General features: G+C 49.2%; 45 protein-coding genes (1 of these 45 running past the window's edge). 27 read left to right on the top strand and 18 right to left on the bottom strand.

From position 1 onward, the window contains the following. Window positions 1-972: the 5' portion of an aminotransferase class III-fold pyridoxal phosphate-dependent enzyme gene (locus tag FJ444_RS08075; RefSeq protein WP_140957689.1), read on the bottom strand. It extends 411 nt beyond the left edge of the window; only the first 972 of its 1383 coding nucleotides appear in the window; the start codon lies at window positions 970-972; its stop codon lies off the left edge, out of view. A gap of 459 nt (window positions 973-1431) precedes the next feature. Here FJ444_RS08075 and FJ444_RS08070 point away from each other — a divergent pair, with 459 nt between their 5' ends. From FJ444_RS08070 to FJ444_RS08045, 6 genes are read left to right on the top strand one after another with little or no spacing between them, the layout of a single operon-like run. Then, the gene (locus FJ444_RS08070; protein ID WP_140957687.1) at window positions 1432-2100 is read left to right on the top strand and encodes a haloacid dehalogenase type II; all 669 of its coding nucleotides are present in this window, start codon (window positions 1432-1434) and stop codon (window positions 2098-2100) included. Window positions 2101-2108: 8 nt separating this feature from the next. Next, window positions 2109-3386 carry an FAD-binding oxidoreductase gene (locus FJ444_RS08065; protein ID WP_140957685.1) on the top strand — a complete coding sequence of 426 codons (1278 nt, stop codon included), beginning with the start codon at window positions 2109-2111 and terminating at the stop codon, window positions 3384-3386. A 38-nt stretch (window positions 3387-3424) separates the two neighbouring features. Beyond that, window positions 3425-5011, top strand: a complete 1587-nt coding sequence (locus FJ444_RS08060; RefSeq protein WP_181405100.1) for an ABC transporter substrate-binding protein — start codon at window positions 3425-3427, stop codon at window positions 5009-5011. Window positions 5012-5030: 19 nt separating this feature from the next. Then, a complete protein-coding gene (locus tag FJ444_RS08055) occupies window positions 5031-5987 on the top strand; it encodes an ABC transporter permease (RefSeq protein ID WP_140957683.1) in 957 nt (318 codons plus the stop codon). A gap of 2 nt (window positions 5988-5989) precedes the next feature. After that, on the top strand, window positions 5990-6817 hold the full coding sequence (locus FJ444_RS08050; protein ID WP_140957681.1) for an ABC transporter permease: 828 nt from the start codon (window positions 5990-5992) through the stop codon (window positions 6815-6817). Beyond that, on the top strand, window positions 6817-8592 hold the full coding sequence (locus tag FJ444_RS08045) for an ABC transporter ATP-binding protein (RefSeq protein WP_140957679.1): 1776 nt from the start codon (window positions 6817-6819) through the stop codon (window positions 8590-8592). The genes FJ444_RS08050 and FJ444_RS08045 overlap by 1 nt, the downstream gene beginning before the upstream one ends. A 12-nt stretch (window positions 8593-8604) precedes the next feature. Here FJ444_RS08045 and dmeF read toward each other — a convergent pair whose 3' ends face one another. Next, a complete protein-coding gene (dmeF, locus tag FJ444_RS08040) occupies window positions 8605-9639 on the bottom strand; it encodes a CDF family Co(II)/Ni(II) efflux transporter DmeF (protein WP_140957677.1) in 1035 nt (344 codons plus the stop codon). Window positions 9640-9717: 78 nt separating this feature from the next. Here dmeF and FJ444_RS08035 point away from each other — a divergent pair, with 78 nt between their 5' ends. The 5 genes from FJ444_RS08035 (at window position 9718) to FJ444_RS08015 (ending at window position 12844) form a co-directional block, all read left to right on the top strand. Beyond that, complete coding sequence (locus FJ444_RS08035; protein WP_140957675.1) at window positions 9718-9993, top strand: metal/formaldehyde-sensitive transcriptional repressor; 276 nt, start codon at window positions 9718-9720, stop codon at window positions 9991-9993. Window positions 9994-10467: 474 nt separating this feature from the next. Next, window positions 10468-10848 carry a hypothetical protein gene (locus FJ444_RS08030; protein ID WP_140957674.1) on the top strand — a complete coding sequence of 127 codons (381 nt, stop codon included), beginning with the start codon at window positions 10468-10470 and terminating at the stop codon, window positions 10846-10848. A gap of 9 nt (window positions 10849-10857) precedes the next feature. Beyond that, window positions 10858-11547, top strand: coding sequence for a HupE/UreJ family protein (locus FJ444_RS08025; protein WP_140957672.1), 690 nt, complete (start codon window positions 10858-10860; stop codon window positions 11545-11547). After that, window positions 11544-12101 (top strand): hypothetical protein, encoded by a 558-nt coding sequence (locus FJ444_RS08020; protein ID WP_140957671.1) that lies wholly within the window; start codon window positions 11544-11546, stop codon window positions 12099-12101. Before FJ444_RS08025 ends, FJ444_RS08020 begins: the two co-directional genes overlap by 4 nt. 17 nt (window positions 12102-12118) lie before the next feature. Continuing rightward, on the top strand, window positions 12119-12844 hold the full coding sequence (locus tag FJ444_RS08015; protein WP_140957669.1) for a DUF4198 domain-containing protein: 726 nt from the start codon (window positions 12119-12121) through the stop codon (window positions 12842-12844). A gap of 60 nt (window positions 12845-12904) precedes the next feature. Here the strand turns inward: FJ444_RS08015 and FJ444_RS08010 are convergent, their stop codons facing one another. From FJ444_RS08010 to FJ444_RS08000, 3 genes are all read right to left on the bottom strand, one after another. Further along, window positions 12905-14038, bottom strand: a complete 1134-nt coding sequence (locus FJ444_RS08010; protein ID WP_181405099.1) for an exo-alpha-sialidase — start codon at window positions 14036-14038, stop codon at window positions 12905-12907. Between the two features lie 310 nt (window positions 14039-14348). Then, entirely contained in the window at window positions 14349-15671 is a 1323-nt protein-coding gene (locus tag FJ444_RS08005) for an FAD-binding oxidoreductase (RefSeq protein WP_140957665.1), read from the bottom strand. Between the two features lie 30 nt (window positions 15672-15701). Further along, window positions 15702-17162 (bottom strand): aldehyde dehydrogenase family protein, encoded by a 1461-nt coding sequence (locus FJ444_RS08000; RefSeq protein WP_140957663.1) that lies wholly within the window; start codon window positions 17160-17162, stop codon window positions 15702-15704. Between the two features lie 253 nt (window positions 17163-17415). Between FJ444_RS08000 and FJ444_RS07995 the strand changes: the two genes are divergently transcribed. From FJ444_RS07995 to FJ444_RS07960, 8 genes are all read left to right on the top strand, one after another. Then, on the top strand, window positions 17416-18597 hold the full coding sequence (locus FJ444_RS07995) for a M20 aminoacylase family protein (RefSeq protein WP_219993883.1): 1182 nt from the start codon (window positions 17416-17418) through the stop codon (window positions 18595-18597). A 93-nt stretch (window positions 18598-18690) separates the two neighbouring features. Next, window positions 18691-19590, top strand: a complete 900-nt coding sequence (locus FJ444_RS07990) for a GNAT family N-acetyltransferase (protein WP_140957661.1) — start codon at window positions 18691-18693, stop codon at window positions 19588-19590. Window positions 19591-19617: 27 nt separating this feature from the next. Next, entirely contained in the window at window positions 19618-19980 is a 363-nt protein-coding gene (locus FJ444_RS07985; RefSeq protein ID WP_140957659.1) for a hypothetical protein, read from the top strand. A gap of 65 nt (window positions 19981-20045) precedes the next feature. Beyond that, window positions 20046-21263 carry a TolC family protein gene (locus FJ444_RS07980; RefSeq protein ID WP_140957657.1) on the top strand — a complete coding sequence of 406 codons (1218 nt, stop codon included), beginning with the start codon at window positions 20046-20048 and terminating at the stop codon, window positions 21261-21263. Window positions 21264-21266: 3 nt separating this feature from the next. Beyond that, entirely contained in the window at window positions 21267-22490 is a 1224-nt protein-coding gene (locus FJ444_RS07975) for an efflux RND transporter periplasmic adaptor subunit (protein ID WP_140957655.1), read from the top strand. A gap of 20 nt (window positions 22491-22510) precedes the next feature. Continuing rightward, window positions 22511-25657, top strand: coding sequence for an efflux RND transporter permease subunit (locus FJ444_RS07970; protein ID WP_140957653.1), 3147 nt, complete (start codon window positions 22511-22513; stop codon window positions 25655-25657). A 129-nt stretch (window positions 25658-25786) separates the two neighbouring features. Next, window positions 25787-26158 carry a cupin domain-containing protein gene (locus FJ444_RS07965; protein ID WP_140957651.1) on the top strand — a complete coding sequence of 124 codons (372 nt, stop codon included), beginning with the start codon at window positions 25787-25789 and terminating at the stop codon, window positions 26156-26158. 117 nt (window positions 26159-26275) lie between these two features. Further along, window positions 26276-27826, top strand: coding sequence for a carboxylesterase family protein (locus FJ444_RS07960; RefSeq protein ID WP_140957649.1), 1551 nt, complete (start codon window positions 26276-26278; stop codon window positions 27824-27826). Window positions 27827-28243: 417 nt separating this feature from the next. On the opposite strand, the gene FJ444_RS07955 is transcribed toward FJ444_RS07960, so the two are convergent. The 6 genes from FJ444_RS07955 to FJ444_RS07930 all read right to left on the bottom strand — a co-directional run bounded on the left by FJ444_RS07955 (window position 28244) and on the right by FJ444_RS07930 (window position 36872). Then, window positions 28244-29176, bottom strand: a complete 933-nt coding sequence (locus tag FJ444_RS07955) for a glyoxylate/hydroxypyruvate reductase A (protein ID WP_140957647.1) — start codon at window positions 29174-29176, stop codon at window positions 28244-28246. 2 nt (window positions 29177-29178) lie between these two features. Continuing rightward, entirely contained in the window at window positions 29179-29670 is a 492-nt protein-coding gene (locus FJ444_RS07950; RefSeq protein ID WP_140957645.1) for an Lrp/AsnC family transcriptional regulator, read from the bottom strand. Window positions 29671-29798: 128 nt separating this feature from the next. After that, window positions 29799-31907, bottom strand: coding sequence for a TonB-dependent siderophore receptor (locus FJ444_RS07945; protein ID WP_140957643.1), 2109 nt, complete (start codon window positions 31905-31907; stop codon window positions 29799-29801). Between the two features lie 749 nt (window positions 31908-32656). Beyond that, the gene (locus tag FJ444_RS07940; RefSeq protein ID WP_140957641.1) at window positions 32657-34690 is read right to left on the bottom strand and encodes a TonB-dependent receptor; all 2034 of its coding nucleotides are present in this window, start codon (window positions 34688-34690) and stop codon (window positions 32657-32659) included. A gap of 149 nt (window positions 34691-34839) precedes the next feature. Next, window positions 34840-35679 carry an S-formylglutathione hydrolase gene (gene fghA, locus FJ444_RS07935; RefSeq protein ID WP_140957639.1) on the bottom strand — a complete coding sequence of 280 codons (840 nt, stop codon included), beginning with the start codon at window positions 35677-35679 and terminating at the stop codon, window positions 34840-34842. 65 nt (window positions 35680-35744) lie between these two features. Continuing rightward, window positions 35745-36872, bottom strand: a complete 1128-nt coding sequence (locus tag FJ444_RS07930) for an S-(hydroxymethyl)glutathione dehydrogenase/class III alcohol dehydrogenase (RefSeq protein WP_140957637.1) — start codon at window positions 36870-36872, stop codon at window positions 35745-35747. 117 nt (window positions 36873-36989) lie between these two features. Between FJ444_RS07930 and FJ444_RS07925 the strand changes: the two genes are divergently transcribed. Continuing rightward, complete coding sequence (locus FJ444_RS07925; RefSeq protein WP_140957635.1) at window positions 36990-37859, top strand: LysR substrate-binding domain-containing protein; 870 nt, start codon at window positions 36990-36992, stop codon at window positions 37857-37859. Window positions 37860-38053: 194 nt separating this feature from the next. Here the strand turns inward: FJ444_RS07925 and FJ444_RS07920 are convergent, their stop codons facing one another. Next, the gene (locus tag FJ444_RS07920; protein ID WP_140957633.1) at window positions 38054-39052 is read right to left on the bottom strand and encodes a proline iminopeptidase-family hydrolase; all 999 of its coding nucleotides are present in this window, start codon (window positions 39050-39052) and stop codon (window positions 38054-38056) included. A 313-nt stretch (window positions 39053-39365) separates the two neighbouring features. Here FJ444_RS07920 and FJ444_RS07915 point away from each other — a divergent pair, with 313 nt between their 5' ends. Further along, window positions 39366-41549, top strand: a complete 2184-nt coding sequence (locus FJ444_RS07915; protein WP_140957631.1) for a prolyl oligopeptidase family protein — start codon at window positions 39366-39368, stop codon at window positions 41547-41549. Window positions 41550-41680: 131 nt separating this feature from the next. Here the strand turns inward: FJ444_RS07915 and FJ444_RS07910 are convergent, their stop codons facing one another. Further along, window positions 41681-42127, bottom strand: coding sequence for an Hsp20 family protein (locus FJ444_RS07910; RefSeq protein WP_140957630.1), 447 nt, complete (start codon window positions 42125-42127; stop codon window positions 41681-41683). 339 nt (window positions 42128-42466) lie between these two features. On the opposite strand from FJ444_RS07910, the gene FJ444_RS07905 reads away from it, so the two are divergent. The 3 genes from FJ444_RS07905 to FJ444_RS07895 are packed head-to-tail and all read left to right on the top strand — an operon-like array spanning window position 42467 to window position 45072. After that, window positions 42467-43483, top strand: coding sequence for a 5'-methylthioadenosine/S-adenosylhomocysteine nucleosidase (locus FJ444_RS07905; protein ID WP_255439078.1), 1017 nt, complete (start codon window positions 42467-42469; stop codon window positions 43481-43483). Continuing rightward, window positions 43483-44439, top strand: coding sequence for a sel1 repeat family protein (locus FJ444_RS07900; RefSeq protein WP_140957628.1), 957 nt, complete (start codon window positions 43483-43485; stop codon window positions 44437-44439). Before FJ444_RS07905 ends, FJ444_RS07900 begins: the two co-directional genes overlap by 1 nt. A 12-nt stretch (window positions 44440-44451) precedes the next feature. Continuing rightward, the gene (locus FJ444_RS07895; protein ID WP_140957626.1) at window positions 44452-45072 is read left to right on the top strand and encodes a flavin reductase family protein; all 621 of its coding nucleotides are present in this window, start codon (window positions 44452-44454) and stop codon (window positions 45070-45072) included. Here FJ444_RS07895 and FJ444_RS07890 read toward each other — a convergent pair. Both FJ444_RS07890 and FJ444_RS07885 read right to left on the bottom strand, forming a co-directional pair. Continuing rightward, window positions 45053-46792, bottom strand: a complete 1740-nt coding sequence (locus FJ444_RS07890; RefSeq protein WP_140957624.1) for a GGDEF domain-containing protein — start codon at window positions 46790-46792, stop codon at window positions 45053-45055. The two genes, FJ444_RS07895 and FJ444_RS07890, sit on opposite strands and share 20 nt — an antisense overlap. A 21-nt stretch (window positions 46793-46813) precedes the next feature. Continuing rightward, window positions 46814-47257, bottom strand: coding sequence for a DUF2721 domain-containing protein (locus tag FJ444_RS07885; RefSeq protein ID WP_140957622.1), 444 nt, complete (start codon window positions 47255-47257; stop codon window positions 46814-46816). Between the two features lie 220 nt (window positions 47258-47477). Here FJ444_RS07885 and FJ444_RS07880 point away from each other — a divergent pair, with 220 nt between their 5' ends. Together FJ444_RS07880 and FJ444_RS07875 are read left to right on the top strand one after the other, a co-directional pair. After that, window positions 47478-49802 carry a TonB-dependent siderophore receptor gene (locus FJ444_RS07880; RefSeq protein ID WP_140957620.1) on the top strand — a complete coding sequence of 775 codons (2325 nt, stop codon included), beginning with the start codon at window positions 47478-47480 and terminating at the stop codon, window positions 49800-49802. A gap of 20 nt (window positions 49803-49822) precedes the next feature. Continuing rightward, complete coding sequence (locus FJ444_RS07875) at window positions 49823-50503, top strand: Fe2+-dependent dioxygenase (protein WP_140957618.1); 681 nt, start codon at window positions 49823-49825, stop codon at window positions 50501-50503. Between the two features lie 167 nt (window positions 50504-50670). Here FJ444_RS07875 and FJ444_RS07870 read toward each other — a convergent pair whose 3' ends face one another. Then, window positions 50671-51807 (bottom strand): carbohydrate porin, encoded by a 1137-nt coding sequence (locus FJ444_RS07870; RefSeq protein WP_140957616.1) that lies wholly within the window; start codon window positions 51805-51807, stop codon window positions 50671-50673. A gap of 27 nt (window positions 51808-51834) precedes the next feature. After that, the gene (locus tag FJ444_RS07865; protein ID WP_140957614.1) at window positions 51835-53454 is read right to left on the bottom strand and encodes a methyl-accepting chemotaxis protein; all 1620 of its coding nucleotides are present in this window, start codon (window positions 53452-53454) and stop codon (window positions 51835-51837) included. Window positions 53455-54119: 665 nt separating this feature from the next. On the opposite strand from FJ444_RS07865, the gene FJ444_RS07860 reads away from it, so the two are divergent. Further along, on the top strand, window positions 54120-56153 hold the full coding sequence (locus tag FJ444_RS07860) for a lipopolysaccharide assembly protein LapB (protein ID WP_140957612.1): 2034 nt from the start codon (window positions 54120-54122) through the stop codon (window positions 56151-56153). A 73-nt stretch (window positions 56154-56226) separates the two neighbouring features. Here the strand turns inward: FJ444_RS07860 and FJ444_RS21360 are convergent. After that, the coding region (locus tag FJ444_RS21360; RefSeq protein WP_181405098.1) for a hypothetical protein at window positions 56227-57671 on the bottom strand (1445 nt) is incomplete at its 5' end.

Below are 57671 nucleotides of genomic sequence, written 5' to 3'. Positions count from 1 at the left end.
ATGTGCAGAGTACGTTTGACCGTGTCCAACCACGGCAGCTTTATTCGGGCCGTCGGCAATACCGCTGAAAATCTCATCCGACATTAATACCGCGCCCATCGGGGCGTAGCCGGATGTTAATCCTTTGGCAATGGTCATCAGGTCGGGCTCCACCCCTTCGTGCTCACAGGCGAACATAGTGCCTGTGCGTCCAAATCCGGTAATCACCTCGTCGGCCAAAAATAGTATGCCCAATCGCTTACAGGTATCGGCAATGGCTTTCAGCCAGCCTTTAGGGGGTACAATCACGCCGCCTGAGCCAATCACAGGCTCACAGAAAAATGCCGCCACGTTGTCGGCACCAATTTCTGCAACCTTTGTTTCCAACTCTGCTACCGAAGCATCAATAAGCGCCTGAGCTGATTCATAGTTGCTGCGATACAAGTAAGGGCAGCTGATGTGGTGCTGGTGCGCTAACGGCAAATCAAAGTTCGCATGAAAAGCCGGTAAGCCGGTAATGCCAGCGCCGGTTGATGACGAACCGTGATAGCCGCGTTGTAACGCAATAATGTGTTTTTTGGTTGGCTTGCCTATCGCGTTGTAATAATGGGTGATGTAACGAATAGCCGCGTCAACGGCGTCCGATCCACCTAACGAGAAGTACACGTGCTGCAATGACGATGGTGTCAGCGATACCAGTTTCTCTGCCAAAATTGCCGCAGGCTCGCTGCCAAAGCCAAAATAACCTGTGGCGTAAGGAAGTTGAGTCATTTGCTTAGCGGCGGCATCTACAACGCGTTGTTGACCATATCCCACGTTTACACACCACAGTCCTGCAAAGGCATCCAGATAGGTATTGCCGTCGGCCGCGGTAAGCCAGGGGCCGTCACCAGACTGAAGAAGCTTTACTCCCTTTTCCTGATGTTGACGAAAGTTTGATACCGGATGAACAAGATAGCGACTGTCCAATTCTGTCAAAGCAGGCGTTTGCATGATTGTTTTCCATTTATTCTGTATGTCGCGAAGCAAATGAAGGCGCGCGATGCATACCTGTCAGGGTGAGACACATACGCTGGTGGCGCATGTACGATTTCTATCCGATATGGTAGCGAGGTTTTCCGGCGTGAATTGTTTGATAGCAGAACAAGAAAGGCAGTGAAATATTGTTTTTCAGCACTTCTCAGCAAAATATGCTGTGTCGGATGGGGGAAGATAATGCACAGTCAGTCAACATTACACAAGCCGTTGAAGTTGTTGACCCTGAACCGGCGGTAGCAAGCAAGTAGTGCCGGCCAGAAGAACAATAAATAGTGTTGTCAGCACAGCATAGTCTGCTGATTGACGATTGAAAAACACCTGCCATGTGGCGCCGAAATGAAATATTTTGGCATTAAATAAAAAGCGTCGCGTGGTGTAATAGAATTGAATGAGAACTGATAGTTGGAACCCCTAATGAGTGTATTTAAGCCTAAGTATATTTCCTTTGACTGCTACGGCACCCTGATCTTTTTTGAAATGGCACCAATGGCACAGAAGCTGTTTGCCGACCGCATTACACCAGAGCAAATGCCGCAGTTTGTAAAAGACTTCTCTGCCTATCGCTTAGATGAAGTGCTGGGTGCCTGGAAGCCGTACGCGGAAGTAGTACGCAATGCAGTAACCCGTTTGTGTAAATTGTGGAAAATTGAATACCGCGATGAGGACAGTGTAGCTATTTATAATGCTGTTCCTACGTGGGGCCCGCACCCGGATGTAGTTGAGCCGTTGAAAAAAGTAGCTAAAGAGATTCCGCTGGTGATCCTGTCGAATGCCATGAATGAACAGATTCATCATAACGTGGCCAATCTGGAAGCGCCTTTCCACGCTGTTTATACCGCAGAGCAGGCGCAAGCATACAAGCCTCGCTTACAGGCATTTGAATACATGCTCGACAACCTGGGTTGTAACCCGGAAGACATCCTGCACGTGTCATCAAGCTTCCGCTATGATCTGATGTCAGCGCACGATATTGGTATTAAAAACAAAGTGTGGGTTAACCGGGGGCACGAACCAGCCAATCCGTTTTACGGCTACACCGAAATCCAGGATATCTCTGGCTTGCCGGGCGTGGTAGGACTGTAAGGAACCTTATGAAAAGTGCGTCGTACTGGTTAGATACCGCTCCAACTGTAGATACATCTGAACATGCTGCACCAACAGGGAGTGTGGATGTGGTCGTTATTGGTGGTGGCTTTACCGGCCTGTCGTCTGCGTTAGCATTGGCTAAACGCGGCGCCAGCGTAGTGATATGTGAAGCTGGCGTGGTGGGCGGGGAAGCGTCTGGCCGCAATGGTGGTCAGTGCAATAACGGTACGGCGCAGGATTATGCTGGTTTAATCGCAACGTATGGCGAAGCCAAAGCGCAGTCTTTCTATCAGTTTTATAACCAGGCGGTGGACTCAGTTGAGCAGCTGGTAAAGCAGCATGACATCGATTGCGATTTTCGCCGCGCCGGAAAAATTAAGCTGGCGGCCAAGCCTGAGCATTTTGAAAAACTGAAACGCACTCATGAGGCGCTGGTTAAGGTGGTAGACCCCGATGCCAGGCTGTTGGATGCCGCAGCGCTCAAGCAAGAAATTGCTTCTGATCAATTTTATGGTGGTCTGCTCACGCCAAACGGTGCGCAATTGCACGTAGGTAAGCTGGTGCATGGACTGGCTTCAGCCTGTGTCGAAAATGGCGTAACCATACTGCAGCATAACCCGGTAGTAGGCACAGAAAAACGCTCGAACGGTAACTGGCAGGTGACAACCCCCAAGCACGCCGTTGAAGCTAAATCAGTATTGATAGCCACGGGTGGCAGTGGTCCCGGTCCATTTGGCTGGTTCCGTCGTCGCATTGTGCCGGTTGGCAGTTTTGCGGTCACTACGGAGCCGCTTCCTGAGCAACTGATAGCCGATTTGTTCCCGGGTAAGCGCTCTTACGTTACCAGTAAAAACATTGGTAACTACTTCCGTTTAACCGCCGACAATCGCTTGTTGTTTGGTGGTCGTGCGCGTTTTGCTGTGTCTAACCCTCGCTCAGATCTCAAAAGTGGTGAGGTACTTCGCAAGGCGCTGGATGACATGTTTCCGCAGCTTGCCAGTACCCGTATCGATTATTGCTGGGGCGGTACAGTAGACATGAGTGCCGATCGCTTGCCCAAGGTTGGTGAGCACAAGGGTATGTTCTACGCCATGGGGTACAGCGGTCATGGCGTGCAAATGGCGGTACACATGGGTGAAGTGATGGCCGACATGATAGAAGGCAAAGACACCGCCTGCCCTTGGGTAACAACGCAATGGCCAGCCGTACCGGGACACTTCGGTAAACCCTGGTTTTTACCCTTTGTTGGGATGTATTACAAAGTGCAGGACCTGTTGCACTAAGCCGTGCTAACCGTGTCTGCGAAAAGGATAGTGAACAAATGAAGCCTGAATATCGATTTTCTGATAGTCGCCGCGCCATGCTCAAAGCGATGGGCGCCGCAGGCTTAGTCTCCGCGGCCAGTGGTCTGCTATTACCGGGGCATGTAGTGGCGCAAACATTCGAAGATACTCAAGCGCCAACACCAAAACACGGTGGTAGCATTCGGGTGGCCAGTACCTCGGTATCTACCAAAGACACGCTGGATCCGGCGAAAGCTTCGCTGAGCACCGATTACATGCGTATTTATATGCTATACAGCGGGCTAACCCAGTTTAACCGCGAACTTGGCGCCGATTTATCATTAGCCGAGGCGCTGGAATCTGACGACCAGCAAGTCTGGCAGATTACGCTTCGCAAAGGCGTGACATTTCACAACGGAAAGTCGTTAACGCCTCAGGATGTGGTGTATTCCCTGATGCGCCATAAAGACCCGGCGACGACGTCGCGGGTCGCCTCCATTGCAGCTCAGTTTACCTATGCCAAGGTATCTGGGCCAAATAGCCTCACATTGACGCTTGCTTCACCCAATGCAGATTTGCCCATTATTTTGGCCTCAGCAAATTTTTGTGTAGTGGCAGAGGGCACTAAAGACTTTACTCGCACAGCCAACGGCACGGGCCCGTATACGCTGGCGGAATTTAGTCCGGGGGTGCGTACTATCGCACGTAAAAACCCTGACTTCTTTAAACCCGGTCGTCCCTTTCTGGATGAAATTGAATTGGTGGGTATTGCCGATGAATCATCCAGGGTAAATGCCTTGCTGTCTGGAGATATTCAGATGGCATTGGCATTAAACCCGCGTTCTACCATGCGGGTGCGCAGTTCAGGTAATTGCGATGTAATGCAAACCGAGTCGGGCTTGTACACTAACCTCATCATGCGTCAGGACGTTTACCCCACAAATAACCCTGATTTTGTGCTGGCGATCAAGTACATGATGGACCGGCCATTAATTAAACGCGCGTTATTCCGCGGTTATGCCACTATTGCCAACGACCATCCTGTGCCGCCTGGTCATCGTTACTACAATGCGGATTTACCCCAACGCCCCTATGACTTAGATCGCGCCCGCTATCATCTTAAAAAAGCGGGTATGACCGGCGCTCGCGTGCCGGTGTTTGCGTCTCCGGCTGCGGAAGGCTCAACCGACATGGCTGCATTGCTGCAATTGGCCGGCATTGAAACTGACCTCAAGCTCGGGATTAACCGGGTACCGGCCGATGGCTATTGGTCGAATCACTGGATGAAACATCCCCTTGGATTCGGCAATATTAACCCGAGGGCCAGTCTGGACGAGCTTTTTAGCTTGTTCTACAAATCGGACGCGCCCTGGAATGAATCCGGCTGGCAAAACCCACAATTCGACCAATTACTATTGGCCGCGCGCGGCGAAGGTAACGAACAGGTGCGCAAGCAAATGTATGGCGATATGCAAACCCTCATTGCTGAGCAATGCGGCGTGAGCATACCGGTCTTTTTAAACATCATTGACGGTTACGACAAACGTATCAAAGGCTTTTACCCCATTCCAACTGGCGGATTCATGGGCTATAGCTTTGCTGAGCACGTTTGGCTGGACGCCTGATTTTCAAAGGAGTACTAACATGAAAGTCATCCTCCGGCTTATTGCCCAGCGCATTGGGGTGTCACTGATCACGTTACTGATTGTGTCTGCAGTGGTGTTTTTTATTGCCAACCTGCTGCCAGGCGATGCGGCTCAGGAAATGTTGGGTCAAAGTGCTACGCCTGAAGCGGTTGCTGAATTGCGTGAGGCCTACGGCTTAAATGACCCGCCACCGGTACGCTATGCCAAATGGTTGGGCGGCCTGCTCTCCGGCGATGCGGGCGTCTCGTTAGCGAACGACCGTCCGGTTGATGCGCTCATTGGTGAGCGTCTGAGCAAATCATTACTGCTCGCAGGGTTTACTGCCGTGCTCGCAGTGCCCTTTGCGATGGCGCTGGGCATTGTATCGGCCATGTACAGTGGTAGCCGCATCGATAAAGCGGTGAATATATTTACGTTGTCGATGGTTGCTGTCCCTGAGTTTCTGCTGGCCACCATTCTGGTGCTAATTTTCGCGGTAGAACTCAACTGGTTGCCGTCGCTGTCGTACATTCCACGCGATGCCACGGCATATGATTATTTCAGGGCCTTTGCCATGCCGGTTGTCACACTTTGCATTGTGTTAAGTGCGCAAATGGCCCGTCTTACCCGTGCTGCGGTGGTAGAACAACTCTCGCAGCCCTATGTTGAAATGGCGCTATTGAAAGGCGCGACATTGTCGCGTGCGGTATTGCGGCATGCTCTGCCCAATGCTGTTGGGCCCATTGTGAATGCCATTGCCCTGAGTTTGTCCTACCTGCTCGGCGGGGTGGTGATTGTGGAAGTGATCTTTAACTATCCTGGCGTGGCAAGTTTAATGGTGGATGCGGTAACCAACCGCGATATGCCGCTACTTCAGGCTTGCGCCATGCTGTTTTGTGTGGGCTATCTCATTTTGGTACTGATTGCCGATATTTCTGCCATTGTGGCCAACCCCAAACTGCGTAAGGGAGGTTAATTATGCGGTCTCAACTCTCTGCGTTACCGGTGTCGGGAAAGCTTGGTCTGTTGCTGGTGGTCTTCTGGGTTGTAATTGCCATCGTGGGCCCATTTATTACGCCTTATTCTGCCAGTGAGCTGGTGGCCTATGATGTGTTTGAATCATTCAGCGGTAAATACTGGTTGGGTACAGACTACCTGGGGCGTGACGTATTAAGCCGCCTGTTAGACGGTGCACGCTATACCATTTTTATTCCCCTGGCGGCAGCCGGACTTGCTTGTGCAACAGGTACTTTTATTGCCTTGTTTGCGGCAGTGAGCCATCGGCGCACCGATGAAACCATCAGCCGTTTTATGGACGCGTTGATTTCTATTCCCAGCAAGATTTTTGCCTTGGTTATGATTGCTGCGTTTGGCTCGTCTGTGCCGATTCTGCTTACGATTACGGCAATCAGCTACATGCCCGGTTCGTTCCGCTTGGCGCGTTCGCTGGCGGTGAATGTGGCTAACATGGACTTTGTGACTGTGGCGCGCACACGCGGTGAGAGCCGCGTATATCTGGCGGTGAAAGAAATCCTGCCGAATATTGTGCACCCTATGTTGGCCGACTTTGGCTTGCGCTTTGTGTTTGTGGTGTTGCTGTTAAGTAGCCTGAGCTTTCTTGGCTTGGGGGTGCAGCCGCCTCAGGCTGATTTGGGCTCGTTGGTGCGGGAAAATATCTCGGGTCTGGCGGAAGGCGCGCCCGCGGTGATTGTACCTGCGATTGCTATCGCCACTATCACCATTGCTGTGAACTTGTTAATCGACAGCCTGCGCGGCAGCGCGACTTATTCAGCGGGGAGTGAATAATGACGAACCACGTAGAAGTGAATCAGCTGCGCGTAGACGTTGGCCCACTTGAGTCGCCCAAAACCATTGTTCACGATGTGAGTTTTACTCTTAAGCGCGGCGAAGTACTGGCGCTCATTGGCGAGTCTGGTTCGGGGAAAACTACAATTGCATTGTCGCTATTAGGTTATGCACGGCCTGGCTGTCGCTTGAGTGGTGGCTCAGTGAAGGTGGGCAATGTGGACATGCTTTCACTCAATGATAAGCAACTGGCAGATCTGCGAGGTCGCAAGGTTGCGTATGTTGCGCAAAGTGCGGCAGCAGCGTTTAACCCGTCGCGCCGTATTATGGAGCAGGTCATTGAAAGTGCGCTGATGCACAGTGTACTAAGCCGGGAGCAGGCGAAAGTAAAAGCGGTTGATTTATTTAAGCAACTGGCATTGCCGGAGCCGGAAACCATTGGTGCCCGTTATCCTCATGAAGTATCCGGTGGCCAACTGCAACGCTTAATGGCGGCTATGGCACTGATTTGTGAACCAGAGCTGGTGATTTTTGATGAACCCACTACAGCATTGGATGTGACTACGCAGGTGGAAGTACTCAAAGCATTTAAAGCGGCGGTAAAAGCCTATAACACCACCGCTGTGTACGTATCTCATGATCTGGCGGTGGTTGCGCAGATGGCAGACCGGATTCTGGTGCTGCAGCATGGCAAGGTGATGGAAAACAATGTTACCAGCCAAATTCTGAATCACGCCGAACATCCTTACACCTGCCAATTATTGAATGCGGTTCAGGACAGTGAAGCGTTTCAGGATAACCCTAAGCACGACACGGTGCTGGAAGTGGCCAACATTGAAGCGGGCTACGGTAAAATCTTGCGCGATGGTTCAGTAGAAATTCCTGTGCTGTCAGATATTTCGCTAAAAGTCAGGCAAGGGCAAACCGTTGGGATCATTGGGGAGTCGGGGTCTGGTAAGTCGACGTTCGCCCGTGTCATTGCGGGTCTGCTGCCTGCCGCAAAAGGCTACATGCTGCTAAATGGCAAAGAGCTCAAGCCTGCCATTGATGAGCGCAGCAAGGTTGAGTGCCAGCATATTCAAATGGTGTTTCAGAACGCAGATACCGCACTGAACCCAGCCCATAAAGTGGGTGATATTCTGGGCAGGCCGCTAACCTTTTTTCATGGTCTGACTGGCCGGGCACGTGCGGAACGCGTGGCAGAGCTACTTGAGTTGGTGAAACTACCCGCTGATTTGGCTCATCGAAAATGTGGTGCGCTGTCGGGTGGGCAAAAACAACGGATTAACCTGGCCCGTGCATTGGCTGCTGCGCCGACAGTAATCTTGTGTGACGAGGTGACATCGGCGCTGGATACCGTGGTGGCTGCCGCGATTCTGGACTTGCTCAAAGAGCTCCAACAAAAGCTCAATATTGCCATTGTGTTTATAAGCCATGACATTTCCACGGTGAAAAGCCTGTGTGATGAAGTGGTGGTGTTGTACAAAGGCAAAAAAGTAGAACACGCCAGTGGCAAAGCGTTCCGGGCCGGGCCTTATCATCCGTATACTGAACTGCTGGTAAGCAGTGTGCCCACGCTGGACCCATTGTGGCTGGATACGAAATCCGCCGCTCATGAGCAGCTTACTGTGCGCATTGCGCCAAATGATGTCCTATGCCGGTTCCGCAATCGTTGTGCTGTGAGTATTCAGGGCAAGTGCGACAGTTCGCCGCCCCCTGAACACAAGTTACCAGAGGGCAAGCGTATTTTGTGTCACAGAGAAATAATCCTGTAACCGGTTTTTCGGTTACAGTGAATCAACGCGATTAACTTCAATGGTCAGGTGGTCAATATCCAGATGTCCAGACACGACTGCACGGTAATGCTCTGCTTTACTGTCGCTGGTAGTGGCTATTGTTAATACACCTGCTACATGTTTGCCCGATAGCTGCCAGCAATGAAAGTCGGTGACTTTGGCCTCACCGGTTTTCTCGATATGTTCGGCAATCACTTCCAGTTTTTCAGCGTGAAGCGATTTATCGAGCAACATGGCACTGCTGTCTGAAATCAGGTGCCAGGCCCATTTGGCTATAACCACCGCGCCAACGATCCCCATCAGTGCATCCGCCCATAACCAGCCGTAATATTTACCCAGTATCAGTGCTGCTATGGCCAGCAAGGAAGTAAGGGTATCGGCTAATACGTGAAAGTAGGCGGCTTTTAAATTGTGATCGTGATCATGGTCGTGGTCATGAGCATGAGAATGACTATGATTGTGTGAGTGTCCATGACTGTGGCCATTATTGTGACCATGAGCATGATTGTGCGAGTGCCCGTGGTGATGATGATCGTCATGCAGCAGGAACACGGAGGCAACGTTCACAATAAAGCCAACAATAGCCACCACAATTGCTTCGTTAAAACTAATCGATTCAGGTAAGAATAATCGTTCTGTAGATTCAATCAGCATCATCAGCGCAACGGTGCCCAAGGCAACGGCACTGGCAAAACCACCCAGCGCATTCACTTTACCGGTACCAAACGCAAATGCACTACTGTTGCGATGCTTTCGGGAATACCAGTACACAAACATCGACACGGCAAACGCAGCGGAATGGGTAAACATATGCCAGCCGTCGGCTAGCAACGCCATAGAGCCAAACCAGGTGCCAGCAACAATTTCCACTACCATGGTGACCGTGGTGAGCAAGAATACCAGATTTATCTTTTTCTCGGCGGACTGGGTGTCTACATAGTAGTTGTGGGCATGGCGCCAGTCGCCAGTCGACGTGCTGTTACAGTCGTCGTGTTCATGATGGTGTGTGTGGTGATGAGAAGTCATGGCGCTGTATTACTCTTTCGTTGATTTGTATCGACTGTTATACTATACCCCAGTATACCATTTTGATGATCGAAAACCATGGCGCATATTAAAAATAACCAGCAAGCGTTGCTTACCCGGGTGAAGAAAATCCGCGGTCAGCTCAATGCGGTGGAAAAATCGCTAACCGAAGACACCGAGTGCCTGGCTATTCTACAGCAGGTGACTGCTATAAAAGGCGCAGTGAACGGCCTGATGACCACCATTTTAGATGATCATATTCGTGCCCACCTGGGCAATCCTGACCTGACTGATATGCAGCGCAACGAAGAAATTGACGCGCTGAGCAAGTTACTCAAGTCATATTTGCGATAGAGAATCGCGATTAACTGGCAACTGTTGGTTAAATAAACAGGTCTAACGCTCAATTCTGTTGTCATTATTAAGTGTGAAATAAGCAATGTATGTCTATCTTCCTGCTGTCTTCACCTTTCTCCGTCTTCCTCTCTCCATTGCGTAAGTGCCGTTAATTTATTCCGTCATACCCTTCAAACCTTTACGCCTACCAAATAGTACTCAGCAAGTCGCTTTGGCTTCGATACGAATGTATTAGCAGGAAGCATTGGCGTACTCACGCTAACGGCAGAATGTGCTTTGGATATTGTTAAAAATGAAATTTGCTTGGGCTTGGAGTGTGAAAGACTACTAAGCAAGGTACGAAATTCGTACAGACCTTTGAGTCTTTGTAAGCAGCTTAAACCACCCTATTTGGGTGCGTGCCTGAAACAGTACTCATTTCAATAACATTACCCGAAAACAGCAAAAGCAATAAACACTAAGGAGTCAGAGATGCGCAAATTACCCGTGATGTTATTACTTACCACCTTGTTTGGTGGCTCGGTAGCCAGTTTACCTGTATTGGCACATGGCAATACCGAACCTCAGTTTGGCGGTATTGTGAAAATTGTTGGGGAGTATTCGTTCGAGCTGAAGCAAGAAGCGGACTCTGTAAAAGTATGGGTGTTCTATGATGGCGAACCGCTGAATGCCAGTGAACTGAAGCTACAGTTGAAAATTAAAGGCGAAAACCGAAAAGAGTTGGTTGAGGTAGCGGCGTCTAACAGTAATTTGTTTACCGGCCCGGCTAAACTCAACGTTGGCGATACCGTATTGGCCATGCTTACCTTGCAGGACGGTGTGTCAAAAATCGTCGGCAAGTACTCGCTGTAGGCAAATGTGATGCGAACGCTTCATTTCATTCTGGTTGGTCTGTTGCTAATGGTGATTACACCGTTGGCACTCGCCCACGGTGTGGCCGATGGCGACCGCGCGTTTCTGGAAAACAGTAAGGGACTACAGATCATTCCCTATATCTATCTGGGCGCTAAGCATATGGTAACCGGATATGACCATCTGCTGTTCTTATTCGGCGTCATTTTCTTTTTGTACCGGCTAAAAGACGTCGGTATTTACGTAACGCTGTTTGCGGTTGGCCATAGTATCACCTTGTTGCTTGGTGTGTTGTCTGGTATTCACATCAACGCCTATATCATCGACGCCATTATTGGTTTGTCGGTGGTGTATAAGGGGCTCGATAACATTGGATTTTTCCCCAGATTTTGTGGATTCAACATTAACAACAAGGCAGCGGTACTGGTATTCGGGTTGTTTCATGGGTTTGGCCTGGCAACCAAATTACAAGACTTTACGCTGTCTGACGACGGTCTGGTGGGCAACATTATCTCTTTCAACATCGGTGTGGAAATGGGGCAAATGATTGCGTTGTTCGGCATGTTAATGCTGGTCATTTTACTGCGTAAAAGTAGCGCCTTTATGCGTTACGCCTTTGTTTCAAATCTGGCGCTGGTATCGGCCGGCCTGATGCTGACAATCTTTCAACTTTCCGGATATATGTGGGGAACCGTATGACCACGCAACACGTCGAGATGACAGACAAGCAAATTATAAAAGGGCTCGCCATTGCTTCTGTGATTGCGGTAGTTCTGTCGGTAACGGTAATACTGCCTGCTGAATACAACAAAGATCCTTCCGGCGTAGGTGCGATCCTTGGATTAACCGGTATGAGTAATAACGTGCAATTCGAAGAAATGACCCTGGAACCACAAAATGACTTCACGTTTGCGCAAGGTGAGGGCGAGTGGCAAACCCATACGCTGACCCTTGAAATTCCTGATTATGAAGGCGTGGAAGTAAAAGCCTTAACAGAAGAAGGTAACGGCTTTAGCTTTACCTGGGAAACCGATGGCGGCGAACTTTATATGGATATGCATGGTGAAGTTGTGGGGGATACCGACGAGTTCACCAGCTATAAAAAGTCCAATGCGATTTCATCAGACAAAGGTATTTTCAAAGCGCCTTTCCACGGTACTCATGGCTGGTACTGGCAAAACAATACCGATTCTCCTATCACCGTAACGATTACCGTAGCGGGATTTTATCAATCAGTTAAAACACTAAAATAGCGAATAAGGAAACAACAATGTTGAAGAAGATTACTGTGATGGCGCTCGCTGCGCTGATATCAGCACAGGCTAGTGCGCATGGCATTTGGTTTGCTGAACGCTCAAAGCAGCTGGCCCTTATTTATGGGGTGGGTGCCGATGATTTAGATGCGGTATTGCGTTTACCTAAAATTGGGTCTGTTTCAGGTTTTGATGAAGATTGGGACAGTGTAGACGTTGAATTAACACCTACCGGACCTTTGTTGTTAGTAACCAGTGATGATTACCCGGTTGCTGTATCGGCAGTGCTGAATAACGGTATTTGGAGTAATACTGGCGAAGGCCACTGGATCGGTAAAGGCCGCGACGAAGTACCTAATGCGATTTTAAGTGAAGAAACTATCAAGTACGCTGTACACCTTCGTGGCCCGCTGCGTAAAGTGCCAGCTCTACCGACACAGGTACTTCAAATTGTGCCGGTAGGTGATTCGTTCCCTTTGCTGAGTGGTGAAATGCAGACTTATCAGGTATTACACAAAGGCAAGCCTGTAGCGGGTGCGTTGGTTAAGAATGACTTTGTGAACGACCCGGATGCTGAGCCAGTTGTGTCTGATAAAGACGGCAAGGTGACGTTTCCGATCCGTAATCAGGGGTTGAATGTAGTGGTAGCGGTGTATGAAGCACCTACAGATCGCCCTAAGGTCATCGATAAGTACGAATACCTGGCAACACTATCGTTTGTATTGCCTCACGCGCCTGAATGATTAAGTAAGTAGTGTATAGCCGGTTAGCTTATTGGGTTAGCCGGCTTTTTCTGCGAAGTTTCATTTTGTTTTAAACAGCGCGTTTAACGGCACTTTAGTCACAACAATATCTTCTTTGTTTTCAGCATACGCAATGTAAAGTGCGTCCTCGGTAACCCAGCTTTTGGGATAGCTAAATCCTACCCGCTTGTATTTGCCTTCATAGCGCATGGGGATATTGGAAGCTGCGTTTCGCAACATAAAAAAACGGTTAAAGGTTTTGCCGTTTTCACTCAGGCTAAGTACCAGTGGCATTCGGGTTTTACTATCGCTCGGGCAATTTACGATAAAGGTCCAGCCATTGGGCAGATTGCCCGCACTTAATTTAGCTCTGGCGTCGGGCATATTGGTGATCTGAGGCAGGCTCCAGTGTTCTCCGTCATCATTGCTGGTAGACCTTAGCACACGAAAACTGGATGCCTGATCGCGAAACACCATGGTCAGCTGGTTGTTGGTGCTGAACCAGGCTGGCTCAATTTCCCGGCTGGTTTTGCCTTCAAATGGCAGGTGTGGAAGTTCGCCAAGCTGCCATCCGCCTGTGCCCGAGGGATTGTCGGTGTACATTGGGGTTGCGATTAAACCAGGGTAGCGATGTAGTGTGGTCAGTATTCGGCCGCTGGGTATAGTGTGGAGGTCTTGTTCAATGATGCCGCTAACGTCAGTGCCATCGGCCATTTTAAGACGTTTGGCCGGTTGCCATACCAGGCCGTCGGTGGAGGTGCTGTAAAGAACATAGCCAGACGTTTGGAGCTGCTTGTTCGGCCAGACATTGAAGTAGGCTACCAGTGTGTCGCCATCCGACCACCACCCGCCATTAGTGATCAGAGTGCCATTGCCGGAACCGGCCATGACGCGCGGCTTATACCAGTGTTCGCCGTCTTCACTTATGGCATACAAAACTTGGGTGTCGGGTGCATCTTCATCCTGAGTAGCGCTCTGCCATTGCATGAAATAGCGCCCTTTGTGAGTAATCATCACCGCGCCATGATTGTAATGCGCTCCGGGCTTACCTTTAAATACCGTATGGTGAGTCACTTGTGGTGCACGCGGTAAGCTGGCTAATGCCTCGGCTGACAGCGCGCCTTCGGGTATGAGTTGCACATCCGCCGCAACAGCGGAAATAGAAAAAGGCAGTAAAGCCACCACCGCGAGCATGCGCCCGACAGTTCTGAAGCAATTTCTGGACACCCACCTTTTACATTCAAATGAAAGATGTCTTGAGATAAAACCGTCCATGCCCAACGCCGTGATTTCTAGCTTAATTGCGCTGGTATAACACAAAACGCCTGCCATTCGCTATGGCTTTGAATTTGTGGACACCCACCGTCTTCGTTGGCTTCCTAACTGTGAAAAAACATGGGTGTCCCAAAAAGTGTGGGTGTCCAGAAGTTGGGGTGTAAAAAAAGCGGTTGGTGTCTTTTCAGAACACAGACCGCTTTGGGAGAACACTGTACTTGCGGCGGGCTTAGATTGCGCCGACTTCGATTTTAGAGCCGTCGTTCAGGCGCGACAGGTTGAATGGCGTGGCATCGATAAGTGGTGTGTTGTTAACCACTAAATCCGCCGCAACCTTGGCTAAACCAGGTCCTAAACCAAACCCATGGCCTGAGCAGCCTGCTGCCAAATAGAATCCTTCCAAACTATCAACAGCAGACATGACCGGCACGGCATCAGGTGTGCAATCCACATAACTGCCCCAGCTTTCGGCAATTTCAATATCCTTAAGTGCCGGGAACAGGCTACGAACGGCGTGAAGTGTTTGCTTAATATTCTTACCGTGAGGATCCGGGTTGAGTATCCGCATGGCTTCCATGGGGGAAGGGCCGGTATTCTTCCAGCGGTTAATGGCTTCCGGGCCCTTGAAGAACGAGCTTCCCAGGTTAACCTGCACTGCCTTAATGCGTTTCATAAACATCGGCATGAATTCTTTGGCAAAGCGGATGCCCTGTGGCGTAAATTCCAGCAATGCCGTGCCACTGAGTGCTACGGTGTAGCTGCCATCTAAACGGCGAGTGAGGGCCACTCCGGAGGTGTAAATGGCCTCACCGATATTCTCAATAGGTTTGGAGCGAAACGCGGTTTGCCTAACGCTAGCCTGAGGAAAGCGAATACCGTGATGGCTGCAGAATGTTGATGCCCAGGCGCCTGCTGCACACAATACGCGCTGGGTACGAATAGTGCCCTTTTCGGTGATCACAGCTTCTACTTTGCCGTTAGTAATGTCCATGCCGCGCGCCGCACATTGCTGATGAATGGTGGCACCGTAACGGCGTGCACCTTCGGCAATCATAGGCGCGGCGATGGCGGGTTCACCCTTGCCGTCATCCATTGAATGTACGCCGCCTAACCAGGTGCGCCCGTTGGCCGGAATCATCTCGTTGGCTTCTTTGGCGCTTAACATACGGGTGTTAACGTTGAATTGTTTTGCGACTTCTCGCCAGCTGTCCCATTCAGCCAATTGTTGGGGATCATCCGTGGCATAGCGAAGGCCACAGCGGCGGAAACCCAGGTCCTGACCCAGATCTTCAGTCATCTCGTCCCACAGACGCATGGAGAGGCCCGAGGTGGGGAGCTCCCGTGCGTCACGGTTTTGCTGACGACACCAGCCCCAGTTTCGGCTCGATTGTTCAGCACCCACCAATCCTTTCTCGATCAAAGCAACCGAGTAACCTTGCTTCGCCAGAAAATAGCTGGCACAGGCACCAATAATACCGCCACCAATAACAACGACATCGGCCTGAGAAGGCAATGTTTCATTGCTGGCAATTTTCTTTAACGTCGGGGTCATGCTGTACCTTCAACTCTGATAACTACACGTTTATGCTTCACCAAAGCCAACGATGGCTTTGGTTTCCAGATATTCTTCAAAGCCTTCCAGGCCAAATTCACGACCACTACCAGATTGCTTGTAGCCGCCGAATGGCGCATGGGCATCCCAGGCCGGATAGTTAATATGCACCTGGCCACTGCGGATTAAACGCGCTACACGGCGAGCTTCATTTAGATTCTTAGACTGTATGTGGGCGGCGAGGCCATAAACGGTGTCGTTAGCAATTACGATAGCTTCGTCCACCGAGTCATAGGGGATCATGCACAGCACCGGTCCAAAAATTTCCTCGCGAGCAATCGCCATGTCATTGGTTACTTCACTAAAGATAGTGGGGCGCACAAAGAAGCCCGCCTCAAATCCATCGGGTCTTCCCACGCCACCGGTAATGCACTTGGTGTCTTCCGAGAGCCCTTTTTCAATCATTAACTGCACCCGCTCGAATTGAGCGCGGTTGGCTAGCGGGCCATGGGTGGCTGTCTCGTTGTCTGAGCGGCCAATCACAATAGTGTTAACGGCTTCCATTGCCAGTTGTTCGGCTTCTGCCAGTTTTTCGCGTGGCACCAGCATGCGCGTCGGCGCGCTACACGACTGACCATTATTGCGCATACAGGCCAAAACACCTGGACCAATAGCAGCCTGTAGATCTGCATCGGGTAGAATGATATTAGGCGATTTACCGCCTAACTCTTGCGCAACACGTTTTACCGTAGGTGCTGCAGCCTGTGCCACCAATATGCCAGCGCGGGTGGAGCCGGTAATCGATACCATATCCACAAGAGAGTGGCTGGATAGCACGGAGCCTACTTCTGGGCCATCACCGTTCAACAGATTAAATACGCCGGCTGGCACACCGGCATCATGCAGAATATCAGCGAAAGCCAGTGCACTGAGTGGCGATAGTTCACTGGGCTTGAGCACAACCGTACAACCCGTGGCAATTGCCGGACCGACTTTGGCGGTGATTTGATACAGCGGCCAGTTCCAAGGCGTGATTAAGCCCGCAACACCAATGGGTTCGCGCGCAATGGCGGTAGTGCCGCGCATCTGTGTAAATTCGTAACTGGCCAGATTATCCCGAGCAACCTGCAAATGGGCCAGGGCCAGTGGCACATGAGCTGTGCGGGCGTAATTAATCGGCGCGCCCATTTCGGTAGACAGGATTTGGGCTAATTGCTCAGCGCGGGCTTCGAAAAGTGCAATCACGCCGTCGAGCACTGCCAAACGATCGTCAACTGATGTTTGACTCCAGGCCGGAAACGCAGCAGCAGCAGCTTTTATTGCAGTCTCGGCATCGTTGGCGCTGCCTAATGCGAGTTCGCCAATCAGGCTTTCATCCGATGGGTTAATTATGTCATGCGTGCGTGAAGAGCTAACCTGCACCCATTGACCATTTATGTACGCCTGTTGCAGCCTGCCAAGGGTTTTTAACTCGTCTACCGGGTGCGTCATGGTAATTCTGTTCCGTTGATTCTGGATGCAGCACAATCTACTGCATTGTTACGACCTACTGACCAATGATGAACAGTATAGGGGGATGACAGCAGCATGGGTTGCTGCTTTGAGTGACCGAACAGCAAATTATATTAAAAGCTGGCGCGTAAAGCAGTCGATATCACTTTTTGATTGGCGCTAGAATGGTTGAACGAGATTTACATGATGCTGAAAGCCCGATTCGCCAAAAGGGCAGCCACAAGGACACCACATGCCTTTTAAAACACTGCCTGATGTTGATGCGTTAATCAAACCATTGATCGAGTTCCGTCGTGATATTCACGCGCACCCTGAACTTGCTTACAAAGAGGTGTCAACCGCAAGAAAAGTGGCTGAGGCTCTGGCTTCAGCTGGCCTGAAGGTAACAACCGGCGTGGGTAAAACCGGCGTGGTTGCCAGCTTAAAAGTGGGTAACGGCACACGCTCAATCGGTTTGCGGGCCGATATGGACGCGTTGCCCATTCAGGAAGAAACCGGGCTGCCCTATGCCAGCTGCCACGATGGCGTATTCCACGGATGTGGGCATGATGGTCACACCACTATGTTACTTGGTGCCGCGCAATATTTGGCGAAAACGCAGCAATTTAATGGCACTGTACACTTTATTTTTCAGCCCGCAGAAGAGGGACAGGCGGGCGCAAAAGCCATGATAGACGATGGGCTGTTTGAACGGTTCCCGTGTGACCGCGTTTATGCGCTGCACAACTGGCCGGACTTACCCGCGGGAACCATTGCAACAAGACCCGGCCCCATTATGGCGGCAGCCGATAAATTCAGCATTCGCGTGCAGGGAAAAGGTGGCCACGCCGCTGCGCCGCATCAAACGCCCGATGCCATTCTTGCGGCCAGTGAACTGGTTACTCAGCTTCACACGATTGTGTCACGTAGGATTGCCCCCACCTCTACTGCGGTGTTGTCGGTAACACAAATAGCAGGTGGCAGTTCGCACAACGTGCTGCCGGGCAGCGTGAGTTTAACCGGCACGGTTCGAACGTTTGATCCGGCAGTGCAAAATGCCGTTGAAAAGGCCATTCGACAGGTAATTCAGGGCGTGGCACTGGCTACTGGCACGTCTATTTCACTGGACTACAATCGCTATTACCCGGCTACTATCAATCACGAATCGGCGGCCTTGCGAGCGCTGGAAGTCGCTGCCGGTGTGGGCAATGCGCAATTAGCCCCCGAACCTGCCTTTACCTCAGAAGACTTTGCTTTCATGTTGCAAGCTTGCGAGGGGGCGTACATCTGGCTGGGTCAGGGGACTGAACAACCCACCATTCCTCTGCATCATCCACACTATGATTTCAATGATGATGTACTCGCTACAGGCATACGGTTGCTGGTTGCACTGGCAGAAGATTATTTAAGCGAAAAAGAAGATCGTACCGAATAATGGGGATTTACAGCAGCATATGTTTGCGCTGCACCGGTACTATTTATTCATTAATACAGTGTTAAAGGCAGTTTTGTGAAGTCTGAGATAGCAATGTCAATTCGTAGCATGACCGAGGCCGATTTACCGGTATGCTTGTCGTTTACCCAACAGGTCAAATGGCCTCACAGGCTAATAGACTGGCAGTTACATTTTAAACTGGGAAATGGCAGCGTAATCGAAGCGAACCTTGATTCACACAATGCACTATCTGCACCGCAGATCGTAGGTTGTATTTTGTGGTGGGATTATCCTGCGCTGAACACGAATACTACTGCCTCATCCAGCACTTCCAGGCTGGGCTGTGCAACGGTTGGTCTGGTGGTTGTGCCAGATGCCATGCAAGGCCGGGGGCTTGGCCGCACATTAATGAATACCGTGATGGCACAAACCGGTGAGCGCAATTTGCAGCTGGTGGCTACTGTGGCCGGTAAGCGTCTTTATGAACAGTGTGGGTTTACCACAAGAAGTACCATTTACCAGGTGCAGGGTGAGCTAACCAAAAAGCCCGAGTTCACGGATAACATCGATGTTACAGAAGTTGACGCGGGTTCACTGTCAGCCGTTATTGAATTGGACAATCAGGCCTTTCAGGCCGACCGCAGTGCCTTGCTCAAAGCGTTAATGGCGCGAGGCCGTTGTGTTATTGCTAAACAAAATGGCAAAGCGCTGGGTTATGCATTTATCCGCGAGAGCGGACGTGGCGAAACGATTGGCCCGGTGGTTGCCAGCGATAGTGGTGTAGCAAAAGCTCTGGCGGCAGCGTTACTTCAGCAAACAAAAGCATTTGTGCGTTTTGACCTTACCGAACACGCCAGTGACCTGAAAGGTTGGTTAACTGACCTTGGTTTGCAGCAAGTCGATGAGGTAAGCTTAATGGTAAAAGGTGAATGGCTGGCGCAGCAGGCATCTGATTCCCAGGTATACAGCCTGGCGTCGCAGGCTTTCGGTTAGTGGTTGAGCTGTATTAGGAGTGGGTAGGTGATAACACGGGCAATAAAAAACTGGGTACTATGCATACTGCTGGCATTCGCTACGCAGGCATCCAGTGCTGCCTTTGATAATCACGCTTCGCATCAGGCCGGTACTGAGCACGTCAGTTTTGAACATGAGCACAGTGCTGAACAACCCGGGCAAACTGAGTTGAGTTCAGCAGGTTTCGCCGGGGAAGCGGCTGATTTTGATTGCCACCATTGTTGTCACTGCCACGGCTCACATCATGTTTATCTTCCCGTTGTAGTAAGTCATACCGGACTTACTGCATTCAAAGGCATTCAGCCTGACTTTTATGCCAACCTGCATAAAGGATTTCTGCGAAATTTGCTGCGTCCCCCTATCGTTTGACGCGTCGGAAAGCTTCATAGCGCTGTTTTAAAACAGCGGACGTTAACGTTAAACGAGACTTATGTATGTTGTACAAAAATATCTGTGTAGCGTGTTTACTCACGCTGAGCACAGGCGCGTACGCGCAAGCAAAAAACTGGGCCGGCTGGCTGTTGCAAACTGTAGACACCCACCCTTCCATTCTGGCACTGAAACACGACGCCAGAGCGAGCGGGTATCAGGCCGCGGCTTTCAATAAGCCGCTTTATAACCCTTCATTGGATACCAGTCTGGAACGCGAAGGTAGCGAAATTAACTATCAGATTGGGTTATCAAGTCAGCTGGACTGGCACGATGTGCAGTCTTCGCAAATTCAGGCGGGTAACTTTTTAGCTGAGCAAAGTCAGTTGGCACTGGAAATCGCAAGGTCAGATTTGCTCTCTGAATCTCTTAAAGCTCAAATATCTTTAACCTATGCTGAGCGACAATATGAAATAGCAACAAAGCGTGTGAATCAATCCATTGAATTGCTTAATATTATCGGGAAGAAGGTTGAAACAGGTGAGGTGCCGGAGATTACCCTTGCGTTTACCAAGGCTGCCACTGCAGAAGCCATGGTGGCCGAGAGTGAATGGTTGACGTCCTGGCAACAGGCAAAGCAAGACGTAGTGACGGTACTGGGCCGAACGGGGTTAGACACACCCATCAGCGACAATGTCTGGACACCCACACTATCCTTGCTTTCGCCTGGGCAGGTTCAACAGTTACCGTCACTGCGCTATGCACATCTGAGTTGGCTGATAGCCACTAATGAGGTGGATGTCCAGCGAACCAGTAACAAGCCTGTGCCTACGGTTGGCTTTGGCGTGGGGCGTCAGGCGGGGGAGCCGTTGCTTTCATTATCGATGTCAGTGCCGCTGAATATTCGCAACGACTTCATTGATGTCACTGAGGTTGCCAAACAGCGCGCTTTGGCCAGTGAGCAGCAATTGCAGGCCGAGGTCATTGCTGTGCGCGAGGCGATTTCATCAACCTACCAGCAACTACAGCTACTTGGCGAACGGTATCGCATTTGGGAGCAGATTGATTCGAGCGATTTTACGGTTCAAGCGCAGGTGCTTGTAGATCGGTTTTCTGCCGGAGATCTGCCATTCACAGAATTTCATGCGCAGTTGAATGAATTATTGAGTGGCCAGCAAGCAGCGCTAACCCTTACATATCAGTATCAGTTGGCCTACATCAACTATTTACATCAGAGTGCAGGGTTGGTGTCACATATCAGTGCCCTGGCCGATGAGGAGTAATCCATGACGTTTCTACATAACAAAAAATGCATTTTGTTGAGCGTATTGTTGGCATGGCAAGTACAGGCTACAGAAACTGTAAGTACAGAGCCGGCGCACGAACAAACACATAACCATGATGCACATGGAAAGCATGACACTCCATTCCATACTGAGCAGGCTGCTGAAGAACATGAAGAACATGAAGAACATGAAGAACATGAAGAACATGAAGAACATGGCGGTGTAAGTCTATCCGGTGAGCAAGTAGCTATGGCCGATATTCACTTGGACACGCTGGAGCCACTCAGCCTAAGCGAGTCTGTGTACGCACCAGGTGAAATTAAAGCAAACGGCTATCAAAGCTATATCGTATCGCCGCGTGTTAGCTCGGTGGTGGTGAAACGTCACGCCGCACTTGGTGAGGAGGTTAAAAAAGACCAGCCATTGGTGTCGCTGTTTAGCGAAGACATGATCACGGCACAAAGCGAGCTACAAACCGCCGCCGTGGAATGGCAGCGTATTCGCAAATTAGGACAAGCCGCTATTGGCGAAAAGCGTTATGTGGCCGCGCGCAATGATTATCAGGCGGCGTCACGGCGTCTTCAGGCATTTGGACTGTCATTGAAAACGATCGATGAAATCGCAGATACACCTGATTATCCGCTGGGTGAGTATACGCTGGTGGCTCAGTCTTCGGGCGTGGTAATGACAGACGATTTCAATCAGGGCCAGCAAATCTCACCGGGTCAGGCACTTATGCTGGTTTCTGACGAATCACAACTCTGGGTAGAAGCCAGGCTGCCTGCGTACAACGATTTGCATCTGGCAGCAGGGCATACCGCCAGTGTGGTGGTGGGTGATATTGCTGCAACCGCAACGATTACGCAGGAGTCCCACACGATTGATCCGGTAAGCCGTACGCGCACCGTTCGTTTAAATCTGAATAACCAGGCGCACAAATTTCATTCCGGCATGTTTGCCGACGTGTATTTCAGCGGCCCACAGGCGTCAATCGTACTGGCCGTGCAGGAAAGCGCACTGATGCGCGATGCCGATGGCGATTGGCAGTTATTCGTTGTAGACGAAGAAGGCGAACTGGTGCCAAAGGTGGTACAGCTGGGTAAACGCTATGGCAAATGGCAACAAATAAGCGGTGTTGAAGCAAATGTACGCTATGTAAGTCGCGGTGCGTTTTTTGTGGCATCAGAAATTGCCAAAGGCGGATTTGATCCGCATAACCATTAATTGTTGGTCAGGAGATAACGATGTTTTCAAACCTGATTGAAGTCGCCGTTCGGCTGCGATTTATGGTGCTCTGCGTGTTGGTGGGGCTTGGCGTTTTTGCCGCACTGATGATCCCGAAACTCAACCTCGATGCGTTTCCTGATGTGACCAACATTCAGGTGGCAATCAACACCGAAGCGCCGGGGCTGGCCGCTGAAGAAGTGGAGCAACTGATCACCTATCCCATTGAGGCGGTCATGTACGCTCTGCCTGATGTTGAAGAGGTGCGCTCGATTTCCAAAACTGGTTTATCCGGCATCACCGTGGTGTTCAAGGAAGGCACCGATATTTATTTCGCCCGGCAATTGGTATTCGAGCGCCTGCAAGTGGCATCTGAGATGATCCCCGACGGTATCGGTATGCCCGAAATTGGCCCCAATACCTCTGGCCTTGGGCAGGTGTATCAGTATTTGCTAATTGCCGATCCGGATTCAGGTTACGACGCTATGGCACTGCGCAGCCTGAATGACTACCTGATCAAGTTGTTATTGATGCCAGTAGACGGGATCACCGATGTGCTGTCGTTCGGAGGACAAGTAAAGCAGTATCAGGTCAATCTGTACCCGAATCGATTGCTTTCGTATAACCTGACTCAACAGGACGTGATGGATGCGCTGGCCCGCAATAATAACAATGCGGGTGGCTGGTATCTCGACCGTGGACCCGAACAACTGGTGATCCGCGGTGCAGGCTGGCTGGCGTCCGGTACAGAAGCACTCACGCAGATTAAGCAAATACCGCTTTCTACTGAAGGCAGTGGTGTTGTGACCGTTGGCGATGTCGCTGCCGTTGAATTGGGTGCTGAAATTCGTCAGGGCGCGGTAACGATGTCAGTACGCAATGAAGGTGGCAGCATCGCATCGCGGGGCGAAGTGGTATCTGGCGTGGTGTTAAAACGCATGGGTGCCAACACAAACGCTACCATTGAAGGTATCAATGCGCGAATTGGATTGATTCAACAAGCCTTGCCGAAGGGTGTGCATTTTGAACCTTACTACGATCAGGCGGCGCTAATAAAGCAAGCGGTCAATACTGTGGTGCAGGCGCTGTTACTGGCCTTCGTGTTTATCGTTATTGTGCTTGCGCTGTTTTTGATGAGCGTTCGCGCGACTTTGCTGGTATTGCTGTCGATTCCGGTGTCGATTGGGTTAGCGCTGTCTGTACTCAGTATGCTGGGCATCTCAGCCAACCTTATGTCGTTAGGGGGCATAGCAGTAGCAATAGGCATGCTGGTAGATGGCTCAGTTGTGGTGGTAGAGAACATCTATCAAAAACTGCAACAGCGGGAACCAGAACGCTCGTCGATAGCGCAACTGGTTGTGCAGGCCACCCAGGAAGTGGCAAAGCCGGTGTTTTTTGCGACCTTGATTATTCTGGTGGTATTTACCCCGTTATTCAGCTTTGAAGGGGTAGAAGCCAAGCTCTTCCAGCCCATGGCGGTTGCCATTATGCTGGCGTTAGTGTGCGCGGTGGTTGTGGCGCTTATTGTTGTGCCAGTGCTGTCGGTATTGGTGCTTGGACTGCGCGCGCCCAAAGTACGTAAAAATCGCACATTACTCTATTTAGAGTTTAGATATCAAAGTGTGCTTAATGTGTGTTTGAATCGCCCGAAATACCTGCTGTTTTTGATTGCGGTGCTATTGGCTGGCAGCGCCATGGTCTTTCCGCAGTTGGGTACTGAATTTGCACCAGAGCTTGAAGAGGGCACTATTAACTTAAGGGTGACACTGGCTCCATCGGCAAGCTTAACAACCGCTCTCGACGTTGCGCCTAAGCTGGAAGCTATCCTGCTTAAGTTCCCGGAAGTCACCTATGCGGTGAGTAAAATAGGCCGGGCTGAAATTGGCGGCGACCCGGAGCCGGTGAACAACATCGAAATCTATCTTGGCTTAACGCCGGTAGATCAATGGACCACAGCGTCGAATCGTCTTGCCTTACAAACTGAAATGGAAAAGGCGCTGGAAGTGCATCCAGGGCTGTTATTTAACTTCTCCCAACCTATTGCTACCCGGGTAGATGAGCTGCTGTCTGGCGTGAAGGCTGAGCTGGCAATAAAACTATTCGGCCCGGATCTGGATGCCTTGGCTGAGTATGGTCAGCAGATCACGTCTGCAGTGGCTACAATCAGCGGTACCCGTGACGTCGCCATGGAACAAATCAGTGGGGAAGCACAGTTGGTGATACGACCCGACCGCAATCAATTAAGCCGTTATGGTCTGGATGTCGCCAATGTGATGAATTTGGTGCAACAAGGTCTCGGCGGACAAGCTGCAGGCCAAATCATTCAGGGCAACGAACGCTACGACATTCTGGTGCGTATCGATTCCCAGTATCGCGACGACATCGCAGCATTAGCCGAATTACGCCTTCGCTCTGCCCAGGGCGCTTGGGTACGTCTGCAGGATGTTGCCACGATTGCTATTGAATCCGGGCCGCCGCAAATTCGCCGTGATGATGTGCAAAGGCGCGTCGTGATCCAGGCAAACGTGGATGGCCGCGATATGGGGAGCGTGGTGAACGATATTCGTAAAGCTATTGATACCTCTGTCCAACTGCCCGCCGGATATACCGTGCAAATTGGTGGGCAATTCGAAAATCAACAGCGTGCGATGCAGCGACTGATGCTGGTGGTGCCTGTGTCACTGGCGCTCATCGCTGTGTTACTTTACCTGGCGTTTAGCGAACTGAAACTGGTGATGCTGATCATGGTGAATGTGCCTCTTGCTGCGGTAGGTGGAATATTTTCACTTTATTTAAGTGGTCACTATTTGTCGGTACCCAGTTCTGTAGGCTTCATTACCCTGTTTGGTGTAGCAGTGCTCAACGGTGTGGTGATGGTTGAAAGTATTAATCAGCGCTTGGCGAACCAACATACCGGTGCTGGTGCCAGTGAGCAGAATGCCATTGATGCGATTAAAGACGGTGCTCGCTCACGGTTGAGGCCGGTGCTGATGACGGCACTCACATCGGCACTGGGTTTACTGCCCATGCTGATGTCGAATGGCTTAGGCGCGGAAATCCAGAAACCACTTGCTGCAGTGATAGTTGGAGGTTTGGTAACCTGCACACTGCTAACGCTGGTTGTTTTGCCGGTTTTGTATGCGCGATTTGTATGCAATACACGCTAACAGTGAATTCCACTAAACATTAGCTGTGACTCAACAGGATCTGCCCGGCAAACAAGGCGAATCAGCCTAATTTGCCGGGTATTCTTACTATACTGGCTTGCTAAATCTGTTTACTGATTAGGAGCCGTCATGTCTCGTCTTACTACTGTTATCCAGCATCCCGCTGCCGCGCCTGAAGAAGGCTACATTAACCCAGCTATCTTGTTAGCGGGTAATCCACTGCTACAAAAATGGGCGCCAGATTGCATTGCCAACGACAAAATTAAAGTTGGGGTAATGGGGGGAGAGCCGGGCACCAACCGCTCAATCAAAGACGGTGTGTTTGAGTTCTGCTATCTCATTGAAGGTGTGATTGAACTAACTGAAGACGGCTGTGAACCCAAGCTGTATCACGCGGGCGATACGTTTTATATGGAGCCGGGCTATAAAGGGCAGTGGCGTACCATAGAGACCTATAAAAAGGTGTACGTGTGTGTCTATGGGTTAGATAACCCACAGTAATACCAGCGGTTTTCGGGTTCTGTTACTAATTCGAACGTTCGAAATGAGGCTGGCGCTGCACTTTCTTACCAATCACTGATATGGTGTGCCATACGTATTTTGTAGGATGAACAGAAAGTGAAGCAATTGATTGCAAAAGTAACGCGTATTGTCGCTATATTTACCGCTATATTTGCCGCCGCATTATCGACGACATTGGCGTTGGTAAGCAGCGCTAATGCAAATTCCAGAGCGGTTGAGGTACGTCTTGATGAGTCTGTACTGCATGGTGAAGCGTCGGGCTCGGTACTGACTTTCAAAGGAATACCCTACGCCGCTTCCCCAGCAGGCCAAAACCGATGGAAGCCGCCTCAACCGGTTACGTATGCCGGCGATATTGATGCTTCCCGCTATGGCGCGCAATGCCCGCAGCGCACCGATCAAATCACCAGTGAAGATTGTTTGTTTATCAACGTCTTTACGTCTGCAATAGCCGATTCAAGTGCAGCCATTGAGCCCAAGCCTGTTCTGGTGTGGATCCATGGTGGTGGCTACGTAGGCGGCTCCGGTAATCTCGATATGCGCGCCGTGTCTCACTGGCTGTCGCATGACGTTGTGGTGGTTTCCTTTAATTACCGTTTAGGCGTACTGGGTATTTTTGCGCATCCAGTACTTGATGCAAGCATGGGTGCAAACTTCAGCGTACTGGACATGGTGGCCGCGCTTAAATGGGTGAAAAGCCATATCAGCCTATTTGGCGGGGACCCGAATAATGTCACCATTGCTGGTGGGTCTGCTGGTGGCATGGCGATACAAATGCTGATGGTTGCACCGCAAAGCGAGTCGTTATTTCACCGGGCTATCTCACAAAGCGGCTACGGTGCCTGGCCCTTACCCAGAACCAATAAGTTACAACCTTTACCACAGAGCCTGAATGCGCATGAATATGCGCAAGTGCTGGTGTCTAAAGTGATCAGCAAAGCAGCATCATCCGTGACAGCTGAAGACTTAACAAACGTATCAGCCAGCCAATGGGTAGAGGCCATTGAAGGGTTTCATTTACCTGTAGCCGACGGGGTAATTCTGCCAGATGAGCCGGGTGTCGTGTTTATGCAAGGGCGTCAGCACGATGTGCCTTATATGAGCGGTGGTAATAGTTATGACGGCAGTGTTTACCCCTGGTCTGGTGTGCCGGCTGCGCGATTGATTGAACTGGCTGGCGATGAAGCGCCGGGAATTAAAGGCGTTTATCAGCTTCCGGCACTTCCCGATGGCAATGGTTACCAATTGCTACCTTACCAACATCTGTTTGGTGATATGCGCTATGTACTTGCAGGCTCGGTAACAACTGAGGCGATGCTTAACAAAGTCAGTCAGGGTTATCGTTATTTCTTTGACGTTACCCGCAACGGCGAACCTGGCGCACATCATGGCGCAGAGGTGAACGCCTTGTTTTATCCTTCCTCATTACCCGGGGTCCTGCACATGCAGCGCTACTGGTTGCATTTCATCAAGTACGGCAATCCCAACGCAGCAAATTTGCCTGAATGGAAGGCGGTAGACACCAATGGCGAAAATTGGATGGTATTTACGGCCAGCGGCGCCACGCAAGTACCTCATATTCGCGGCGATAAGCTTCAATCGCTTGATAGAGCTTATAAAGCCCGAGTTCATCCATTGATAAATTAATCGTATCGAAAGTTGTCTAACTGTACTGTGCATTCTGGAGCACGATACCGATACTTCTTAGGGCAAAAGTGGATAAAAATTACACTGCGGCAGCTTCCCGCAAGTCGCTATTGCTTTGCAAGTGCGGTGTAACGTCCGTCTGCAGTGATATTGGTACTGGTGAGCAAATCTTTGATGTGTTGCAAGCCATTCTGACATGCTTTACCAGGGTCTTTGCCTGATCAAACCTCAGTATTAAACGGCGAATGAGGCCGTTTAGAGGCAAAGCAGACAACTTAAAAGCAGGTATTTCATCTTGTTATCTTAAACGTTCAGACTGATATTCTGATCGAGGGGGAGTGCACCCATTCAGTCCTTATGATCGGATAATCCGCAACGTGAACAAATCGTGCTGACAGGCGGGTGGCGCGAGTGGGCTTAGTACCCGCGCTGTTTATTTACCTCGCCAATCATGGGTTGGCCTTGTTGCCAGCGCAACAGGTTTTCGGCCAGGCGCTGGCCCGCAGTGTCATTTCGGGTAATGGAGGCTATGTGGGGCGTGACATGCACTCTGGGGTGTGTCCAGTAGGGGTGAGATTCGGCCAATGGCTCGTGTTTAAAGACATCCAGAATGGCGTATTGAATGTGGCCACTATCCAGGGCTGCCAGTAAATCGTCGTCCACTATTTGCTCGCCGCGCCCTGCGTTGATCACCGAGGCTCCTTTGGGCAGTGTTGCCAGGGTGTCGGCATTGATCAGGCCTTTGGTTTCTTCTGTTAGCGGCAGCAAGCTCACCAGAATGTGGGTATTTGCCAACATGTCTGACAAACCTTGTTGGCCGTGAAACGTAGATACGCCATCCAGCTGTTTTGCACTTCGACTCCAGCCGTTTACTCTGAAGCCTAATGAACTGAGCTGGCTGGCGACGGCTTTACCGAGCTCTCCTAAACCCAGAATACTCACCGTGCATTCATGGGGCAAAGCTACGTTGTGTTGTTGCCAGCACCTTTGTGCTTTTTGCGATTGATACAAAAAATGATCGCGATGGATCATCATTACTGACGACAGCACATAGGTTTGCATTTGTAATGTAAGTGACGGGTCGATCAGCCGGATCAATTTAATGGTGTCTGGAATCCTGTCGGGCTGCAATTGATCAACGCCGGCGCCAACCGAGAAAACCGCTTTTACATTGGGATAGGTTTCAAAGGTATTGTCTGGCAGCGTCCACGCGATGATGGCATCTACCTGTTCGGGCACAGGAACGTGGGGCCAGGTATGCCATTTTGTATCGGGCAATGCGTTGATTACCGTTTCCTGCCAGCACTCGCCTCGTGTTTGCGGGCCTTTGTAAACCAGATTAATGGCCATGATTACTTTTCCGGCTTGAAAAGCGTGGCAAGTGGATAATGCAGTTTTTCAATGGGCGATTTCAAAACGATGTAACTGAAGTACTTTGAAATACCGAAATCTCTTTCCAAAATTTCTTCCATCAGCGACTGATAGTGGGTAATGCCTCGGGTGACAAATTTAAGCAGGTAATCGTAACCACCGCTGATCAAATGGCACTCGATTACTTCGTCGATAGTACGGATATTGCGTTCAAATTTAGCAAAGTCTTCCATGTGGTGATCACTTAACGTGACTTCGGTGAATACTGTTGCAGTTTCACCCAGCTTTTCCAGCGCAATTTTGGCATTGTAACTGGTAATGTAACCGGCCTTTTCCAATCGCTTTACCCTGGCCAGGCAGGGGCTGGGCGACAATGCTACAGCATCGGCCAAATCAGTATTGGTAATGCGCCCGTTCTTTTGCAGTTCTGCCAGAATGTTAATGTCGATTCTGTCTAATTTAATACCTGCCACAATGGTGTTCCTCTTGTACTGCACAATGCCGACACAGTATCGCTAATGGCTAAACCAGCGCAACTGTTTGTTCAGGGATGTTTGCTAAGGGTCGGAAAAGCGCCGGGCGGGAACGCCCGGCAGTACAATCAAAACGCGTATTTCACGCTGATCTTAGCAGTACGCGGTGAACCCGGCATGGTCCAAAGCGCAGAGTAAGAACTGTCGTAGTATTCCTTGTCGAACAGGTTGTCGATATCGGCATTGATTACCACGTTGTCAGACAGGTTAACCGACCCGAATAAGCGAACGGTTGTATAGCTTGGTAAAATGTAGTCCGGATCAATAGTTTCACCCAGACGGTCGCCTACGTAAGTTACACTGGCACCGACTTTTGACTCTTTGCCCGCAATGTCCATAAAGTGCATGGCGGTAACATTCAGCTTGTGTTCCGGGATGTTAATTAAGCGACTGCCAGCCGGAATGTTCACACCCCAATCAACGTTTACCACTTCGTTTGCCGTTTCTGCATCTACGAAGGCGTAAGCCAGTGTAAGGGTTGTATCGTCGGCAATCACTGCATTGAGGTCTACTTCAATCCCCTGACTTTCTGCTTCGCCCAGCGCTGCAGAGTAACCGGAGTTCACTGGATCGGCGCTCAGCACATTGGATTTTTCAGCGCGGAACAGCGCCACGGTACCAGTGAGGCTTTCATTGCTATTGGCAAATTTTACGCCTGCCTCATAGGATTTGCTTTCTTCTGGCTCAAAAGTCGCGCCGTTGGCGTCGGTGCCTGAGTTCGGACGGAAGCCCTCAGAATAGCTTAAGTACAGGGTATACAGGTTTGACGGTTCGTACACCAGACCAACTCGCGGACTGGTTGCGGTTTGTGATTCACTGGTATAAGCATCCGACAAATAATCAGAAAAATCGCGGGAGAAATCGTCGAAACGCAAGCCCGCGAGTACTTTAAAGGATTCAGTCAGGTCAATTTGATCCTGAACGTATAAACCTACGGTAGATTGTTCTTCGCGGCGATCCCATAATGCACCGGTTGCAGGCTGTGCTTCGCCGTATACCGGGTTGATCAGTGATACAGAATAGGTTGTGTCGCCTGTGCCCCAGCCGGTTCTCCAGCGTTGCTGAATTTGATCCAGTTGATAGTCGTAGGCATCAGCACCAATCAGGATATGGTGCACAATGTCGCCTGTAGACACAGTTCCACTTAACTCTACACGGCCAGACAAGTCTTCTGCATCGTAGTCGCGGTAACGACGCTGACGCGATACGGTTTCGCCATCGGTGTACAGCAATTGGCGGCCCGCAGACAATTCTACTTCGCTGGAGTAGCCTTCAAAAGATGACTCGCGGTAGCTCATACCTACCATCAGGCTCCAATCACTGTTGAGTTGGTGTTGCAGCGTGAGTTGGTGCCCCAGGGCTTCAATATTCATTGGGCCATCGTTTGGCTCGCCATAAAAGGTATCAATAGGTACCACACCAAATTCATAATCGACTACCACAATGCCGCGGTCAAATGGGGCTTCCTGGTCGAGGACTTCCAGTTCGTAAGTTAAGGAAGTGTCGTCAGAAATCTGATAGGTGAGTGATGGTGTAAAGGCCAGTTTGTTGCTTTCCACGGTATCGCGGAAACTGCCAGCGTCTTCGTATGCGCCGTTTACACGGAAAGCCAGATCGCTGTTTATCGCGTTGGTATAGTCACCTTCAAGGCGATAAAGGCTGTATGAACCTACTGTCGCCTGAATGTAACCTTCTTCGGTAAATTGAGGCTTTTTGGTGATAATGTTAATCGTACCGCCGGGTTCGCTACGGCCATAAAGCGCCGAGCCTGGGCCTTTTAGTACTTCAATTGCCTGAACGTTAGAGGTATCGCGGCGACCGCTGAAGCCACGACCAGCACTAAAACCGTTAACTACGTATCCGGAAGGCAGGTTCTCATCGCCGGCAAAGCCGCGAATAGCAAAGCTGTCCCACAATCCACCAAAACTGTTCTGACGGGCAACGCCACTGGCGAAGTCCAGGGCATTTTGCAGGTCGTTTACGCCGACGTCTTTTAGTAATTCAGCACTAACGATGTCAATATTCTGCGGTAAGGATTTCAGTGGTACATCACCACGGTAAGGCTGGCGCTGCTGCACAACCTCAATTTGTTCCATATCTTCCGGGGTTTCCTGCGCAAATACGCTGGTGCTGTTAGCCAGCGCAACAGAAACTGCCGCCGTGAGCGCAGTTTTCATAAAAATTCGGTGCTTCATCATCTTGTGCTATCTCCAAAGGTTCTCAAATCGACGGCAAAAGGGACTATCCTGGTGGCTGGTGTTATTTATTTTGTTGGCCACACTTATGTTGTAATGGTGCTGGATATTCCTTCCACAATCAGTATAAGTGAGTCGGTGCACTGCAAATGCGTCGAAAAACAGGCTTTGGCAGCGTAAAGTTTCAACGGCGCAGCGGTAGCAGCAGAAAATGCTAAACAACGAATAACGAACCACTCTGCTAGTAAAACGACAGCTATAATGTCATGTTTTGTTATGTTATAACATTTTTATTTCGATGGAAAAGCGAAAAATCATCTGAACCGGATGGTATGAAGGACTGTTAGCAGTGCTTAAATCAATGGTTTTCTGCTCATTATTTAAACCTATCTATTCTGTTATTGAATGTAGACTTTTGGATAATGGGAAGCCAGAGAATCCTTAGCTAAGATAGTAATATTACATCTTGTTAACATTCATTGGCAGGTGACAACATGATTTCAGCTAAAACAGTAAATACAAAGCATGCAGCGGACATGCGGTTAAAAGGCTTTTTAACCGATCCAAATTTATACTGCTTTGTTATCGGAGTGTCGTTGCTTGTAGGCATCGATGTATTGTTTTCAGCGATATAACATTACTTATCTGGCAGCATAGTTGACCCACCACCTCCAGTGTTTTTAAATCGCTGCGTCGCTAGCTTTATTGGCTAGCGACGTTTTACCTGAATACTAGAATTTGTAGGTTACTCCCGCTCTGACAGCCCTGGGCTCAATGGGGTGATAGTGATTGTCTTCCACCCCCTCTGACACTTCGTTATTTAGACGGCTGGCATACCAGTAGTCTATGTCGTGATCGCGACTGTTAAGCACATTCAGCAAGGTTAATTCAGCTTTCCAGTTGTTAATTTCGTACGCCAGATTGGCGTTTATCACGGTAAATGAGTCAGATTGACGTGACCTGGTGCTGTCTAATGTTCGCTTTCCGAAATGGCGTACCCGTAAACCCGTGCGAATGGTGTCAGTGGCCTGCCAGTTGAGTCCCAGGCTGGCAACAAACGGCACACTGCCATCAATATAGTTGCCTTCGCCCTCTTCATTTTCGGTAAAGCGGCCTTGAGTCCAGGCAAGTTCCACATCGGCTGTCAGATTACTGTTAAACCAGTAGTAACCAGAGAATTCAGCGCCCCAGCGTTTCGACGCCCGGCTGGCTTCGGTATTACCCGCATCACCCACAAACACCAGCTCTGAATCATTGCGTAGCTGCCATACCGCAAAAGACGCATTGTAGTAACGGTAGTTTGCCACCCGGATGCCAATCTCACTGCCGACTCCCCGAACCAGTAAATCCACTGGTGTTGCTGGTTCCAGCGTTACAGGGTCTACACTAATCACTGAGCCTCTGGCGTCATTGGAGTGGAAAGATTGACCGGCATTGGCGTAAACCTGCCATGCGTCGTTTATGATATAGCTAACACCGCCCTTAATGCTTACCAGGCTATCGTTTTCAGAGCCGCTGTTTGCCGCAAGATCGCTATTTACATGTGCCCACAGGGTGTCGTGTCGCACCCCGATATGTACCGGCAGATTGTCGGTAATGTCTACACTGAGTTCGTAAAACGCGGCCAGGGATTGCTCGTTGATGTTGTCACGGCGCACTGTGCCAATGCGTTGGCGGCTTTCGGTATTGAACAAACCGATATCGCTGATGTCATCCTGCCGGTACTCAACGCCGGCCATATGGTGAGCATGCAGGTTGCCAATTTTATTGGATTGCAAATAGGTTATTGAGCCACCACTCAATATACGCTCATCCAGCTGTTCAAACTGATCACCTTGCTCGGGGTTGTCCAGGTAGTAGGTAAAGTTGGAGAACAAATTCAGCTGGCTTTTAATGCTATAGGCATTCACCACCCATTGACTGTTTTGCCAGTTCATCGATAAACTGTAACGCGATGAGTCGCCGCCCAGGCCAGTATCCAGCGAACCAAATTCGTTAATTAGCCCACTCGCTACTGCGCGGGCCGGAATTTGGTCAGCTGAATTCCAACTGTTGTCGTACCCCATAAAGGTAACGCGCAGCAGGCTGTCATCGTTGCTATGCTGATAGCGAACCAACATGTTCTTTTTATTGATATCTTCGTCGATATCCGTCCAGGGGCCAGCATAACTCTGCCATTCAGCGCCAACGGCCAGATTGCTGTTGTCTTGTGAAAAGTTGGTTGCAGCCACTGCACGCTGATAACCGTATTCACCCAGTTCAAATTTTACAAACGGTTGTTCGAATTTAGATGTCAGCGCGAAGTTGGCACTGCCAGCCAATGAAAAATCCCCCTGAATAGCCCGGTAAGGGCCTTTTTGGTAATCGATACGCTGAATAAATTCCGGGGTGATAAAATTCAGGTCGCTATATCCTTGCCCGTGGCCATGGCTGCGCATGTTTACTGGCATGCCATCAACCAGAATACTGAAATCGGTACCGTGATCCAGGTTAAAGCCGCGAAGAAAGTACTGGTTCGCCTTACCTGAGCCGCTGTGTTGGGTAACTACCATACCGGGCACAAACTCCAGTATCTCACCCGCGCGGGATATGGGCCTGATTTCGATATCGCCATAGCCTATTACCCCTTCTGACGCAGAGATCGAATCTCCAATCAGATCGCTCTGGCGGCCATATACCACTAAGCGTTCGAAGTCCGGGCCATCGGCGAAAATGGCAGGAGAGAAAAGTAAACAAAACGGCAAAGAACTAAGTAAAAATTTCATAAAAGCAGGCAAACGAGAATTAACTAATACAGAGGATACGCGTCATCAGCACTGCTGGACGCAGCAATTGCTAAATTAGGGGGTATTTAAACAGGTTTGGCAGTGAATAACACGCAGCGTATCGAGGATACACTGCGTTTAATCTGAATTTATTGTGACAGATGTTGTGCGTGGAATCGCAGGTGCTCTTCAATGAACGAAGCAATGAAGTAATAGCTGTGGTCGTAACCGTCGTGCTGACGAATTACGATGGGGTAGTCCTTTTCAGCAGCTACCGCGGCGAGTGCTGATGGCATGAGCTGTTCTTTTAAGAAACTATCGTCCAGCCCTTGATCCACCATCATCGGCAACGCGTGCTGGCTTTGCTTCATGAGCTCAACCGTGTCGTATTGTTGCCAGGCGCTTTTGTCTTCACCCAAATAGGCGGTAAAGGCTTTTTGCCCCCATGGGCATTGAGTTGGGTGGCAAATAGGACTGAATGCACTGGCTGAGCTGTAACGCTGAGGGTTTTTCAGCGCAATACTTAACGCGCCGTGGCCACCCATGGAATGCCCGCTTATCGCTCGCTGCTGCGTAACAGGGAAGTGGGCTTCAATTAGCGCTGGAAGCTCAGAAACCACGTAGTCGTACATGTGAAAATGTGCCGACCAGGGCGCTTGTGTGGCATTCACATAAAAACCGGCACCCTGGCCTAAATCATAGCCTTCGTCGTTGGCCACATTTTCTCCGCGTGGCGAAGTGTCTGGCGCAACAATGGCTATACCCAACTCTGCTGCCATGCGCTGAGCGCCGGCTTTTTGCATAAAGTTTTCGTCGGTACAGGTTAACCCTGACAACCAGTATAAAACAGGGACTTTTGCACCACTGCTGCACTGTGGCGGCAGGTAAATGGCGAAACGCATGGTGCAATGTGTGGTTGTTGAAGCGTGTGAGTACTGCTTATGCCACCCACCAAAGCTTTTATTACTGCTGATGTGATCTATGGTCATGAAATCTAATCCGTGAAAAACGCGTCGCTGCCGGATGTGGGTCAAATTGGTAGCGACGCTCAGTACTAACTGTTGTAGTGAATAACGCTGCGGATGCTTTTGCCTTCATGCATCAAATCGAATGCTTCGTTGATTTGCTCAAGCGGCATGGTGTGCGTTATAAAATCATCCAATTCGAACTTGCCAGCCAGATAATCTTCAACAATTTTGGGTAAGTCAGAACGGCCTTTTACACCACCAAACGCAGTGCCGCGCCATACGCGACCGGTAACTAACTGGAACGGACGGGTAGAGATTTCCTGACCCGCGCCCGCAACACCAATAATCACCGACTCGCCCCAGCCCTTGTGGCAGCATTCCAGTGCAGAACGCATCACGTTCACGTTGCCAATACACTCGAACGAGTAGTCCACACCGCCATCGGTAAGTTCTACAATAACCTCCTGAATAGGCTTGTCGTAGTCTTTGGGATTAATGCAGTCGGTGGCACCGAACTTTTTCGCAAGTTCAAACTTATCCGGGTTGAGGTCGATACCGATGATGCGCGAAGCACCTGCCATTTGTGCGCCAATCACGGCTGCCAGACCAATACCGCCCAGGCCAAAAATAGCTACTGTGCTGCCTGCTTCCACTTTGGCGGTGTTTTGCACAGCGCCCATGCCGGTGGTCACGCCACAGCCCAGTAAGCAGATTTTTTCTAATGGCGCGTCTTTGTTAACTTTTGCGACTGCAATTTCGGGTAACACTGTGTACTCAGAGAACGTAGACGTACCCATGTAGTGGAAAATCGGCTTACCGTTTATTGAAAAACGGGTGGTGCCGTCAGGCATCAGGCCCTTGCCCTGAGTGGCACGGATTTTTTGACACAAATTGGTTTTACCTGATTTACAGAATTTACACTCGCCACACTCTGGCGTGTAAAGTGGGATCACGTGATCGCCAACCTGTAACGATGTTACGCCTTCACCTACAGACTCAACTACACCACCACCTTCGTGGCCCAAAATGGCAGGAAATATTCCTTCTGGATCATCACCTGACAGTGTAAATGCGTCGGTATGGCATACACCTGTTGCAAATAACTTCACGCGCACTTCACCGGCTTTCGGTGGTGCTACCTGAACTTCTTCGATCGATAAAGGCTTACCGGCCTCCCAGGCAACGGCGGCTTTACATGTGATCACATCTGACATTCACAAAATTCCTTGATGGTGGATTAACAATTAACGTTAACAAGTGTAGTTGCGTTATTTTAAGTAACAATAGTAGTATTTGGTAAATCACTTTTACTGTTTGGTAATAATGCTGGCATGGCAAACTGGGAAGGCATAAATGAATTTGTTGCTGTGGCTGAGCTGCAAAGCTTTTCTGGCGCGGCAAAACGATTAGGGCTATCTACGGCGCAGGTGTCGCGTCAGGTGGTTAAGCTTGAAAACAGATTGGGCAGTAAATTACTGAATCGCACCACGCGGGTGGTGGCGCTTACCGATACTGGCGAGACGTTTTACCGGCACTGCCAGCCGATTCTGGAAGAGTTAAATGCGGCTGAGCGCGTAATCACAGACCTGCAGGCAAAACCGTCGGGTAAATTAGTGATGACCGCACCGGTTACTTATGGCGAGCGTATCATTGCGCCTGTTATCAATGATATTGCTGCTGCGCATCCAGAATTGGAAATACACCTGAACTTAACTAATCAATTGGTCGATTTAATTCATGAAGGATACGACCTGGCGATCCGTTTGGGCTCGTTGGAAGACTCGTCTTATATAGCGCGAAGGCTGAGCAGCCGGGCCTGGCACATGGCTGCATCGCCAGGCTATCTGGCGAAGTATGGTACGCCTCACAGCATATCTGAATTGCCGCAGCACCAGTGTATTCTGGGAACATCAGATAACTGGAAGATTGCCCGACAGGGAAAGACCGAGTTAGTGCGTGTAAAAGCGCGTATGCGCTGCAATAGTGGTGTAGCGGTTGTAGACGCCGCTTTAAAAGGTCTGGGTATAGTGCAATTGCCCGATTATTACGTGTCGCCCTATCTGGCGTCGGGTGAACTGGTAGAAGTCATGCCGTCATTTCAGATTGCCGATGAAGGGATATGGGCTATTTATCCTTCCAGTCGGCATCTTTCGCCCAAAGTGCGACTGGTAATTGATGCGCTGGTAGAAGCGTTAAAATAGCGATACTTCAACATCACTCGACTCTTATTTGCAAATAATAATAATTATCATTTGCAAATAAGAGTCGGCTAAGTTACATTGAGCCTGTACGTAGTTCTTAATAGAAGTCTCTTAACTCTACTAGGACTCTTTAGCAGGCTCTCATCCACTAGCCTGCTTTTTTTTGCCTGAAAAACAGTGCTACCACATCTGGATTATTTTGAGGTCGGGTCGTGTCTTTCCAGCCAGCTTCGCAAAATTGCCAGTGTGATCAGTGGTCTGTCTTTGTAAAAACCGTGCGCGCCGCCGGGCACTACGGCCAGTTCTGCGCCGGGGGTAAGGGCAATATAATCCTGCACGGTGTCGATGCGCGCCGAATCGTACTGACCAATCATAAACAAGGTTTTCAGCGGGTCTATTTGAGCCAGTAAATGGGTGGCATCATAGTGCTTTAATACGCCGGTTGAGGAAAACTCACTTGGCCCCCACATGGCGTTGTAGATCACCGGATTAAATCCATTACCCCCAACGTTTTCGTAATAATCCTGTCTGGCCTTGCTAGCCTCACCCGGCGTGTAATAGGCCGAATAGAGCTTGGTATAAGCGGCGTTGCATTCGTCACCTGCAGGTGGCGTGGCAGATTCACACTGGCGTAATGTGTCCTGTACCGATTGAGGTGCAGCTTTAACCAGCAAATTGGCGTCCATTATCCAATGTGGGGTAGAGATAAATGTGCCTCCCAGTACGGTAGAAACCGTATGTTGAGGATATTTTGCGGTGTATTCAAGCGCCAGCGCTGAGCCCCAGCTGTGTCCGACAACATGCCACTTATTGATACCCAGATGTTTGCGAATGGTGTCGATGGCATTTACAAAGCGTTCAACGCGCCAGTTTGCCGGGTCATTGGGTTGTTCAGACTTGCCGCTGTCGAGTTGGTCGTACATGATCACCATGCGCTCGTTGGCCAGTTCCGTCATGCCAGCAAAGCCATTGTGCGTACCGCCTGGTCCACCGTGAATAAAGATCACCGGCACCGCATGTTGGTGTGCCAGGCCATTAAGTCTTACATACACCTTTCCGCCTTCAACCGGCACCATGAGTTCTTTTTCGGGTTTGGCAAAGGCGGGTGTATTTGCGTGGACGCTAAACGCTAAGCACCCTGCAAGAAGTAAGAACAAATAACGGCTGAAACAATGGCGTATCGATGTGTGCATGGGATGAACCTTAGGAATACGGCAGTAAATGGCATAGCAGTATAAGCATGTTCAGATAACGACACCAGTTGGCGAACCGATCGGTGAACCAGCAGGCAATAATCTGATCTGGTGCAACCCAGCCTTTACAGCTTGATTGGCTAAATAATTGGCTTATTCAGGCAAAACAAGTGCATCACAGGATTTACGTAGTATGCTTTTCTACGGCTAATTACAATACCAAATCGCATAACGACAGCACTCACAGGTGGCTTGTTAACACTTGTTTATAAACAGGATGTGTTCACAGAAACGCACAAAAAGGAGAAACACAATGGATTTTTTCAGGAAGTCATCGCTAGCATCGATTGTCCTGCTGGGCTTATTAGGGTGCAGTTCACCGGACTCCGGTGTCACTATTCAACCTGCGGACGTGGCGGTAGAACAGGCAAAGAAAGTGCTCGCCGAGGATCCATACCTTTGGCTTGAAGAGGTAGAAGGTGAACAGGCACTTGGCTGGGTAAAAGGCCAGAACAATCGCACTCTGGCGCAATTGCAGGCCAACCCGGTGTACGCAAGTCTGGAAGCTCAGGCACTTGATATAGTTAATTCATCTGAGCGTATTCCCTACGGCAGTATCCGCAACGGACAGGTATATAACTTTTGGCAGGACGCAACCAACGTACGCGGCCTGTGGCGCAAAACCTCACTTGAAAGCTACGCTACTGACCAACCGGAATGGGACACCATTGTCGATTTTGACGCCCTGGCCACACTGGAAAACAAAAACTGGGTTTACAAAGGTGCAGATTGCTACACCGCCAAAGACATTGCCAATTACAAGTGCCTGGTGAGTTTGTCTGACGGTGGAAAAGACGCTGTTACCGTGCGCGAATTTGATTTGTCCGCAAAGCAGTTTTTAAGCGATGGATTTACGTTGCCAGAAGCCAAATCCGGTGCAGAGTGGGTTGATTACAATACCTTGCTGGTAACGACAAACTGGGGTGGTGATGGTTCAACGCTTACTGAATCGGGTTATCCGTCGGTAGTGAAACGCTGGAAACGCGGCACGCCGCTGGAACAGGCCGATACGCTGTTTACAGCGAGCAAGACCGATGTAGGTGCATTCCCATTTACCCTCGATAAAGCAGACGGCAGCAAAGTTGAAGGCGTAGTGGTAGCCCCTACGTTTTTTACCCGCGAGTACTACCTGTTCTCAGGCGCACAGGTTGTTAAGCTTCCGTTGCCAGAACAATCCGATTTGGTTGGTTTATATGAAGAACAGCTGTTCTTTACAGTAAAACAGGACTGGACAGTAACTGTAGACGGTAATGACATCCTGTTTAAATCGGGCAGTTTGCTGGCCATGCCGTTTGTTGTGAGCAGCAGTATTACGCAGGCTACAATACCAGAGGTAGTGTTTGAGCCCAATGAGCGTCAGGCTATTGAAGACGTTACCATGACCAAAGGGCAAATCCTGATGACCCTAAGCGATAATGTGGTGGGTAACGTGTTTGCGATCACTAAAGGCAAATCAGGATGGATATCAACAAAGCTCGACCTGCCTGCCAATGGCACGCTGTCAGTGTCGTTTGCCGATCCTGATGAAGATACCGTGTTTGTGAATTACGAAGGCTTCTTAACGCCAGATTCACTGATGAGCTACTCAGCGTCCACCGGCAAGGTAAGCACGCTGAAAAGTTTGCCCAGCTGGTTTGATGCCGATGATTTAGTGGTTGAACAAAAACAGGTTGCGTCTAAAGATGGCACCCTGATTCCGTTCTTTGTTATTCATAAAAAGGGTATCAAACACGACGGCAATACCCCTACCTTGCTCTACGGTTACGGCGGATTTCAGGTGTCGATGCGCCCAAGCTATAACGGCTTGCGCGGTAAACTCTGGCTGGAACGCGGCGGTGCCTTTGTGCTTGCCAATATTCGCGGTGGTGGTGAATTTGGGCCTAAGTGGCATCAGGCTGGTCTGAAAACCCACCGTCAGGTGATTTACGATGACTTTATTGCGGTAGGTGAATGGCTAATCGACCACAAACTCACCTCACCCGAGCATCTGGGGATTCAGGGCGGCTCCAACGGTGGCTTGCTTATGGGCGTAATGCTTACTCAGCGCCCCGATTTGTGGAACGCCGTAATTGTGCAGGTGCCATTGCTGGATATGCTGCGTTATCACTTACTGCTGGCTGGCGCGAGTTGGGTCGGGGAATATGGTTCTCCTGATGTGCCTGAAGAACGCGAGTGGTTAGAAGCAATGTCGCCTTATCACAACTTCCACGCAGCAACAGATTACCCGGAGCCCTTCTTTGTTACCTCTACCAAAGACGACCGTGTACATCCAGGGCATGCACGTAAAATGGCAAAACTGTTTGAAGCCGCCGGTAAACCATTCCTGTATTACGAGAATATCGATGGCGGGCACTCTGCGGCGGCAAACCAGCAGGAAACGGCCAGACGCGTAGCGTTAGAGTTTACTTATTTGACTGAAAAGTTGATGACCGAATAACTGGGAAAAGACCCAAGCCAGCCCTGGCGCTGATATTTACTTAGCGTCTGGGCGCTGAATGTCAGATATAAAAAACGGCGCGTTAAGCGCCGTTCAATGAGAGAAACACATGGAAACCAGGGAGCTACAACTTATTCGTTTTCGAATAACCGGCTGCCTATTTCAATTTTTCGAGGCTTCTTCGCTTCCGGGATCACTCTTTCCAGATCGACATGCAGTAAGCCATTTTCCAAATCCGCGCTGAGTACTTTTACGTGGTCGCCCAACTGGAATTTGCGTTCAAAGTTGCGCTCAGATATGCCTTTATGCAGGAATTTACGTTCCTGAGCGTCTTTGGCATCAACTGTTTTAGTACTGTTGATCACCAGGGTGTTATGTTCCACCACAATGTTGATGTCATCTTTACTAAAACCGGCAATGGCCATGGTAATTCGGTATTTATCTTCCGCCAGTAATTCAATGTTGTAAGGCGGGTAGGTGCTTTGCTTTTCAGCGCGGCTGGCGGCATCAACTAATGATGCAAGGTGGTCTGAACCAATAAAAGAACGGTAAAGTGGAGATAGATCGATAGTACGCATAGTCATATCCTTGTATAAAGCAATATGTAAAAAGTGATGCCCCGAATTCGGCGGCGGTTATATCGGCCTTACTGTTAAGCACCGACAACTCCTATATGTGACCGCCCAATAGCTTTTCAAGTAAAAAAATAAAATTTTTTTCGATAAGCGCAACAATAGCCGCGAGTAACACACATTCACATGCCAACAAATTACCTGATAAGCTAGCGTCTGTTGGCCGCAGAACTAAGTCATATCTGGGGGGCCCAATCAGGGTAGCCGTATCAGGGTGTTTGTTAGGAACGTCGGCCGTTATCGATTCCGCATTCCCGCGTTTTATACATTAAAAAAGAGATTCTTATGGTAGCAGTAACTTCCCGTTCTTTACGCGTGCTATGGCTTGGCGTAATGGTACTTGTGATATCGGCATGTCAAACAACGCCACCACCCGCCTTTGGCCCTCAATTTGCGCAGCACAATGAAGGCTTTACTGCGGTAGTGGTTGCCTACGCGCCTGAGATGGAGGGGATTCTGGGGCGTATTGAAGCCGATCCAAATGCCAGTATTACCTCTACGGTTACTTACAAAGGTGTGAAGTACCGCTTGGGTAAATATCACGACCAGCCCATTTTAGTGTTTGCCACAGGTATGAGTATTGCGAATGCGTCGATGACCATGCAAATGGCATTAGACTATTTCCCGGTGAAGCAAGTGGTATATATGGGCATTGCGGGCGCAGTGAATCCCGCCTGGCAACCGGGCGACGTGATTGTGCCAGCGCGTTGGTATTATCACGATGAAAGCGTGTATGCGAATCCGGATCCGGCTAATCCCGGCCAGTCGGTATTGCCAGAGTACTACGCGAAGTTTATGCAGGAACAACCTGCGCGCAAAGCTGCCGATCCTCATTACCCCAACTACAAACCGTTTGCGTTTATTCACCCCGACGAAGTGCTGATCATTAAAGAGGGTATGGATAAGCCGGTAGACACTGCTTATTTTTCTGCCAGTAACCGGCTGCTATCGGCGGCAGAAAAGGCAATGAATGCCATGCCCGCGCAAATGATTCTGGACCAGCGCAAAGCTAAATTACATGTTGGCGGAAATGGTGTTACCGGCTCGGTATTTATGGACAACCGTGAATACCGCAAGTGGACCCGCGATGTATTTGAGGCGGAAGTCACTGAGATGGAATCAGCAGCGATTGGTCAGGTATGCACGGTAAACGACGTGGATTGGGTAATTATTCGTGCAATCAGCGATTTGGCCGGTGGCCAGGAAGGTGTGAATGTGGAGCATATCTACGACAAAGAAGTGTCTCGCGTAGGCGCTAACGTGCTGTTTGCCGTAATGGATGAATTGGCAAAGGCTGAGTAATGGTGATTCGATGTCGACAGCGGGCGGTTGCTTTACTCAAAGGCACTGTCATTGTCGTACTCTTGGTTGGTTTGGCATTATCGGCGGTAGCCTATGCCGAGCCGCGAAAACAGGAGCTTGCGCGCAACTACGCCACGTTAGTTGGGCGCCTGGCTCTCACTGAGTCCTTGTTTGAACGCATGTCTGAGCACTGCCATTTGGCGCTGAACTTTACCTCTCAACAAGATTCGTCTATCGACTATCACCTGCGTATGCATACGGGCATGACCTTTCAGCAATGGCAGCAACAATTCGGCGATCCCGAGCAGGCTAACGCCATGGTAGCAGACGTTTTGAACGACACGCTTAGAGACATTGGCGAATGTGAACAAAACGGTGTTCAACAATGGTTTTCGGGGATGCAACAAAATCTGGTTGGTCCCGCCATAGAGGCGCTCACTGCATTGCCCACTATTATGGGATTACACGCTCGCGGAGTGAGTGAGCAGGAAGCGCTGGCTCATTTTCGATCAAAGGTATTGGCATATAAAACACTAAGCGCTGCCGAAATCATTGGACTTGCGAAAGCCTTAAGCACTGGGGGTTACCATTATGCACAGTTGGTATTTTTACCCACTATTGGGATTAATCACGAAAAAGCGGTGGAGCTGTTCGAATTTGCCTATCAGCAGCAGCCAAGTGCCGATAATCTTTACGCATTGGCTCAAGGTAAAGCGCACATTGATAGAAAAGCCAGTGTAATAATGTACAAGCAAGCCGCCGAAGCGGGATTATTTGAAGCGCAGCGCTGGTACGGTAATTACCAGGGGTGTCAGGGAAATAAACCCGATGCCCTGTTCTGGCTTCAAAAAGCCAAGGAAACCAACCCTGAACAAGCTGATTTCATTGAAGACTTCATTGTAGAGATTAATGAATTAGGCGAGCCAACCAATTGCCTCGACGGTTGGGTTTATTAACAGGAAATACGTATGTCTGAGCAATTTTATTCTTATCTTGTAGAGAATGGACATGGTCTTCCCCATGACCCGTTTAAAGCTATCATTGCACCGCGTCCTATTGGTTGGATAGCATCTAAGAGCCTAGATGGCGTTATGAACCTGGCGCCTTACAGTTTTTTCAATGCCTTCAATAACACGCCGCCGATTATAGGTTTTGCCAGCGTTGGCTACAAAGACAGCGTGAAAAACATAGAAGATACCGGTGAATTCTGCTGGAGCATGGCCACAAAGCCGCTGGCCGACGCGATGAACCGTACCAGTCAGCCAGTAAGTGCCGACGTGAGTGAGTTTGAGTTGGCAGGACTTGATGCTGGTTCACCAACACAGGTTAATGTGCCCTTCGTGGCTGCCAGTCCGGTGTCGATGGAGTGCCGGTTAACTCAGATAGTACAGCTCAACAATACCGAAAAACAGCCGTTGGATACCTGGGTGGTGTTCGGGCAGGTGGTGGCAGTTCACATTGCTCATGCCTATTTAAACGAAGGCGTTTTCCAACTGGTAGACGCGCAGCCCATCATGCGCGCGGGTGGACCGGGCGATTACTTTACCATTAGCACTGATAACGGCTTTTTTATGGGGCGTCCGGCGTAGAGTCTGCCTGGACGTTGGGGATACACAACTGATCCCGGCCGTTGCGCTTGGCTTTGTACAATAACTCGTCAGCCTGATTGATCAGGGTAATTACTTCTGTTTGCCCGTTGGCCTGCACAGCGCCCATGCTGAAAGTAATATTGAGAGTTTGCGTGCCAATATCGACTTCGGCAACGGCTTTGCGCAAGCGTTCAAACAACCCCTGAACGGCTGATATTTCTGTGGCGGGTAACACAAACAACCACTCTTCGCCGCCCCAACGTCCCACTGCATCATGCTGACGGATCAGCAATTTGGCCCGTTCGGCAAAGGTAGTAAGTACAATATCCCCGGCGTCATGGCCATAGGTATCGTTTACCGATTTAAAATGGTCAATATCGGCCAGTGCCAGCACAAATGGCTTATTGTTATGCAGAAACTCTTTGCGAACCTGCCCGGCATAATCCTGCACTGCCCGGCGGTTTAAAACCTGAGTGAGTCCATCGGTGTTAGCCAGATGCTCAAAGCGCTTGGCGTCTTTGTACTTGCGCACAAACAGTAAAATCACCATTGCAAGGCACAACAACGAGCATATTAACGCCAACAAATAGATGAGCTGTTGCTGTGATTGCTTTTCTACTTTCAAACTTTGTAATTCAGACTCCTGACGGGCTGCTTCCAGGGCTTTGGCCTGCTCGATTAACTGAAAACTGGCATATTCCCGCGCCAGTGCCTTGTTGCGGGAAACAATCTGGTTTAGCGTTTGTGCTTTCTCATAATAGCCAGTCGATGCCTGCCAGTCGTTACGCGCTTGTGCGCGATTGGCATTCATGGTGGTTAAACTGAGTTTATCGGCGCTCGACAGCGAGCCCTCTGGCAACGCGTTTAACTGCTGGATCGCGGCTTCGCTGCTATTGTCTGAACCATGTTGGGCCAGGTACAGCCACACCGCTGTTTGCAACGTTGTTTGTCCAGCCTGATTCGCCCATGCTTGTGCCTGAGTAAAATAAGCCGCAGCCAACTGCGGTTGATTGTCTTCTTCGGCCTGTTTACCTAACACCAGGGCTACCCGCGCCTGTAATGGCAGGCTAACTGTTTGTGCAGTATTGCTGCGTAGCACGCTAAGTACATCAGATAGTTGCGTTTCATCACGCGGAGCATGCCAAAGATTGATGGCCGACTGGATGGCAATGGCGGGTACCGAATGATTTAACAAGGGCGTGAGCAAATCACGCACAGACTGGAAAAAGCCAATTTTGGCATGAATATCGGCCACCGCAATTTGCGCAAAAGCCAGGGATTCGCCAGACATGTTGGGCAGAATGTCGCTGGTAAGCAGGTGCGTGAGCGCCAGCGCTTGCTTTACGTCGTCGGTGTGCAGCGAGTATTGCGCAAGCAGTTGTGTGTAAAGTGCCAACTGGTCGAGATCTTGGTTGAGTGAAAGCTGGCTGAGTAAACGTTCTGCAGATGCTACCGGATCTGGGCGAGAGAAATCCTGAAGATACAAATAAATATCAATGGCGTCCTTCAGCTGCGAGGGTGTAGTGTTGGACGGGCTTTCACAGGCGCGGGTGCTAATACTTTCCAGCAGCAACGGCATATCGTGCTCATTAATCGCCCGGATTACGGCGATTTCTGACAGCGGCAGGGCATGCTCGCAGCGGGTTTGCGCAGACAACCCCGTACTGAACAATAAGGTAACTACACACAAACACGATGTTATTACCGTATTCACCAACACCTTACTTTCCTTCTTAGTAAATTACCGGATGGTTCTGATCACCCGAATTGTTGCTGTTGCCAGCTTCACTTCTAATAAAAATAGTAGCAGCGCGCAAATCAATAGTAGCATGGCTAAAATAAACAACGTGATCACCAGCAGATTTAATTTGATTTGCCACAATTCCCCGGCAAATAAGCTCATGATCACGCTGCACACCATGAAAGCCGACGCGGTACAAAATCCAATTGCCCAGTTAATTAATCTTACCCTGCGCCACAACAGAATAATCTCGGTTTTGAGCCGGCTGCTTTCCTGCTCAGCGGTCAGTTTCACAATGTCTTTTTCTGCCGCACGAACCCGATCGGTGATTCGGCCCAACCGCCCGGACATCACGTTAAGGAAGCCGGCAATGCCAGCCAGCAAAAACACGGGCGCAACGGCAATTTCTATAAGGGTAGACAGAGAAGGAATCAGTGTTTCCATGGTTTTCAGGCTGGCCGTAGTTAATAAAACAGTGGAGTTATGGCAATAGTGTAGCGTGATTCAATAGCAGAATCAGTATCTTATAGCCTATTGGATTAAGATATTGCTTTTAATCATAACTGATATTGCGAGATCAAATAAAAATGATTCTCATTTATGTTCACTTTACGTATGTTTACATTTATACTCTGCGCGCAAAATCGGACACAAGGAACATACAATGACACATAAAAAACACCCACAGGGACTGGCATTGTCTCTGGGCGCTACCTCTATTGCTGCCGCGTTGGCTATCGGAAGTTCTGCTGTGTATGCGCAGGAAAATGAAACCTGTGACAACACTTCTTCTGCAGAATGTGCGGCACAAAGTTCTGATGAAGCCATTGAGCTGATTAAAATTCACGGCATTCGCCATTCAATTTATCGCGTGAATAAATCAGGTGATCCTCGTCGTCTTGCTGATCTGGTAGACACTCCGCAAACCATCAGCGTATTAACCCAGGATCAAATTCAGGAATCAGGTAAAACGGATCTGCAGGAAATTCTTGCTGCTCAATCGGGTGTAACACTGGGTACCGGTGAAAACGGTAACGCGTTTGGCGACCGTTATATTATTCGTGGCCACGAAGCGCGCAGTGACGTGTTTGTCGACGGTTTGCGCGACCCGGGTATGACTACCCGTGAGAGCTTTGCTACCGAACGTGTAGAAATCACTAAAGGCCCAAGCTCTACCTTTGCTGGCCGCGGTTCATCTGGCGGTGCGGTAAACAGTATTACTAAAAAAGCCTCTACGTCTTATAACTTTGGACGAGTTGATTTGAGTGCCGGTACCGACGATTATTTCCGTGTAACCGCCGACTATAACGCTACCCTTACCGACAATGCTGCCGTGCGTATTAATGCGTTAACCGCCGACGAAACCAAGCCCGGTCGTGATCGCATTGAGCGCGAGCGTGATGGTTTGCAACTTTCTGGTGTGTACGAAGCCACTGACGCATTATCGTTCATTGCTGACGTATACTACCTCGATGCCAAGGATCGCCCGGATTTAGGCAGTTACTTCGACCGCGACGTCCGTCAGCCAATTCGCGATATCGTGGTATATGCCCAGGACGAAGACTTCCTGGAGTCAGAAGTAAACACCTTCACGCTAAGAACCAACTATTGGATCACAGACGAAGTGCGTCTTTACAATGCGACGCGTACCGGTAAAACCGAGAATGGTTATATTACTACCGGTGCACGCGGCACGAACCGTGACGCATCTGATCCCGTGGCACCCGGTGCGGCAACCATTACGCTGAGTACTCACCAGGGCTGGCAGGAAGTAGATTACTTCACCACGCAATTTAACCTGTTTGTGAATCCGGTTGTGCTGGGCCAGACCCATCAACTGGTATTTGGTTTGGAATATACCGACGAATCAGTAGATAACGGTGTTTACTCCATTGCCTACGGCAACGAAGGTAACTGTATGGTGAGCGGCCGCGGAGGTGTATCACAAGGTTACTGTGCGCTCGACGGTGACGGTAATGCAGTAGCGAATGTGGGCGGTTTAATGAACCGCAGCTTCACTAAAGACAGCACTGACGCACTGTTCGACATCGAAACCGTATCGGTATACATCATGGATACCGTTAAAGTGGCTGAAAACGTGGATGTATTTTTCGGTATTCGTCAGGATAGCTTTGATTATTCAAATGATACCACCAGCCGCAGTGGCGACCTGCTGTATCAATTCTCTGATAGCATGTACAACGGCCACCTTGGCGTAGTGTATGAAGTTGCTGAAAACGGCAACCTGTATGCCACCTATAGCACCGCAACCAATATTAACGGTGGCGAATCAGACTTAGGCGCAAACTGCGGCTACGGTGGTTTGTGTGGTGATCCTACTCAGGCAGCCGAAGCGGATCCTGAAACCGTTGAAAACATCGAGCTGGGTACCAAGTGGATGGTATTCGACGAGCAGTTAATGGCAACGGCGGCTATTTTCCGCATGACCAAAGGCGACGTAATGGAAAGTGTGGGTGACAGCTACTCCACACTGGGCACCCTGAATACCGGTAAGAACCGCGTACAAGGTGCAGAATTTGGCTTGAGTGGCGACATTATTGAAGGCCTGAGTGTACAGGCATCTGCGTCGTTAATGAGTTCAAAAGTACTGGAGTCATACTCTGAGAGCAACGTGGGTCTGGCGCTGAGTAACTTTGCCGATCGCAGCTACTACGTGCAACTTCGCTATCAGCCGAACGAAACGTTCGCCTTTGGTGGTGACTACAGCTACCAAAGCGAAATGTACGGCGGCCAGCCAGATACTGCAGCGGGCTATGATGCCGATGCAGGCCAGTACAGCATCGTAGTACCGTCTTATGCAGTGGTTAACTTGTTTGCCAACTACTACGTAAACGAAAAGCTGACTGTGCGTGTGAACATTGGCAACGCGTTTGACGAAGAATACTGGACTGCCGCATACCGTTCAGGCTCGTTTATGTACTTAGGCGATGGACGTAACTTCCGCGCCACCATAAACTACGAGTTCTAAGCGAACGGAGTAAAAACGGCATGGTTGTTATTGAAAATATGTTATCTGCTGAGGAAGTGGCTTTGTACCGGCAGGTGCTCAAAGAGCTTCCCTGGCAGGATGGCAAGTCTACCGCCATGGGTATGGCTGCCAGCGTAAAGCAAAACAACCAGGCCGATCCTACCGACAAACGGGTAAAGCAACTCAGCAATGAAGTGCTTGCCCGTATCGGCAGCACACCTAAATTAGTGTCTGCGGCGCTGCCGCAGCGCATTTTCCCTCCGGTATTCAACCGTTATCAGCACTCAGAAACCTACGGCTTTCACGTTGATGCTGCAGTAATGCGCATTCCTAATTCGCCTGATGTACTGCGTAGTGACGTGTCAATGACCTTGTTCTTCAGTGATCCCGACGAATACGAGGGCGGTGAACTGGTGGTTGCCACCGAATTTGGCGAGCAAAAAGTGAAATTGCCTGCCGGTTCTGCTGTAGTGTATCCGTCGAGCAGCCTGCATAAAGTTACCGCAGTAACCAAAGGCGAGCGCCTGGCGGCTATCACCTGGATGCAAAGCATGGTAGCGGATATCAGCCTGCGCAAAACCCTGTTCGACCTTGACCAAACCATTCAAATGCTGATCGCGAAACAACAAACCGACCGCGAAGAACTCGATAACCTTCACAACGTGTATCACAACCTGATTCGTCAGTTTGCGTCTGTGTAGTGGTTTGCTGTTATGCGAGAGTAATAACGACACCTACCAACTAGTGATGACCATAAACGGACAAAGTGGCAAGGTTCACTGAAAGGATTCGTTGATAGTAGACAAAAAATAAACAAGGCCTGCAGTACAAGTAACAGCCTGCAAACTATTTGGGTATCAGGGGCATTTTACAAAAATGTAAACTGTGCGCGTAGTCCGAATACCAGGGCATTTTCTCGTTGTTTTAAATTGCCTGGATTGATGATGTACTGAATATCAGGCTGCAGGATAATTTGTTCGCCAATTGTGGCTTGGTAGGTCATCTCAATGTTGGTTTCACTGGTGGCGGACAAACCATCATAAATTTGTCCGTAGGTGCTGGTACGGGCATTGGCGATGGCAATTCCAAGCTGATCATCGGGACGCCGTGAGCTAAAGTTACTCAGTGTTACACCCATCCCCCAATAACTACCCAGCGCGTTGACGTGGGAGTCGGTGACTCCAAACCGAACAAAGCTGTTCAGTTTTGCTTCAGAATCATTAAGTTGATATTGATTACTGACTAATGCGTAAATACCGTGATTATGTTCCAGACGTTCTGCACTGAGTACTTCCGTCGGCTGAGTATAGTGCCACCCGCCAATGCCAAATCGCCAATTGTTGTTGTTATAATTCGCTTCAACGGCAAGCAAAGCGCCATCTTCTGCGCTTAATGTCAGGTCGGTGCGTTTGGGGTGCTCTGGGTCCCCTGCAACTGCGTCAATCACTGCACCTTGTAATGACCAGCCAGCGCCAAGATCAGAGGCAATGCGAATGGCCAAGGCTGAAAAGGGAAAGATCGATGGCCCCATGTCACCGGTTTGGGAATAATCGGGACCGATACCATGAGATGAGTTGAGAAATAACCCGGCTGGTTCTATAGCGTCAAACTCACTGTTCAGGTCATATAAACCGGCTTTTAAATTGATGCCAAAGGAGATTTCGGTTTCATACCACAGTTCCATGACACGCAGCATTTGCTCTGAATCAATATTACTGACTATCTGGGTATCACCCACTTTATCTGCACTGAATGAATTGTTATTGGTGTAAAACAGGTAACCATACCACTGACCATTGTCACTGCTTCGTGTGAAATTGAGTTCGGCGATATCCATATAGGTTGAGCCTGTCTCCTGTCCGCCACGGGCGTTGTGCATAAGCTCTGCGGTATAGTTAACGCCAAAATCCCAGCTGGCCGCCTGGTCAGAGGCAATCGAGTTTGTGGTCGTAAACAACCCCAATACTGGCAACAAAAATAGGTAAATAATCCTTAACAGCGACATCACAGATTCCGTTACACTTGCTCTTGATCACTGACCGCTAAAGGTGAAAGACAAGCTTTTCAGTTCATGGGCACTGTCGTGTAAAGAGGTGACTCGTTGCCGAGCCTGGGTGACACCTTTTTCAGAGTCATAAGACATGGCCGAAAGTTCAGACAGACTCTGTGAGTTTTCCTCTACTACCTGCGTCTGTTGGTTCATTGCGGTGGTAATGGAAAAAGTCATTTCATTAATTTCAGCCATGATATGCTGCACTGATACTAATTCCTGCTGACATTGCTCTGCGTCGGTCACGCAGATACTGACGTCATCCCGGCACTGAGTCATTTCATTCACTGCTGTTTGCGTAGTCGCTTGGAGCGTTGTGATGATGTTGTCTATTTCGGTAGTCGATTTTTGCGTGTTACTGGCAAGGGCTCTTACTTCATCGGCTACCACAGCAAAACCTCGACCTTGTTCTCCGGCTCTGGCAGCTTCAATTGCCGCGTTTAACGCTAACAAGTTGGTCTGGTCAGCGATGTTACGAATAGTCCCCACCATTGCCACGATCTCTTTGGTGTAGCTATTGAGTTCGTTAATGGTTTGCGCTGACGTGTTTATGCTAGAAGCAATTTGCTCCGTTTGTGTTCTATTTTTTTCTGCCAGAGCAGTAGCATCTTGTACTTGGCTCGTAGCAAGAGCAATGCGCTCGGCTGCAACCTTTGTGTTTTCAGTAACATCACGGGATGTTGCCGATAATTCATTCATTGCGGCTGATAGCGAATCGGTATGCGAAATCTGGCGGTTCGCATTTTGCTCGACGACTGCAAATAGTTCTTCCATAGGCCCAAGGTCGTCAACGACGTTTTCTGATTTGTTGCGCAGTTCATCGGCTAAGCCAAATATTTTGTCCAGAAACAGATTGAAGCTATGTTTGATATTGCCAATCTCGTCTTTATGACGAACGTTAAACCGAAAAGTAAGGTTTGCTTTGCCATCCAGAAGTGATGCAAACATATGCTCTAAGTGACCAAGTGGTTTTAACACTAATTTCTTCACAAACCAGGTAAGTAACCCCGTAATCAGGATGGCTAAAACTAGTAAGGCAATAGAGACGTTTGTACCAAAGCGGGTATTCTCTTGCACTTCTTGTTCTGATTGTGTTGCCAGATCAGAAGCAGCTTGCAGTAGCGGTTGCAGCTGATTTTGAAGGCTCTCAGAGGCCTGGTCAAACTCCCCCATTATTTTATTACCGGCAGCTGGACCGCCATTTATATAAGCATGAGCCATCTTTTTGCCCGTGTCGTAATACACTGTAAAAGCCGCTCGTATACTGCTGATTCGCCCTTGCTGGGACGGCAACAGTCTGCTGATGATATCCATTTGCTGTAAGGCCTGATTGGCAAATTTTTCTGCGCTCTCAAAGCCGTCGTTCAGACCGTCTTGTGCTCGGGTTGCACTTATGTCAGTCAACCATTGTTGCACCTGAACGATGTCTAATTGCAGAGTTGCTACGCTGGCCGTCAACGGCACAATAACTTTGCTCTGATTTTCAGTGGACTCGTTAATATCAGACATGGTGTTAAGCACCAACACACTTTGTACGAGTAACACCAGCAGTGTGGTGAAGATAATCAGGTAGGTTTTTTGCGATAAATTGAGTGAACCCATAACAGCCTGGATCTAAAAGTTAGCTGACAAACGCAGCACCAATTTAAGTAATGCGGGAGTCTACCTTTTTGATTTGATGAAATATATAGTTCTTTGGTTTAAGGTATTGATTTTAAATGATTTGTTGATTGAGAATGATTTGTGTTCAGGCTGTAGGTTAAGGCAAAAAAGCCTGCGAAAAACTACATTGATTCAGTATCTTAAGCAAGTAGTAGTGGCTCTGCTTTACTACCTTGCCGAATGGTGTTTGCCGGATTGTCAGTAATATCTCTTTCAAAAAACGTGTGGCTCGTACCTGAAAACTCTGCGGTATGTAGTGGTCAAGTGTGCCAGAAACGACGCGCGTAATTATGGATTGTTGATAGTGTGCGTATAACTGCGATAAGTTTGAAACGGTGTTATTTTGAGTATGAACGGGACTGAAGTAATACAAAGTTAAGAATCGTAAAAAGGTCCTTACCCAGAATCTGGCAAGAGCCGTTGGAGAGTAGCAAATCCTGTTTTTGGGTTAACGATCTCTTTTACAAACAGTTTTCTATTTTTTGCATGTATAAGCTTGTCGACAAAAGTTAAAAAGTTAGGCAGCATGGTCAATTACTGACCAACTTTTTAGACTCTTTTAAAACCTCATTTAACATTTTCAGTTCTGCATTTTAGGGATCAAAATGAGCAGTATCGATAAGGATGAAAACGGTAATACTAAAAACCGTGCACGCGGAATTAAAGCTTCTCCCGCAAAATTAAGAGCTGCTCAACACGCTGCAGGTTTTAAGTCGTTAGCTGAAGTTGCGGCGAAAATTCAGCAGATGGAGAGTCTGGACACGCCACCTCGTACGTTGGTTGGACGAGTTTTTCGGGGAGAAGCGGTTGACCCAATCAGTCTTGAACGAGTGGCGAAAGCCCTCGACGTTGAATCCTGGAGTGTTTACCTTGATTCGCAGGAGGCTGAACAGTATCAGGGGCATACAACTGATGAACCTGACGCCAATGACTCAGATACAACGTCAGAACTCAATCAGGGTAAGCAATCATCAGGTAAACGTTATATAGCTGTAATTACGTCGATTTTCGTTGTAGTTTTGCTTATTGCACTCGTGATAGTTCTACAAATTAAAGAACCGAGTAGCGAGGTTCATTCGTCTTCTGCTGCATTGGCATCTCCTCGACTTAACTTAGATAACAAAGTTATAGCCCTTTTGCCTGTTGATGGTCCGCTTGGTAACGATATTACTAACGAGTTGCAGAATACCCTGAATAGTATGTCTGGATGGGTGTACAACGGCACACCGTACTCTAATACCGTGTTGCCATTAGATGTGTTACGGCAGAAGAACGCCGATGTTGTTTTGAGCGGCAAGACAGAGCAAATAGGCAGGCACATCATTCTTCAGATATTTGCAACCGAAAGAATGTCGACCAGGCTGGTATGGTCTGACACGCTCTCCAGTTTTGCGTCAGCGAGGTATATTCAACGCAGAATCACTTTTTGGCTTGAAATGGTGCAACGCCAGGAAACATATACGTTGCCGGGATGGAATGTACTTGAGCATTATCTTACAGGGATAGCGCTATTAGATGGTGATCGGGCTACAGAGACATTATTGCGTGCAATCGTTGAGCTTGAAAGTGTTGTTCGTTTAGCGCCTGAGTTTGCGAAAGGTCAGGCAGCATTATGCGCTGCCATCAGAGAATATGGGCAGCTTACCGGCAACAATGAAAAGCTGGCGGAAGCAGAAATTCCTTGTCAGAAAGCGCTGGCTCTCGCTCCTGAAGAAAGCGAGGTAAAAATCACCAATGCAACCCTGGCAAGAAAACAAGGGCAAATTGAACAAGCACAGTTAATTTTCGAAGATGTGCTGGTGAATGATGAAAATAGTACGGACGCTATGCGCGGATTAGCTGAAGTATTGATGCGGAGTTACTTAAAAAGCCCTGAGGTTTCAATATACAACCGCATTGAAAACCTTCTGACACAAGCCCTCGAGATTGAACCCGCTAACTGGAAGATTCCTTACACATTGGCAAGGCTATACTATTTTTCGGGCAATCAGGGTGCAGCAATTGAACAGTTTACTTTTGCGAGCGAACTGTATCCGAGCTATCAGACATTCTTCAATCTCGGTTCAGTAGAGTTTTGTGTTGGTGAGCTTACATTAGCCAGAGAGCATTATCAGCTAGCTCAAACATTTAAGCCTGATGAAGTGAGTATCATGATAAACATTGCAACTTTGCATCAGAACCTTGGTGAGCCGGAAAAAGCGCTGGCTATTTACGAATCCCAAATGGATAAAATAAATCAATTTGGCGCTGATACGCTCTATCACGTATGGGGAAATATCGGAGATATTTACCGCCAGCTCGAGTTGAACGATAAAGCTATAGACGCTTATACGAAGGCATTACATGTGCTGGAAAGTGAGTTAGCAAAGGGGGAGGGCAACGTACAGCAAAAAACGCAGAGAATTTCACTTTACCTTACTTTGGCAAAACTCCAGTCTGACTTGTATTCTGCTGAATTTGTTGCGCAACTGAAGCAGCAGGCTGAACAGTACTCCAATGTTGCTGATCCTGTTTCATTGTTTCAAATGACAAATGTTTGGCTACTGTTAGATGAGTTAGATAAAGCCAGAAATCTGCGCGATAAGTTAGCCGCTAGCTGCCCTGGTTACGTTGCTTCGCCAAATTTTAAGGCACTGTAAAGGCGACGTGATACCCGCAACTCAGATTAATATGAGCTTGCCACCAATAAGTGGCAAGCTGCATGGTTAGGTATTAAAAGCGCGGATACAAGACCACTTTGGTCGCTCTGGCAGGTGAGAATGAAGCGTGCACCAGCGTTGATGAGTCATCCAATAACAGGAACTGTGCGCCTTGTGAAAACACGTAATCCTGATCGGAAAGCTCAATCTTATCAGCAAGTCCAAGCTGGTCATGAATGGTAACATAGCCCGTTGCTACCAAATAACCTGCCGCGTCGTAAAAGAGCACATTGTGGGCATCTTCATCGAATACTAAATCCGACGATGAATTATTGGTGAGCGCCAAACGCATTGCAGGCCTGCTGTTTACGTAGGTCCACTCCATATAGTCGGGCTGTAAGCTAGCTGCAGGCACAATGTTACCTGTCTTCAGGTCTAATGAGGCCTGAATAGTGGCACTAACAAAGTTGTCTGCGGTTAAAGGATTCTCTTTTTGTGTAAAGCCGGAAAATTCGATGTTCACACTGCGAGATTCTCCTGATGCAATGCAGCCTGCGTCGTAACTGATACTGCTGTAATTACTCTGAGCCGGGTAACTATATTCTGTATCGAGATAGGTGTAACTCAGCGTCATTGCCTGCTCATAAACGAGACCATCGGGTGTATTCAATTGCCATTTTATGGAGCCCAACCTGCACAATGATGCATCGCTGTTATTTGTGATATCGAAGGTGCCCAAAATGGTAGTTTCATTGTAGAAATTGCCTTCTTCGTCATAAAGTGCAATTGCAGATTCTGAATTGCGAATAGTGAGTTTAATCTCGCCGGTAGTTAACGTTTCTCCGGAGTTGGCGTCAATGAAGGTATATGGCTTGTTGGTTCGGACCAGGTCATCTTCTTTAACTCCCACACACTGATCCTCATCTACAGTGTAAGCCAAACCAGAATCCGCTAAAACGGTGGTGTTGGTAGACATATTCAAATCGCACAATGTCTCGGATTGCGCATTGCCGAGTTCATCCTGATCCTCGCTGCTAATCACTTCATCACTTTCCAGCCAGGGAACATAACCTGTCAGGGTTAGCGTTTCTGTACCCTCAACCCATACAAAAACGGCATCGTTGTAACTGATTTTTCGATTGGTAAGGTCCACATTAAAATCACAATTAATTGTGCACTCGTATTCATATTCGTCTCCGTTATGCGTGAATATCAGCGAGCTTGCTCGTTGATTTGCCTGTGTCTCAAAAACAGCAATGAGTACGAATGCATTTTCAGGTGCGCCGCTAAGCGATAGTAAGTCGTCAATATCATCAAGATCATCACCACCAACCATTAACAGAGATTGGTCAATACCGGTGAATTCACTCACGCCATAGCCAATATCCTTCACTACGAGTTTGTTGCCTATGATTTCAGTATGTTTTCCACTGAGTGAAATCACATTTGGGTCATTAGTATCAATACCTGAATCGCCATCATCAGAACCGTCGCCGCTCCCGGCATCGCCATCATCAG

The organism is Aestuariibacter sp. GS-14 (genome assembly GCF_006494365.1).
GTDB lineage: Bacteria > Pseudomonadota > Gammaproteobacteria > Enterobacterales > Alteromonadaceae > Alteromonas > Alteromonas mangrovi.
The sequence above is the reverse complement of the archived record's forward strand: the minus strand, read 5'-3'. Positions and strand labels throughout refer to the sequence as shown.

Excerpts from the sequence above, each read along its gene's own strand:
- FJ444_RS08070 (WP_140957687.1), top strand. The coding sequence starts at position 1,432 with ATGAGTGTATTTAAGCCTAAGTATATTTCCTTTGACTGCTACGGCACC.
- FJ444_RS08065 (WP_140957685.1), top strand. The coding sequence starts at position 2,109 with ATGAAAAGTGCGTCGTACTGGTTAGATACCGCTCCAACTGTAGATACA.
- FJ444_RS08060 (WP_181405100.1), top strand. The coding sequence starts at position 3,425 with ATGAAGCCTGAATATCGATTTTCTGATAGTCGCCGCGCCATGCTCAAA.
- FJ444_RS08055 (WP_140957683.1), top strand. The coding sequence starts at position 5,031 with ATGAAAGTCATCCTCCGGCTTATTGCCCAGCGCATTGGGGTGTCACTG.
- FJ444_RS08050 (WP_140957681.1), top strand. The coding sequence starts at position 5,990 with ATGCGGTCTCAACTCTCTGCGTTACCGGTGTCGGGAAAGCTTGGTCTG.
- FJ444_RS08045 (WP_140957679.1), top strand. The coding sequence starts at position 6,817 with ATGACGAACCACGTAGAAGTGAATCAGCTGCGCGTAGACGTTGGCCCA.
- dmeF (WP_140957677.1), bottom strand. The coding sequence starts at position 9,639 with ATGACTTCTCATCACCACACACACCATCATGAACACGACGACTGTAAC.
- FJ444_RS08035 (WP_140957675.1), top strand. The coding sequence starts at position 9,718 with ATGGCGCATATTAAAAATAACCAGCAAGCGTTGCTTACCCGGGTGAAG.
- FJ444_RS08030 (WP_140957674.1), top strand. The coding sequence starts at position 10,468 with ATGCGCAAATTACCCGTGATGTTATTACTTACCACCTTGTTTGGTGGC.
- FJ444_RS08025 (WP_140957672.1), top strand. The coding sequence starts at position 10,858 with ATGCGAACGCTTCATTTCATTCTGGTTGGTCTGTTGCTAATGGTGATT.
- FJ444_RS08020 (WP_140957671.1), top strand. The coding sequence starts at position 11,544 with ATGACCACGCAACACGTCGAGATGACAGACAAGCAAATTATAAAAGGG.
- FJ444_RS08015 (WP_140957669.1), top strand. The coding sequence starts at position 12,119 with ATGTTGAAGAAGATTACTGTGATGGCGCTCGCTGCGCTGATATCAGCA.
- FJ444_RS08010 (WP_181405099.1), bottom strand. The coding sequence starts at position 14,038 with ATGCTCGCGGTGGTGGCTTTACTGCCTTTTTCTATTTCCGCTGTTGCG.
- FJ444_RS08005 (WP_140957665.1), bottom strand. The coding sequence starts at position 15,671 with ATGACCCCGACGTTAAAGAAAATTGCCAGCAATGAAACATTGCCTTCT.
- FJ444_RS08000 (WP_140957663.1), bottom strand. The coding sequence starts at position 17,162 with ATGACGCACCCGGTAGACGAGTTAAAAACCCTTGGCAGGCTGCAACAG.
- FJ444_RS07995 (WP_219993883.1), top strand. The coding sequence starts at position 17,416 with ATGCCTTTTAAAACACTGCCTGATGTTGATGCGTTAATCAAACCATTG.
- FJ444_RS07990 (WP_140957661.1), top strand. The coding sequence starts at position 18,691 with ATGTCAATTCGTAGCATGACCGAGGCCGATTTACCGGTATGCTTGTCG.
- FJ444_RS07980 (WP_140957657.1), top strand. The coding sequence starts at position 20,046 with ATGTTGTACAAAAATATCTGTGTAGCGTGTTTACTCACGCTGAGCACA.
- FJ444_RS07975 (WP_140957655.1), top strand. The coding sequence starts at position 21,267 with ATGACGTTTCTACATAACAAAAAATGCATTTTGTTGAGCGTATTGTTG.
- FJ444_RS07970 (WP_140957653.1), top strand. The coding sequence starts at position 22,511 with ATGTTTTCAAACCTGATTGAAGTCGCCGTTCGGCTGCGATTTATGGTG.
- FJ444_RS07965 (WP_140957651.1), top strand. The coding sequence starts at position 25,787 with ATGTCTCGTCTTACTACTGTTATCCAGCATCCCGCTGCCGCGCCTGAA.
- FJ444_RS07955 (WP_140957647.1), bottom strand. The coding sequence starts at position 29,176 with ATGGCCATTAATCTGGTTTACAAAGGCCCGCAAACACGAGGCGAGTGC.
- FJ444_RS07945 (WP_140957643.1), bottom strand. The coding sequence starts at position 31,907 with ATGAAAACTGCGCTCACGGCGGCAGTTTCTGTTGCGCTGGCTAACAGC.
- FJ444_RS07940 (WP_140957641.1), bottom strand. The coding sequence starts at position 34,690 with ATGAAATTTTTACTTAGTTCTTTGCCGTTTTGTTTACTTTTCTCTCCT.
- fghA (WP_140957639.1), bottom strand. The coding sequence starts at position 35,679 with ATGACCATAGATCACATCAGCAGTAATAAAAGCTTTGGTGGGTGGCAT.
- FJ444_RS07930 (WP_140957637.1), bottom strand. The coding sequence starts at position 36,872 with ATGTCAGATGTGATCACATGTAAAGCCGCCGTTGCCTGGGAGGCCGGT.
- FJ444_RS07925 (WP_140957635.1), top strand. The coding sequence starts at position 36,990 with ATGGCAAACTGGGAAGGCATAAATGAATTTGTTGCTGTGGCTGAGCTG.
- FJ444_RS07920 (WP_140957633.1), bottom strand. The coding sequence starts at position 39,052 with ATGCACACATCGATACGCCATTGTTTCAGCCGTTATTTGTTCTTACTT.
- FJ444_RS07915 (WP_140957631.1), top strand. The coding sequence starts at position 39,366 with ATGGATTTTTTCAGGAAGTCATCGCTAGCATCGATTGTCCTGCTGGGC.
- FJ444_RS07910 (WP_140957630.1), bottom strand. The coding sequence starts at position 42,127 with ATGCGTACTATCGATCTATCTCCACTTTACCGTTCTTTTATTGGTTCA.
- FJ444_RS07905 (WP_255439078.1), top strand. The coding sequence starts at position 42,467 with ATGGTAGCAGTAACTTCCCGTTCTTTACGCGTGCTATGGCTTGGCGTA.
- FJ444_RS07900 (WP_140957628.1), top strand. The coding sequence starts at position 43,483 with ATGGTGATTCGATGTCGACAGCGGGCGGTTGCTTTACTCAAAGGCACT.
- FJ444_RS07895 (WP_140957626.1), top strand. The coding sequence starts at position 44,452 with ATGTCTGAGCAATTTTATTCTTATCTTGTAGAGAATGGACATGGTCTT.
- FJ444_RS07885 (WP_140957622.1), bottom strand. The coding sequence starts at position 47,257 with ATGGAAACACTGATTCCTTCTCTGTCTACCCTTATAGAAATTGCCGTT.
- FJ444_RS07880 (WP_140957620.1), top strand. The coding sequence starts at position 47,478 with ATGACACATAAAAAACACCCACAGGGACTGGCATTGTCTCTGGGCGCT.
- FJ444_RS07875 (WP_140957618.1), top strand. The coding sequence starts at position 49,823 with ATGGTTGTTATTGAAAATATGTTATCTGCTGAGGAAGTGGCTTTGTAC.
- FJ444_RS07870 (WP_140957616.1), bottom strand. The coding sequence starts at position 51,807 with ATGTCGCTGTTAAGGATTATTTACCTATTTTTGTTGCCAGTATTGGGG.
- FJ444_RS07865 (WP_140957614.1), bottom strand. The coding sequence starts at position 53,454 with ATGGGTTCACTCAATTTATCGCAAAAAACCTACCTGATTATCTTCACC.
- FJ444_RS07860 (WP_140957612.1), top strand. The coding sequence starts at position 54,120 with ATGAGCAGTATCGATAAGGATGAAAACGGTAATACTAAAAACCGTGCA.